Source organism: Nocardia sp. FDAARGOS_372, from assembly GCF_002554515.1.
In the GTDB taxonomy this organism is placed as follows: Bacteria; Actinomycetota; Actinomycetes; order Mycobacteriales; family Mycobacteriaceae; genus Nocardia; species Nocardia farcinica.
The window spans coordinates 1-55,586 of the sequence record NZ_PDDW01000002.1 but is presented as its reverse complement, the minus strand read 5'-3'; the positions used below and the strand labels follow the sequence as shown (position 1 = coordinate 55,586).

At 69.2% G+C, this 55,586-nt stretch carries 57 protein-coding genes (1 of these 57 running past the window's edge); 24 read left to right on the top strand and 33 right to left on the bottom strand.

Annotated features, from left to right (window positions below; all coding sequences use genetic code 11):
• Positions 1-19 carry the beginning of a hypothetical protein gene (locus CRM89_RS31245; RefSeq protein WP_011212401.1) on the bottom strand. 149 nt of this gene lie to the left of the window's left edge, so only the first 19 of its 168 coding nucleotides appear in the window; it begins with the start codon at positions 17-19; the stop codon falls past the left edge of the window.
• Positions 16-1,539 carry an MFS transporter gene (locus tag CRM89_RS29800; protein ID WP_228788098.1) on the bottom strand — a complete coding sequence of 508 codons (1,524 nt, stop codon included), beginning with the start codon at positions 1,537-1,539 and terminating at the stop codon, positions 16-18. Before CRM89_RS29800 ends, CRM89_RS31245 begins: the two co-directional genes overlap by 4 nt.
• 187 nt (positions 1,540-1,726) lie before the next feature.
• Here CRM89_RS29800 and CRM89_RS29795 point away from each other — a divergent pair, with 187 nt between their 5' ends.
• Positions 1,727-2,374 (top strand): TetR/AcrR family transcriptional regulator, encoded by a 648-nt coding sequence (locus CRM89_RS29795; protein WP_011212399.1) that lies wholly within the window; start codon positions 1,727-1,729, stop codon positions 2,372-2,374.
• A 19-nt stretch (positions 2,375-2,393) separates the two neighbouring features.
• On the opposite strand, the gene CRM89_RS29790 is transcribed toward CRM89_RS29795, so the two are convergent.
• On the bottom strand, positions 2,394-5,411 hold the full coding sequence (locus CRM89_RS29790; protein ID WP_011212398.1) for a Tn3 family transposase: 3,018 nt from the start codon (positions 5,409-5,411) through the stop codon (positions 2,394-2,396).
• Between the two features lie 132 nt (positions 5,412-5,543).
• On the opposite strand from CRM89_RS29790, the gene CRM89_RS29785 reads away from it, so the two are divergent.
• Positions 5,544-5,930, top strand: a complete 387-nt coding sequence (locus CRM89_RS29785; protein ID WP_228811414.1) for a site-specific integrase — start codon at positions 5,544-5,546, stop codon at positions 5,928-5,930.
• On the opposite strand, the gene CRM89_RS29780 is transcribed toward CRM89_RS29785, so the two are convergent.
• The 6 genes from CRM89_RS29780 to CRM89_RS29755 all read right to left on the bottom strand — a co-directional run bounded on the left by CRM89_RS29780 (position 5,904) and on the right by CRM89_RS29755 (position 9,425).
• Positions 5,904-6,338 carry a DUF6640 family protein gene (locus CRM89_RS29780; RefSeq protein ID WP_011212396.1) on the bottom strand — a complete coding sequence of 145 codons (435 nt, stop codon included), beginning with the start codon at positions 6,336-6,338 and terminating at the stop codon, positions 5,904-5,906. The genes CRM89_RS29785 and CRM89_RS29780 overlap by 27 nt on opposite strands.
• Before the next feature lie 90 nt (positions 6,339-6,428).
• The gene (locus CRM89_RS29775) at positions 6,429-6,839 is read right to left on the bottom strand and encodes an arsenate reductase ArsC (RefSeq protein WP_011212395.1); all 411 of its coding nucleotides are present in this window, start codon (positions 6,837-6,839) and stop codon (positions 6,429-6,431) included.
• Positions 6,840-6,854: 15 nt separating this feature from the next.
• Positions 6,855-7,514 carry an arsenate reductase ArsC gene (locus CRM89_RS29770; RefSeq protein WP_011212394.1) on the bottom strand — a complete coding sequence of 220 codons (660 nt, stop codon included), beginning with the start codon at positions 7,512-7,514 and terminating at the stop codon, positions 6,855-6,857.
• Complete coding sequence (locus CRM89_RS29765; RefSeq protein WP_011212393.1) at positions 7,511-7,945, bottom strand: low molecular weight phosphatase family protein; 435 nt, start codon at positions 7,943-7,945, stop codon at positions 7,511-7,513. The genes CRM89_RS29770 and CRM89_RS29765 overlap by 4 nt, the downstream gene beginning before the upstream one ends.
• Entirely contained in the window at positions 7,942-9,051 is a 1,110-nt protein-coding gene (gene arsB, locus CRM89_RS29760; RefSeq protein ID WP_011212392.1) for an ACR3 family arsenite efflux transporter, read from the bottom strand. The genes CRM89_RS29765 and arsB overlap by 4 nt, the downstream gene beginning before the upstream one ends.
• Positions 9,048-9,425, bottom strand: a complete 378-nt coding sequence (locus CRM89_RS29755) for a helix-turn-helix transcriptional regulator (protein WP_011212391.1) — start codon at positions 9,423-9,425, stop codon at positions 9,048-9,050. The genes arsB and CRM89_RS29755 overlap by 4 nt, the downstream gene beginning before the upstream one ends.
• 322 nt (positions 9,426-9,747) lie before the next feature.
• Here CRM89_RS29755 and CRM89_RS29750 point away from each other — a divergent pair, with 322 nt between their 5' ends.
• Positions 9,748-14,709 carry a DEAD/DEAH box helicase gene (locus CRM89_RS29750; protein WP_011212389.1) on the top strand — a complete coding sequence of 1,654 codons (4,962 nt, stop codon included), beginning with the start codon at positions 9,748-9,750 and terminating at the stop codon, positions 14,707-14,709.
• A 35-nt stretch (positions 14,710-14,744) separates the two neighbouring features.
• On the opposite strand, the gene CRM89_RS29745 is transcribed toward CRM89_RS29750, so the two are convergent.
• A complete protein-coding gene (locus CRM89_RS29745) occupies positions 14,745-15,680 on the bottom strand; it encodes a tyrosine-type recombinase/integrase (protein ID WP_011212388.1) in 936 nt (311 codons plus the stop codon).
• Positions 15,681-16,153: 473 nt separating this feature from the next.
• On the opposite strand from CRM89_RS29745, the gene CRM89_RS30205 reads away from it, so the two are divergent.
• Positions 16,154-16,348, top strand: coding sequence for a hypothetical protein (locus CRM89_RS30205; RefSeq protein WP_041561586.1), 195 nt, complete (start codon positions 16,154-16,156; stop codon positions 16,346-16,348).
• Between the two features lie 81 nt (positions 16,349-16,429).
• Here the strand turns inward: CRM89_RS30205 and CRM89_RS31460 are convergent, their stop codons facing one another.
• The gene (locus CRM89_RS31460; protein ID WP_070108936.1) at positions 16,430-17,164 is read right to left on the bottom strand and encodes a hypothetical protein; all 735 of its coding nucleotides are present in this window, start codon (positions 17,162-17,164) and stop codon (positions 16,430-16,432) included.
• A gap of 263 nt (positions 17,165-17,427) precedes the next feature.
• Between CRM89_RS31460 and CRM89_RS29730 the strand changes: the two genes are divergently transcribed.
• Positions 17,428-17,856: a hypothetical protein gene (locus CRM89_RS29730; protein ID WP_011212385.1), complete on the top strand. Its 429-nt coding sequence runs from the start codon at positions 17,428-17,430 to the stop codon at positions 17,854-17,856.
• Between the two features lie 20 nt (positions 17,857-17,876).
• Here CRM89_RS29730 and CRM89_RS29725 read toward each other — a convergent pair whose 3' ends face one another.
• From CRM89_RS29725 to CRM89_RS29675, 11 genes are all read right to left on the bottom strand, one after another.
• Positions 17,877-18,545 (bottom strand): hypothetical protein, encoded by a 669-nt coding sequence (locus tag CRM89_RS29725; RefSeq protein ID WP_205317778.1) that lies wholly within the window; start codon positions 18,543-18,545, stop codon positions 17,877-17,879.
• Between the two features lie 234 nt (positions 18,546-18,779).
• Entirely contained in the window at positions 18,780-19,088 is a 309-nt protein-coding gene (locus tag CRM89_RS29720; RefSeq protein ID WP_011212383.1) for a hypothetical protein, read from the bottom strand.
• Positions 19,085-21,265, bottom strand: coding sequence for an RRQRL motif-containing zinc-binding protein (locus tag CRM89_RS29715; protein ID WP_127516411.1), 2,181 nt, complete (start codon positions 21,263-21,265; stop codon positions 19,085-19,087). The genes CRM89_RS29720 and CRM89_RS29715 overlap by 4 nt, the downstream gene beginning before the upstream one ends.
• Before the next feature lie 13 nt (positions 21,266-21,278).
• A complete protein-coding gene (locus tag CRM89_RS31240) occupies positions 21,279-24,290 on the bottom strand; it encodes a toprim domain-containing protein (protein WP_011212381.1) in 3,012 nt (1,003 codons plus the stop codon).
• Positions 24,287-25,069 carry a DUF4913 domain-containing protein gene (locus CRM89_RS29705; protein ID WP_011212380.1) on the bottom strand — a complete coding sequence of 261 codons (783 nt, stop codon included), beginning with the start codon at positions 25,067-25,069 and terminating at the stop codon, positions 24,287-24,289. Before CRM89_RS29705 ends, CRM89_RS31240 begins: the two co-directional genes overlap by 4 nt.
• On the bottom strand, positions 25,066-26,964 hold the full coding sequence (locus tag CRM89_RS29700) for a type IV secretory system conjugative DNA transfer family protein (protein WP_011212379.1): 1,899 nt from the start codon (positions 26,962-26,964) through the stop codon (positions 25,066-25,068). Before CRM89_RS29700 ends, CRM89_RS29705 begins: the two co-directional genes overlap by 4 nt.
• On the bottom strand, positions 26,961-27,227 hold the full coding sequence (locus tag CRM89_RS29695) for a hypothetical protein (RefSeq protein WP_011212378.1): 267 nt from the start codon (positions 27,225-27,227) through the stop codon (positions 26,961-26,963). The genes CRM89_RS29700 and CRM89_RS29695 overlap by 4 nt, the downstream gene beginning before the upstream one ends.
• Positions 27,227-27,550, bottom strand: coding sequence for a WhiB family transcriptional regulator (locus CRM89_RS29690; protein WP_011212377.1), 324 nt, complete (start codon positions 27,548-27,550; stop codon positions 27,227-27,229). The genes CRM89_RS29695 and CRM89_RS29690 overlap by 1 nt, the downstream gene beginning before the upstream one ends.
• Entirely contained in the window at positions 27,550-27,813 is a 264-nt protein-coding gene (locus CRM89_RS29685) for a hypothetical protein (RefSeq protein WP_011212376.1), read from the bottom strand. The genes CRM89_RS29690 and CRM89_RS29685 overlap by 1 nt, the downstream gene beginning before the upstream one ends.
• Entirely contained in the window at positions 27,810-28,160 is a 351-nt protein-coding gene (locus CRM89_RS29680; protein WP_127516409.1) for a hypothetical protein, read from the bottom strand. The genes CRM89_RS29685 and CRM89_RS29680 overlap by 4 nt, the downstream gene beginning before the upstream one ends.
• Entirely contained in the window at positions 28,118-28,444 is a 327-nt protein-coding gene (locus tag CRM89_RS29675) for a hypothetical protein (RefSeq protein WP_041561584.1), read from the bottom strand. The genes CRM89_RS29680 and CRM89_RS29675 overlap by 43 nt, the downstream gene beginning before the upstream one ends.
• A 104-nt stretch (positions 28,445-28,548) precedes the next feature.
• On the opposite strand from CRM89_RS29675, the gene CRM89_RS29670 reads away from it, so the two are divergent.
• The 4 genes from CRM89_RS29670 (at position 28,549) to CRM89_RS29655 (ending at position 32,392) form a co-directional block, all read left to right on the top strand.
• Positions 28,549-29,337 (top strand): GntR family transcriptional regulator, encoded by a 789-nt coding sequence (locus tag CRM89_RS29670; protein WP_162145189.1) that lies wholly within the window; start codon positions 28,549-28,551, stop codon positions 29,335-29,337.
• Positions 29,331-30,110 (top strand): glycosyltransferase family 2 protein, encoded by a 780-nt coding sequence (locus tag CRM89_RS29665; RefSeq protein WP_050768382.1) that lies wholly within the window; start codon positions 29,331-29,333, stop codon positions 30,108-30,110. The genes CRM89_RS29670 and CRM89_RS29665 overlap by 7 nt, the downstream gene beginning before the upstream one ends.
• Positions 30,111-30,143: 33 nt before the next feature.
• Positions 30,144-30,332 carry a hypothetical protein gene (locus tag CRM89_RS29660; RefSeq protein ID WP_011212371.1) on the top strand — a complete coding sequence of 63 codons (189 nt, stop codon included), beginning with the start codon at positions 30,144-30,146 and terminating at the stop codon, positions 30,330-30,332.
• Between the two features lie 236 nt (positions 30,333-30,568).
• On the top strand, positions 30,569-32,392 hold the full coding sequence (locus CRM89_RS29655) for a hypothetical protein (protein WP_127516407.1): 1,824 nt from the start codon (positions 30,569-30,571) through the stop codon (positions 32,390-32,392).
• Positions 32,393-32,437: 45 nt separating this feature from the next.
• Here the strand turns inward: CRM89_RS29655 and CRM89_RS29650 are convergent, their stop codons facing one another.
• Together CRM89_RS29650 and CRM89_RS29645 are read right to left on the bottom strand one after the other, a co-directional pair.
• On the bottom strand, positions 32,438-33,358 hold the full coding sequence (locus CRM89_RS29650; protein WP_011212369.1) for a chromosome partitioning protein: 921 nt from the start codon (positions 33,356-33,358) through the stop codon (positions 32,438-32,440).
• Positions 33,358-34,062 (bottom strand): ParA family protein, encoded by a 705-nt coding sequence (locus tag CRM89_RS29645; protein ID WP_011212368.1) that lies wholly within the window; start codon positions 34,060-34,062, stop codon positions 33,358-33,360. Before CRM89_RS29645 ends, CRM89_RS29650 begins: the two co-directional genes overlap by 1 nt.
• Positions 34,063-34,476: 414 nt before the next feature.
• Between CRM89_RS29645 and CRM89_RS29640 the strand changes: the two genes are divergently transcribed.
• The 4 genes from CRM89_RS29640 to CRM89_RS29625 all read left to right on the top strand — a co-directional run bounded on the left by CRM89_RS29640 (position 34,477) and on the right by CRM89_RS29625 (position 40,116).
• A complete protein-coding gene (locus CRM89_RS29640; protein ID WP_127516405.1) occupies positions 34,477-35,595 on the top strand; it encodes a hypothetical protein in 1,119 nt (372 codons plus the stop codon).
• A gap of 272 nt (positions 35,596-35,867) precedes the next feature.
• A complete protein-coding gene (locus tag CRM89_RS29635) occupies positions 35,868-37,358 on the top strand; it encodes a hypothetical protein (RefSeq protein ID WP_371392078.1) in 1,491 nt (496 codons plus the stop codon).
• 441 nt (positions 37,359-37,799) lie between these two features.
• Positions 37,800-38,243: a hypothetical protein gene (locus tag CRM89_RS29630; RefSeq protein ID WP_127516402.1), complete on the top strand. Its 444-nt coding sequence runs from the start codon at positions 37,800-37,802 to the stop codon at positions 38,241-38,243.
• A gap of 7 nt (positions 38,244-38,250) precedes the next feature.
• Positions 38,251-40,116, top strand: coding sequence for a relaxase/mobilization nuclease domain-containing protein (locus tag CRM89_RS29625; protein WP_011212453.1), 1,866 nt, complete (start codon positions 38,251-38,253; stop codon positions 40,114-40,116).
• A 509-nt stretch (positions 40,117-40,625) separates the two neighbouring features.
• Here CRM89_RS29625 and CRM89_RS29620 read toward each other — a convergent pair.
• From CRM89_RS29620 to CRM89_RS29605, 4 genes are all read right to left on the bottom strand, one after another.
• Positions 40,626-41,777 (bottom strand): integrase, encoded by a 1,152-nt coding sequence (locus CRM89_RS29620; RefSeq protein WP_228788096.1) that lies wholly within the window; start codon positions 41,775-41,777, stop codon positions 40,626-40,628.
• Between the two features lie 272 nt (positions 41,778-42,049).
• Positions 42,050-42,370, bottom strand: a complete 321-nt coding sequence (locus CRM89_RS29615; protein ID WP_098087179.1) for a helix-turn-helix transcriptional regulator — start codon at positions 42,368-42,370, stop codon at positions 42,050-42,052.
• Complete coding sequence (locus CRM89_RS29610) at positions 42,367-43,443, bottom strand: tyrosine-type recombinase/integrase (protein ID WP_098087178.1); 1,077 nt, start codon at positions 43,441-43,443, stop codon at positions 42,367-42,369. Before CRM89_RS29610 ends, CRM89_RS29615 begins: the two co-directional genes overlap by 4 nt.
• Before the next feature lie 205 nt (positions 43,444-43,648).
• Entirely contained in the window at positions 43,649-44,218 is a 570-nt protein-coding gene (locus tag CRM89_RS29605) for a hypothetical protein (RefSeq protein ID WP_011212450.1), read from the bottom strand.
• A gap of 256 nt (positions 44,219-44,474) precedes the next feature.
• On the opposite strand from CRM89_RS29605, the gene CRM89_RS29600 reads away from it, so the two are divergent.
• From CRM89_RS29600 to CRM89_RS29580, 5 genes are all read left to right on the top strand, one after another.
• Positions 44,475-44,864, top strand: a complete 390-nt coding sequence (locus tag CRM89_RS29600) for an ANTAR domain-containing protein (RefSeq protein WP_011212449.1) — start codon at positions 44,475-44,477, stop codon at positions 44,862-44,864.
• Between the two features lie 98 nt (positions 44,865-44,962).
• Entirely contained in the window at positions 44,963-45,211 is a 249-nt protein-coding gene (locus CRM89_RS29595; protein WP_050768392.1) for a DUF6011 domain-containing protein, read from the top strand.
• A 243-nt stretch (positions 45,212-45,454) separates the two neighbouring features.
• Positions 45,455-45,715: a hypothetical protein gene (locus tag CRM89_RS30190; RefSeq protein WP_041561602.1), complete on the top strand. Its 261-nt coding sequence runs from the start codon at positions 45,455-45,457 to the stop codon at positions 45,713-45,715.
• A gap of 288 nt (positions 45,716-46,003) precedes the next feature.
• On the top strand, positions 46,004-46,816 hold the full coding sequence (locus CRM89_RS29585) for a hypothetical protein (RefSeq protein ID WP_011212446.1): 813 nt from the start codon (positions 46,004-46,006) through the stop codon (positions 46,814-46,816).
• A 173-nt stretch (positions 46,817-46,989) separates the two neighbouring features.
• Positions 46,990-47,640: a hypothetical protein gene (locus tag CRM89_RS29580; protein WP_011212445.1), complete on the top strand. Its 651-nt coding sequence runs from the start codon at positions 46,990-46,992 to the stop codon at positions 47,638-47,640.
• 111 nt (positions 47,641-47,751) lie between these two features.
• Here CRM89_RS29580 and CRM89_RS29575 read toward each other — a convergent pair whose 3' ends face one another.
• Complete coding sequence (locus CRM89_RS29575) at positions 47,752-47,955, bottom strand: hypothetical protein (RefSeq protein ID WP_127516400.1); 204 nt, start codon at positions 47,953-47,955, stop codon at positions 47,752-47,754.
• 107 nt (positions 47,956-48,062) lie between these two features.
• On the opposite strand from CRM89_RS29575, the gene CRM89_RS29570 reads away from it, so the two are divergent.
• The 5 genes from CRM89_RS29570 to CRM89_RS29550 all read left to right on the top strand — a co-directional run bounded on the left by CRM89_RS29570 (position 48,063) and on the right by CRM89_RS29550 (position 51,968).
• Positions 48,063-49,673, top strand: coding sequence for a DNA cytosine methyltransferase (locus CRM89_RS29570; protein ID WP_041561600.1), 1,611 nt, complete (start codon positions 48,063-48,065; stop codon positions 49,671-49,673).
• Complete coding sequence (locus CRM89_RS29565; protein ID WP_011212442.1) at positions 49,670-50,527, top strand: DUF5131 family protein; 858 nt, start codon at positions 49,670-49,672, stop codon at positions 50,525-50,527. Before CRM89_RS29570 ends, CRM89_RS29565 begins: the two co-directional genes overlap by 4 nt.
• On the top strand, positions 50,524-50,949 hold the full coding sequence (locus tag CRM89_RS29560; protein WP_011212441.1) for a DUF3307 domain-containing protein: 426 nt from the start codon (positions 50,524-50,526) through the stop codon (positions 50,947-50,949). The genes CRM89_RS29565 and CRM89_RS29560 overlap by 4 nt, the downstream gene beginning before the upstream one ends.
• A gap of 146 nt (positions 50,950-51,095) precedes the next feature.
• The gene (locus CRM89_RS29555) at positions 51,096-51,626 is read left to right on the top strand and encodes a hypothetical protein (protein WP_127516398.1); all 531 of its coding nucleotides are present in this window, start codon (positions 51,096-51,098) and stop codon (positions 51,624-51,626) included.
• A gap of 126 nt (positions 51,627-51,752) precedes the next feature.
• Positions 51,753-51,968, top strand: a complete 216-nt coding sequence (locus tag CRM89_RS29550; protein WP_060595324.1) for a hypothetical protein — start codon at positions 51,753-51,755, stop codon at positions 51,966-51,968.
• An 87-nt stretch (positions 51,969-52,055) separates the two neighbouring features.
• Here the strand turns inward: CRM89_RS29550 and CRM89_RS29545 are convergent, their stop codons facing one another.
• The gene (locus tag CRM89_RS29545) at positions 52,056-52,421 is read right to left on the bottom strand and encodes a hypothetical protein (RefSeq protein WP_011212438.1); all 366 of its coding nucleotides are present in this window, start codon (positions 52,419-52,421) and stop codon (positions 52,056-52,058) included.
• 760 nt (positions 52,422-53,181) lie between these two features.
• On the opposite strand from CRM89_RS29545, the gene CRM89_RS29540 reads away from it, so the two are divergent.
• Entirely contained in the window at positions 53,182-53,706 is a 525-nt protein-coding gene (locus tag CRM89_RS29540; RefSeq protein ID WP_041561620.1) for a hypothetical protein, read from the top strand.
• A gap of 304 nt (positions 53,707-54,010) precedes the next feature.
• Here CRM89_RS29540 and CRM89_RS31935 read toward each other — a convergent pair whose 3' ends face one another.
• The 3 genes from CRM89_RS31935 to CRM89_RS29525 form a co-directional block, all read right to left on the bottom strand.
• Complete coding sequence (locus CRM89_RS31935; RefSeq protein WP_229435208.1) at positions 54,011-54,190, bottom strand: DUF3099 domain-containing protein; 180 nt, start codon at positions 54,188-54,190, stop codon at positions 54,011-54,013.
• Positions 54,191-54,603: 413 nt separating this feature from the next.
• A complete protein-coding gene (locus CRM89_RS29530) occupies positions 54,604-55,224 on the bottom strand; it encodes a hypothetical protein (protein WP_011212434.1) in 621 nt (206 codons plus the stop codon).
• 98 nt (positions 55,225-55,322) lie between these two features.
• On the bottom strand, positions 55,323-55,586 hold a 264-nt coding region (locus tag CRM89_RS29525; RefSeq protein WP_253805179.1), incomplete at its 5' end, for a DUF2892 domain-containing protein.

The following is a 55,586-nucleotide window of genomic DNA, read 5'->3' as shown; positions in this document are numbered from 1 at the left end:
TCGTGCGGTAGCCCATCATGACGGGCGTCTTTCACCAGGAGGGGAGTGCGGTGCCGGTGAGGGCGTCCTGGTGTGCGGGCGCGGTGTGCGGCCGGGGGCCAGGACGGCCAGCACGATCGCTGTGGCGGTGGTGAGGGCGGCCAGTGCGAGCGCGGCCTGGCCGCTGCCGTGCACGAACGCGGCTTGGGCGAACTCGGCCAGCGGCGCGGCCACCGGTCCGGCCTGGTCGGCGACTTGCAGGGCGGCGGCCAGGGAATCGGCGACCGGGCCGCGGGCGGGCTCGGGTAGCCGGGCCAAGGCGGGCTGGATGCGGTGGGTGTAGCCGGCGGCGAGGACGCTGCCGGCCACGGCGATCCCGATCGCGGCGCCGATCTCGCGGGCGGCGTCGTTGACCGCGGCGGCGACCCCGTGTTTGGCCTCTGGGGTGTCGGCGACGATGGCATAGGTTGCCGGGGCGGTGCACAATCCCAGGCCCGCGCTCATGATCAGCAGCGGCCACAGCAGGTCGGGATAGTTTGCGGCGAGGGTCAACCGGCTCACCAGCACCAGCCCGGCGGCGATGGTGAGCAGGCCGGTCACGGTCATCACCCGTAATCCGACCAGGCTCGACAGCCACGGCGCGATCACCGAGATCGCGACCAGCGGCACCACCATCGGCGCCAGTGCCAGCGCCGAGGCCAGCGGCCCGTAACCGAAGATCAGCTGCAGGTACTGCACCAGCAGCAGGAACACTCCGAAGGTGACCAGGAACTGGATGGTCACCGACAGCGACCCGGCACCGAAACCGCGGCGGGTGAACAACCGCACGTCCAGCAGCGGCGCCGCGCTGCGCAGTTCGACGACCACGAACGCCACCGCCGCGGCCACACCGATCCCGGCCGCGGCGGCGACGAGCGGGTCGGCCCAGCCGCGTGCGGGGACCTCGATCGCGGCGAACACGATCGCGGCGACCGCGACCGCCACCGTGCCCGCGCCGACCCAGTCCACCGGCGGATGCTCACGGTGGCGGGATTCGGCGATGGTGCACGCCAGCACCGCCAGCACCGTCCCGGCCACGGTCAACCCGACGAACACCGAGGGCCACGACCATCGTTCGAGCAGCACCCCGGCACCGAGGATCCCCAGCACCGCCCCGGATCCGGCGACCCCGGCCCATATCCCGACCGCCCGGCCGCGATGAACAGGGGCGAACCCCGCGGTCAGGATCGACAGCGTCGAGGGCATCACCAGCGCCGCGCCCGCCCCGGCCAGCGCGCGCGTCGCGATCAGCCACACCGGCTCGTCCAGCAGCAGCGGCAGCGCCGAGGCGGCGGCGAACACCACCAACCCCGCCACCAGCACCACACGGCGCCCGTAACGGTCACCGACGGCGCCGGCGGGCAGCACCAGACACGCCAGCACCAGTGTGTAGCCGTCGACGATCCAGGTCAGCTGAGCTTGGGTGGCCCCGGTCGCGACCGCGATCTGCGGCAACGCCGAATACAACGCCGCCATCGCCGCGACCACCAGCGCCACCGCCAGGCACGACACCGTCAGCATCCACCACTCGGCCCGGGTCCACCGGGCGATCTCGACAGTGTCCGTCCCAGGCGTGTCCACCGGCACCTCCCGACTTTAGAGACCGATAGTCTCTGTGCGAGACCATTCGTATCATAGGGGTCGGGGTGTGGGATAGAGTCCACTCACACCCACAGCCGCACGGCACGAACCGGAGGAACACGCGTCCATGACCGACCCGCACCCCGCGGACGACGAGCAGGCCGATCCGCGGCTGGCACGCTCACGCAACCGGTTGCTCGACGCGGCCACCCATCTGCTGTCCACCGGCGGTGTCGAGGCGGTCACCGTCGAAGCGGTCACCCGCGTATCGAAAGTCGCGCGCGCCACCCTCTACCGGCACTTCGGCAGCACCACCCATCTGCTCGCGGCGACCTTCGAACGGCTGCTCCCCCACGTCGACGCCCCCACCGGCACCACCCCGGTACGCGAGCAGCTCCTCACGCTGCTCACCACCCAAGCCGACCTCATCGAACAGGCCCCGGTACAGATGACCACCCTGGCCTGGCTGGCCATGGGATCCATCGACGACAACCACACCGACCCGGCCGCGCTCACCTCACTACGCGCCCGCGTCATCGAGCAATACCGCCGACCGTTCGACCAGATCCTCACCAGCCCCGACGCCCGCGCCACACTCGGCGAACTCGACACCACCTTCGCCATCATCGAACTCCTCGGCCCGATCGTGTTCGCCCGCCTCACCGGACTACGCACCATCGACCACGACGACTGCGCCCGGCTCGTCGACAACTTCCTCACCGCTCACTCAACAGCCACCGCATCAACCAGCCCGACCGGCACCGGCAGACCGTAACCACAGATCGGCCGCGCAGTCAGAACAAGGTGTCACGCACCCGCAGCGGCCGGTACCCGGTCGGGCCCAGCTGGGCCAGCTCGGCGTCGATGTCGACCTCGATCGCGCCGAAGAAGTTGATGTTGGCACTGTGCGCTGGGGAAAGATGGGCCAGGACCTCGTCATCGATACGCTGCCCGGCGCGGCGCATCTGATCGACAGCGAGCCCGTAATACTCTGTGGTCCAGGCGATCACAGCGTTGGTCGCCAAGGTCAGGCACCAGGCTTGCTCGGTCTGGTCCTCGAGATGGCGCGCCCGAATCATCCCCTCGTGGGCATAGAGCAGGTCGCGGCGCAGCGCGTGCAGCGACTCGCCCTTGTTGAGCTGCCGCGAGATCTTGCGCCGATAGTCCGGATCGGAGAGGTACCTCGCGGCGTAGATGGTGCGCCGCAGCGCTCCGTACTCCTTGAGCGCCGCGGCCAGAGTGTTCTGCCGCCCCGACGCCGACAGCTTGCCGACCAGCAGCGACGCGGTGGCGTGCCCGAACTTCAGCGATCCGGCCAACCGCAGCAGATCGTCCCAGTGCTCGGCGATCAAACCCAGGTTGGCCTTGCGGGTCATCAGCGGGCCCGCGTGCGGGAACCGGGCCTCGGCCTGCGCGCGCGGGCCCGGCCGGTACAGGGTGATCCGGCCCAGATCCCGGATCCGTGGCGAGAGCTGCATCCCGAGCAGGTCGAACAACCCGAAGTTGACCAGGGTGACCCCGTGGGTGTCGGTGGCGTGCTCGGTGATCGGCAGATCCGCGGCGTTGCCCAGGATCTCATCGAGCACGTAATGGGCTTCGCGTTTGGTCGCCACGATCACCTTGGTGCCGTAGGTGGCATGCTGATCGGTGACATGGGTGTAGGTCGACAGGCCCTCGCTGGCGAAATACCGGCTCAACGGCCTGGCCGTGGTTGATTTCCCGCGCGTCGGGAACCGCTGCCCGTCGCTCGACGACAGCGTTCCGGCACCGAACACCGCGGTCAGCGGCAGCCGCTGATGGTAGTCGATCAGCGTGAGGTTGGCCGCGCGCAGGGTCTCCTCGCGCACATACCACTCATCGGTCCAGGCCAGGATGTCGTAGGTGATCCCGCACGCCTCGGCCATCCGGGTCAACCCCAGGTTCGTCGAGTGCGCCAGCAGTACCGCGATCAGATTGCGTTTGAGCTCTGGTGTGCGGGTGGCCTGGCCGCCGGCGTGGGTGAAGCAGTCCAGGTAGCCGGTGCGCTTGTCCAACTCGATCAACAAGGAAACGATCGGCGCGAACGGCAGCATCTCGGTCAGCTCGGCCTTGAGCGCGATCGCCTCGGCGGGAACATCTTCCGCGCTTAGCGGCGAGATCACCAGATCCCCGCCCTCGTCCACCCTGACCGGGCCGTCCCCGCCGGCCAGCACCGCCTCCAGCTCACCGACCGCATCGTGCAGTTCGGCGACCACGGCCGCCAGCGCGACGCCGGGATCGGCGGATCGCCCGACCAGGCGGCAGAACTCTCCGCGTTGCGGTTCCCACTGCCCAGTGGTGAGCAGGTAGGCGGCCGGGTCGGCGTAGCGGCGCGAGCCGGGCACGAACACATCCCCACTGCGCAGCCCGTCACGCAAACCCAGCAGCACGCACAACTCCCAGTAGTGCCGATACGCGGTGGCGCTGCCCGATTTTCGGGCGGCCTCGTCGAGGTAGCCGCGCCATTTCATCGGCACGAACCCGGTCGGGGCGTCGTCGAAGACCTTGCGCCGCCCGGTCGCGTTCAGCTCCCGCAGCATGTTCACCGCGATCAGCAGCTCGGTAGCGGCGGTGCCGCCGGCGAAGCGCACCGCCTCGAGCACTGCGGGGGTGAACTGGCGCAGATAGTTGTAGGAGGAATCCAGCGCTGCCAGATGCCCGTGATCACGCGGCAACCTGGGTTCGGCCTGGGCGATCGCCGCGCGCAGGCGCTCCCACCCGATCTTCTCGCCGCGGATCAGCGCGCCGATCTCCTCATCAGCCACCGTCGGGTCGGTGACGATTTCCAGGAGATCGTCCAGCAGCGCCTGGCGGTCCTCGCCGGTCTTGCCGCGCTCGGCCAGCTGCTGCTGCATCTTCCGTTCGGCGGCACCGAACTTCGCCGAGATCGCCTGATCGAACAACGCCACGACCTCATCGAGCACATCGGTGCCCGACTGGGCCAGCACCGTGAGCAGGATCGGATACCGGCGCTGCGGATCCCGACGCTCCAGGGCTTGCGGACTCAGACGCCGGCCCATCGTGGCCAAGAACCGGCGCCGCTCGGCGGGCAGCACCGACATATCCAGCCGATCAGCACCCAAACCCCGCAGAAACCCCAGCTTGTCGACCTCAGCGCGGACCGCAGCCGCCGACGCCTCCACCGGCCCCGTCGACAGCCACCGCAACCGCGAAATCCCCAGCGACGCGTCGGTCACCAGCAAGCCGTCCAACTCCGCACACCGCGCCGCAGTGAACTCGTGAGCGAGCCGATCATAGGTTTCGGTCTGGGCCTGGTGCCGGGCGTGGGCGACCCGCTCCACCACGGTGACAGGGCCCGGCCGGATCACCTTCGCCGAGATCAGATACTCACACCCCAGCCGGAACAACAGAGTCGGCGAATCGTGCTCCATCGCCCGCGCCAGCAGGAACTCATCGAGCTCCTTGAACTCCAGCGCACCGGCCGCACGCCATCCCAGGTACCGCGCGGCCAGGCGCACATGCTCGGTGCGGGTCTTGGCTCGCCTGCCATAGGCACCGATCACCACCGGATCCACCCGCAACTGCTCGGCGATACGAGCAACCGCCACCGGTGGGGCCGTGACCAGCCGATCCGGCACGAATCCCAGCCACGGCAGCGTACACAACGCGATCGCCAAGCCCAGCCGTTCGGCCGGTCCCCGGCCGCGGCCCGGATCCACGAACGCCAGATCCGCCGACGTGAGCGTGAAGTATCGAAACAGCTCCTCGCGGCTGATCTCCGGGAATCCCCGCAGACGTTCCAATTCCTCGTCCGCGAACATCCGCGTCGCCACGAACCCCAGCCTCCACCAGCGCCGACCAACACCATCACCGGCAGCCAAGCACCAACCAGCCGACAGCGCATGCCGAACCCGAAACCCGATGCCTACCAGGCGGCTACGCCATATCCGCCTGATTTTCGGCGGATGCTACGGCTACCCCTACTGCCCAGGATGCTGGCCGGGCGCAAGTCCGGGCCGGTGTTCCTGACCGACCGCAAGGCCCGGCCCTCGGTAGCGGTCAACGATGTCGACCCGAGTACGGGGCGGGCGCGGCTGTCGTATCGGCGGGCGGCCGAGCTGTTCGAGTCGCACACCCTCGCCTTCGACGACGGCCCCTACACGCTGCACCAGCTGCGCCATTCCCGGCTGACCCACGCCGCGGAGGACGGTGCCTCGACGCCGGTGCTGATGAAACTGTCCGGGCATACCTCGGTGCGCAGCCTGGTGAAGTACGCGCGGGTCTCCGACGAGGGGCTTCGCCGGTTCCAAGCCGACAGCGACCCGTCAGCGCGCCGCCGTTCCGGTCGTTGATGCTCGGGTGGTGAGCGCGACGGCGGCGAGCAGCAGCGCCAGCATGACAGTGGCCAGGAGTAGCTGCGGGTGTAGGCCGAGGAGCAGGGGGTTGTCCGGTCGGGGTTTGTGCAAGGAGGTGCCGGGAAACAGTGGTGCAGCCAGCAGGCCCAGCCATGGCGTGGCCAGGATCGAGCAGGCCGTGATCACGGGTGTTCGTGCCCCGCTTCCGCGCTGCCACAGCAGGACCATCGCGATCACACTGAGCCCGACCGTGACGAGGATGTATTGGGCGGCATGGAGTTTCGCGTGTGGGGGCCATGCGTCGTCGCGCAGCTCGGACAGTGCTGCGGTGAGCGCTGTGGCTACGGCGACGTAGGTGACGAGAATGCGTGCAGTGCTGTGGTGACGGTTGCGCTGAGTGGTCATCTCACGAGTTCCTACAGCCCTGTAGTGGATCGGACTCCCGCCCGGAGGCCGGCAGCCGTGTGTGGCCGCGGCCTCCGGGCGGGGCGGGCCTCAGGCGCGCGCGGGCAGGAGTTCGGCGACGAGGGCTTCCACGCGAGCCTTGATTTCGTCGCGGATCGGCCGGACGGATTCGACTCCCTTGCCTGCGGGGTCTTCGAGCACCCAGTCGCGGTAGCTGACGCCGGGGAAGGTCGGGCAGGTGTCCCCGCAGCCCATGGTGATCACGACGTCGGAGGTTTCCACGGCGTCGTAGGTGAGGATCTTCGGGGTCTGGTCGGAGATGTCGATGCCGAGTTCGGCCATTGCCGCGACCGCGGCCGGGTTGATCTGATCGGCGGGTGCGCTGCCGGCGGAGCGGACCTCGATGGCGTCGCCGGCGAGGTGGGACAGGAATCCGGCGGCCATCTGGGAGCGTCCGGCGTTGTGGACGCAGACGAACAACACGCTGGGCTTGGTGGTCATGTGCGGGTGGGCCTTTCAGTGGGCGGGGAGGTCGAGTTCGGCGAGCAGGAGACGGACGCGGGTTTCGATCTCGTCGCGAATGGGCCGGATGGCGGCGAGGTCGAGGTCGGCGGGGTCGTCGATGTCCCATTCCTCATACCGGCGCCCCGGGTAGAGCGGGCAGGCATCACCGCAGCCCATCGTGATGACGACGTCGGCGGCCTGGATGATCTCCTCGGTCCACGGTTTGGGGAACTCGCCGGTGATGTCGATGCCGACCTCGGCCATCGCGGCGATCACGGCGGGATTGATCTCGTCGCCGGGTTCGCTGCCGCCGGACCACGCCACCGCGCGGTCCCCGGCAAGGTGGGTGAAGAACCCGAGGGCCATCTGGGAGCGTCCGGCGTTGTGGGTGCACAGGAACAACACCGTGGGTGTGCCGGTGTGGGCTTTGCCCTCGACGCGGGCCAGGGCGTGCAGGCGTTGGCGGGCGAAGCGTTCGGCCAGCAGCGGCAGGTAGTTGACCACGGTCGCGCGTCCGGCGAACTGGTCGTAGGAGGAGTGCAGGAACCGCTCGATGGTCTCGACGCCGAAGGTTCCGTTGAACTCACGTTGCAAGTGGGTGGCCGCGGTTTTCAGCGCGAGTTGCTGGTCGATGGTCAGGTCGTGGCGGGTGTGGGAGGGGCTGTCGGTCATGGGTGTGTCCGTTGCTCGATGGGGGTGGTGAGTTCGGTGAGCAGGTTGTTGACGCGGGTGGTGATGTCGTCGCGGACCAGGCGCATGCGTTCGATGCCGTCGATGCCGCGTTCGGAGGGTTCGTCGGTGTCCCAGTTGAGGATCCGCACCCCGTCGACCGGGCCGATGTGGGCTTCGCGGCCGAGGGTGACGACCAGGTCGACCGAGGCCAGCAGGGCCGGGTCGATCGGTTTCGGGGTCTCGCCGCTGATGTCGATACCGACTTCGAGCAGCGATTCGGCCGACAGGGCGTTGATCGCGGTGCCGGGTTTCGTTCCGGCGGAATGGACCTGCACGAGGTCACCGGCGGCGGCGCGCATCAGCCCGGCCGCCATCTGGGATTTGCCGCCGTTCTTCACGCACACGAACAGCACCGACGGGGTCGTGCTCATCGCGGCGCCATCTCCCCGGTGCCCGACGACGCCGCCGGGGAGATGGTGGCGGGGAAGCGTTTGCGCAGCGCGAGCGAGACGTAGACCAGTCCGACCAGGACGGGGACCTCGATGAGCGGGCCGACGACCCCGGCGAGGGCCTGGCCGGAGGTGGCGCCGTAGGTGGCGATGGCGACGGCGATGGCGAGCTCGAAGTTGTTGCCCGCGGCGGTGAACGCCAGGGTGGTGGTGCGCTCGTAGCCCAGACCCAGGACCGCGCCGAGGGCGTAGCCGCCGCCCCACATGATGGCGAAGTAGGCCAACAGGGGGATCGCGATCCGCACGACATCGAGAGGATGGGAGGTGATCTGGTCGCCTTGCAGGGCGAACAGGATCACGATGGTGAACAGCAGCCCGTACAGGGCCCAGGGCCCGATCTTGGGCAGGAAGGCCGATTCGTACCAGGTACGGCCCTTGGCGCGTTCACCGAAGCGGCGGGTGAGGTACCCGGCCAGCAGCGGGATGCCGAGGAAGATCAGCACCGATTTCGCGATCTGCCACGGCGAGGTGTCGATCGTGGTTTGTTCCAGGCCGAGCCAGCCGGGCAGGACCGAGAGGTAGAACCAGCCGAGTCCGGCGAACATGATCACCTGGAAAACCGAGTTCAGCGCGACCAGCACGGCGGCGGCTTCGCGGTCGCCGCAGGCGAGGTCGTTCCAGATGATGACCATGGCGATGCAGCGGGCAAGGCCGACGATGATCAGCCCGGTGCGGTACTCGGGCAGGTCCGGCAGCAGCAGCCAGGCCAGGGCGAACATCAGAGCCGGGCCGAGGATCCAGTTCAGCAGCAGGGAGCTGAGCAGGAGTTTGCGGTCGCCGGTGACGGTGTCGAGGCGGTCGTAGCGGACCTTGGCCAGCACCGGGTACATCATGATCAGCAGCCCGATCGCGATCGGCAGGCTGATGCCGTCGATCTCCACCGCCGACAGCCCGTCGCCCAGGCCGGGGATCATGCGTCCGAGCAGCAGGCCGGCGGCCATGGCCACGCCGATCCAGACGGGCAGGAACCGGTCGAGGGTGGACAGTTTGGCGACCACGGCGGGTTGGTCGGTGGTGTTCACGCTCATGCGGGGGCTCCGATCGCGGTGCCGCTCTCCACGAGCAGGACTTCCGAGAGTCGTTGCAGCGCTTCGGGGACGACGCGGTAGTACACCCAAGAGGCGCGGCGTTCGCTGTCGAGCAGCCCGGCTTCGCGCAGCACCTTGAGGTGATGGGAGATGGTCGGCTGGGTCAACTCGATGCCCGCGGACAGGTCGCACACGCAGGCTTCCTGGCTCTCGCGCGAGGCGATGGCGCTGAGCAGTCGCAGCCGAACCGGGTCCGAGAGTGCTTTGAACACGCTGGCCAGCTCGACGGCGTGGGGTTCGGACAGCGGCTCGCGCACCAGGGGCGCGGCCGAGCACGCCTGCACAGGCGTCACCACCAACTTCGACTTCGACATACGCCAATATTGACCGATATCGATACCGGGAGGCAAACGAACAGCCGGTGAACACCGGCCCGTCCGCCAGGGCTGCGGTTACCGGACCGGGGAGCGGCGTTCGAGCAGGATGGTGTCGTGCCAGACGCCGTCGCGCTGGGCGGTGCCGTTGCTGGCGGAGGACCTGCTGACGTCGGCGACCCACCACTTGCGGCTTCGGACCCGAGGTTGCGCGGTACTGTGCCGTATACCGTCCTGACCGCCTATGCCGCTCTGGCTGTGGGCGCGGGCCTGGGCAAGATGACCGGGTCGGTTGTTGGCGTGGGGAAGGTGTGAGTGGGTTATGGGTTCTGTTCACGAGGTCATCGAGGCGTTCCGGCTGGCGCCGTCGAACTCGGAGCGGGGCACCAAGTTCGAGCAGTTGATGGTCCGCTACTTCGAGTTGGATCCGATGCTGGCCCAGCAGTACGACAAGGTGTGGCGGTGGACCGACTGGCCCGACCGGGCAGGTAAACCGGATACCGGGATCGATCTGGTCGCCCGGGAGCGTGATACCGGGGCGTTGACGGCGATCCAGTGCAAGTTTTACGAGCCCACTCATGTGCTGGCCAAGGGCGATATCGACTCGTTCTTCACCGCTTCGGGGAAGAAGCCGTTCACCAACCGGGTGATCATCTCCACCACCGACCGGTGGGGCCGCAACGCCGAGGACGCCCTGCAGGATCAGACGATCCCGGTGCAGCGGATCGGGCTGGCCGAGATCGCGGAGTCCCCGATCGACTGGGACATCGCCTGGCCGGCTGGTGAGCTGCAGGTCAGCCTGTCGGAGGCCAAGCGCCACGAGCCCCGACCGCATCAGGCCCAGGCCATCGACGCCGTCTTCAACGGTTTCGCCGCCGGCCACGACCGGGGCAAGCTGATCATGGCGTGCGGGACGGGCAAGACGTTCACGGCGTTGAAGATCGCCGAACGCACCGCCGTCGAGAACGGCGGCAACGCGCGGATTCTGTTCGCGGTGCCGTCGATCTCGCTGCTGTCGCAAACGTTGCGGGAGTGGACGGCCCAGACGCAGCTGGATCTGCGGGCGTTCGCGGTGTGCTCGGACAATAAGGTCTCCCGCTCGGCCGAGGACGTCTCGGTCCACGACGTCGCGATCCCGGTGACCACGAGCTCGGCGGTGCTGGCTGCGGAGATGGAGCGCCGCCGCCATGCGGCGGGGTTGACGGTGGTGTTCACCACCTACCAGTCCCTGCCCGCCGTGGCCGGCGCGCAGGCTGAGCATGGGGTGGAGCCGTTCGATCTGGTGATCTGCGATGAGGCGCACCGCACCACCGGTGTCACCCTGGTCGGCGATGACGAGTCGAACTTCGTGCGCGTGCACGACGGCGACTATCTGAAGGCGCAGCGGCGGCTGTATATGACGGCCACGCCGCGGATCTTCGACGAGACCGTCAAGGACAAGGCCGCCGAACACTCCGCCGAGCTGTCGTCGATGGACGACGAAACCCGCTACGGGCCCGAGTTCCACCGCCTGTCCTTCGGTGCCGCGGTCGAGCGGGGTTTGCTCACCGATTACAAGGTGATCGTGCTGACCGTCGACGAAGACCTCGTCGCCGCGCCCTTGCAGCAGCAGTTGGCCGGGCGGTTCAGCGAGCTGCGGCTGGATGATGCGTCGAAGATCGTGGGCTGCTGGAACGGGCTGGCCAAACGTGCCGGGAAAACCCCCGAGGGGGTGGGGTTCCCGCCGGGGCAGCCGCCGATGCGGCGGGCCGTGGTGTTCGCCAAGGACATCGCCGCCTCCAAACAGGTCGCCGAAGTGTTTCCCGCGGTGGTGGATGCCTACCGGGAGCTGCTCGCCGACCGCGAGGACGACGGCCACGAGATCACCGCGACGAACCTGGACCTGTCCTGCTCGGTCCACCACGTGGACGGCACGTTCAATGCGCTGCAGCGCAACGCCGAGCTGGCCTGGTTGAAGGCGCCGGTGCCGGAGGGTGAGTGCCGGATCCTCACCAATGCCCGTTGCCTGTCCGAGGGCGTGGATGTGCCGGCGCTGGATGCGGTGATGTTCCTCAACCCCCGCAACTCCGTCGTCGACGTCGTGCAGTCGGTCGGGCGGGTGATGCGTAAGGCCGACGGCAAGGACTACGGCTACATCATCCTGCCCGTCGCCGTGCCCGCCGGCGTCTCACCCGCGAAGGCCTTGTCGGACAACACCCGCTTCAAGGTGGTCTGGCAGGTCCTCAACGCCCTGCGCGCCCACGACGACCGGTTCAACGCGATGGTCAACTCCATCGCCCTCAACACCAGCAGCGACGTCCAGAAAACCGGCAAAGGCAGCGACATGCTGATGGGCGGGCACATCGGGCCCGTCACCGACGACCACGAAACCCTCTCCAACAGCACCACCAACCACGGCGACAACGCAGCGGAGGGGAGTCCGGCGCCGGATGAGGGTGCTCGGATGGCGCAGCAGATGGCGTTGTTCTCCCTGTCGGAATGGCAGGAAGCGATCGTGGCGCGCATCGTCGACAAGGTCGGCACCCGCGCCTACTGGGAAGACTGGGCCGCCGACGTCGCCGACATCGCCAACACCCTCATCACCCGCATCCGCGCCCTGCTCGCCGGCGCCTCCCCCGAGGTGACCGGCGAGTTCGAGAAGTTCGTCCAAGGCCTGCGCGACAACCTCAACGACTCCATCACCCGCGAGGACGCGATCAGCATGCTGGCCCAGCATCTGATCACCAAACCCGTCTTCGACGCGCTGTTCGCCGAGCACGACTTCGCCTCCCACAACCCGGTCTCCCGCGTCATGCAGGCCATGGTCGACACCCTCGACGGCTCCGGCCTGGAAGCCGAAACCATCAAGCTCGAAGGGTTCTACGCCTCGGTGCGGGTCCGCGCCGCCGAGGTCACCACCGCCGACGGCAAACAGAAGGTCATCGCCGAGCTCTACGAGAAGTTCTTCCGGCTGGGCTTCCGCAAACAATCCGAAGCCCTCGGCATCGTCTACACCCCCGTCGAAGTCGTCGACTTCATCCTCCACGCCGCCGACCAAGCCTCCCGCGACGCGTTCGGTCGCGGCCTGACCGATCAAGACGTCCACATCCTCGACCCCTTCACCGGCACCGGCACCTTCCTGACCCGGCTACTGCAATCCGGACTCATCACCCCGAAGGATCTGGCCCGCAAATACGCCGGTGAGCTGCACGCCAACGAGATCATGCTCCTCGCGTATTACATCGCCGCGGTGAACATCGAAACCACCTACCACGCGATCCTCGGCAAAGAAGCGGCCGCCGAGTACAGCCCGTTCGAGGGCATCGTGCTCGCCGACACCTTCCAGATCACCGAGAACGGCGACAGCCTCGACTCGATGATCTTCCCCCAGAACAACGAACGCATCACCCGCCAGAACGCCACCCCGATCAACGTCGTCATCGGCAACCCGCCCTACTCGGTCGGGCAAACCTCCGCCAACGACCTCAACGCCAACATCTCCTACCCCACCCTCGACGCCCGGATCGCCGACACCTACGCCGCACGCTCCACCGGAACGAACAAGAACAGCCTCTACGACTCCTACCTGCGGGCCTTCCGCTGGGCCACCGACCGCATCGGCAACAAAGGCATCGTCGCCTTCGTCTCCAACGGCGGCTGGATCGACGGCAACACCGCCGACGGCATCCGCCTGTCCCTCGCCGACGAATACTCCCGCATCTACGCCTACAACCTCCGCGGCAACCAACGCACCGCAGGCGAACTGTCCCGTAAAGAGGGCGGCAAGATCTTCGGCTCCGGCAGCCGCAACACCGTTGCCATCTTCATCGGCATCAAGAACCCCGCCCACACCGGCCCCTGCCAGATCTACTACCGCGACATCGGCGACTACCTCACCCGCGAAGACAAACTCCGCATCATCGCCGATAGCACCCTCACCAGCATCGACTGGCAGACCATCACCCCCAACACCCACGGCGACTGGGCCAACCAACGCAACGACGAATACCAGGCCTGGCCAGCCATCGGGGAGAAAAACGCCTCCCGGGAACAGGTCACCGTCTTCTCCAACTTCTCCCGCGGGCTTGAGACGACCAGGGATGCGTGGGTGTACAACTACTCGCGTACCAATCTGGCCGCGAACGTGCAGCGGCTCATCGGCAACTACAACGACCAGCACATCCCGTTCGCTGACTACTGCCGTACCGCAGGGGTCACCCGGCCGAACGAAGCCGCCGTCACGGACTACCTGACCGCCAACCCAACTGCAGCGCAGGCTGACTACATCAAGTGGTCGCGCAGTCTCCGCACCCACCTTGCCCGTCGCACGCAGGTCACATACCGGACCGAAGGCCATACCGTCAGCCTCTACCGGCCTTTCGCTAAACAGCACACCTACTTCGACAAGCACCTCAACCATGAGCGGTCGCAGCTCCCGTCGATGTTCCCGACCCCGCATCACAAAAATCTTGGCTTTTACCAGGTGGGGAATGGCTCCGCTGTGCCGTTCTCGGTGCTCATGCTCAACATGCTTCCTGATCTCCATGTCACAGGAGCGGGAAGCGGTGGTCAGTTCTTCCCCCGTTGGACCTACGAGAAGGTCGTCACCCCCGAGGGGGAGCTCGACTTCGGTGCCGCGACGAGCAGCGATATCGATGACTACGGCTTCCGCAGAATCGACAACATCACCGACGGGATCCTCAAGCTGTATCGCGATGTGCTCGGCGACGAGGTCAGCAAGGATGACATCTTCTACTACGTCTACGGCCAGCTCCACGATCCGACCTACCGGCAGACCTACGCCGCAGACCTGAAGAAGATGCTGCCGCACATCCCCACCCCGACCTCACGGGAGCGGTTCGAGCAACTCGCCGATGCCGGCCGCCAGCTGGCGGACCTGCACACCAGCTACGAGACCGTGGAGCCGTATCCACTGGATGTCCAGGTCAAAGCCGCCGACCCGGACGATCGGGAGACCTGGCGGGTGTCGAAGATGAAGTGGGGCAAGAAGAAGGACCCCGCGACCGGCAAGAACGTCGAGGACCGCACCACCATCGTCTACAACCCGAAGGTCACCATCACCGGGATCCCGGAGGACGCCGACCGCTACGTACTCGGATCCCGGTCGGCGTTGGCGTGGGTCATCGACCGTTACCAGGTCAAGACCGACCCAGCGTCGGGAATCGTGAACGACCCCAACGACTGGTGTGACGAACACGACACCCCCACTTACATCGTCGACCTGATCAAACGGGTGACCACGGTCGCCGTCGAGACGATGAGAATCGTGGACTCGCTTCGCTGAACGACGCCGGTACCTGCCCGTAAGGGGGTGTCAGCTCAGAGGCTGCGATCCCGCCGCCGCCGTGCTGCCCGGATTTCTGTGTCGGCGACTTGGTCGGCGAGCAGGGCGTAGATCTGGGTGGTTTCGGTGGAGGCGTGCCCGAGGCGTTTGCGGACGACTTCGATGGAGACGCCGGCGTTGATGAGTTCGGTGGCGTGGGAATGCCGGAGCTGGTGGATGTCGATGTCCACCCCGGCCGCGGCGCAGTAGCGGCTCCACCGGTGGTGGGCGGCGGAGTAGGAGAGCGGTCCGCCGCGGCCGTTGATGCTGGCGCGGAACATGGGTCCGGCGGTGTAGCCGGTGCGGTCGAGGTAGAGCCGCAGCATGGCAACGTAGCCGCGGTCGTCGAGCAGGACGGTGCGTACGGTGCCGCCCTTGCCGTGCAAGCGGACGTGTTCATCGTCCAGGCGCAGGTCGAAGTCCTCGACGTAGAGCTCGCAGACCTCACTGGCCCGGGCGCCGCAGACGTAGGCGGTCTCGAACAGCACCCGGTCCCGCAGCACGTCGAGGGCGACATCTTTGCGGGGCCGGCGAGCGCAGATCGCGGCGAACACCTTGGCGATGTCGGCCGCGGGCGCCGGGCGGGGCAGGGTCTTGGGGACGGTGATGGTGTCGACCTTGTCCATCGGATTCGCGGCCAGCAGGTCGTGGCGAACGGCCCACCGGCAGAACGCGGCGACCGCGGCCCGCTTGCGCTTGCGGGTGGCCGGCGCCAGATCCGCGATCCCCGACAGGAACCCGCGCACCGCCGCCACGGTCACCCCGTCGATCCCGCCGTCGACGTGTTCGGCGAAGCCGGTGAGGTCGCCGCGGTAGGCGCGCAGGGTGTTGGCGGGCCGGTTGGCGTTGGCGAGGTCGGTGAGGAACTGCTCGATGTGCACCGCCAAGGGCAGTGTCGTCTCGTCGTCGATGTCGGCCGTCGTCGCGCCCATCTCGCTCCCCTTCGCCGAGGTTGCCCGATAACCAGGAATCGAACGTCTCGCGCCGGGAGGTGTTGTGCCAGCTCGCCGGAGCCGTTCCGAGCCTATCTTGCCCGATAACGTCAGTTATCAGGCAAAGTCGGAGACACGGTTGCGTCGACGAGCTGCTAGCCTCCAGCTACCGCCAGCTCGGGCGCGGTTGCCGCCATCGTCGGGCAGCCTCACCGCCACGGCCACTCTGGGCCAGAGCGCAACCCACTAACCTGCCGATTAGCAGTTCCCTACGGGCGAGCTGAGGCGGCCGCCGCCCGGTGGCCTCGACCGCGGGCAGCTCGCACGCTGCGGCGACCGAGGCCAGCAGCCCGGTTGCGCCCCTGGTCTCTACCGTGCGCTCCGCGCGCCCGAGCAGGCTCTGATTCACGGTCCGGCAGATCCACCGTGCGTCGGGCGCGGCCCCAACCGCTGGACCGCACAAGGAGAACAACGTGTTCACATTCGACAAACTGGTGCTGGAATCGGTGAAGGAGTCGCTGCACAAGGTCCTCGCCGACAGCGGGATCCTCGAGGAGGTCGCCAGGGAGATCCAGCCGGAGATCGACCGGAGGACTGCCCAGTTCCGGAAGGGCATACAGTGCCGTGAGATCGAGCTGAGGTTCTTGCGGGGCCACCACGGCGAGTAGTGGGCTGTACAGGTGGTGCGTGTCTGCCTAACTCGGAGCATGCACCACCGGGTAGCTCGGTCCTCGAAGGCAGGCCCGGCGCTAGAGCAGGCCGATTCGCTCGGCGCCGAACGCGACGGCGAAGAGTATCGCGAGAGCGGCCCCCATCCAGAACAGCCCGTGGACGGCCAGGGCGAAGATAGCCGACACGATTACGGTGGTGAGGAACATCGCGATCCCACACCCCGCCGGAAGCCTCTCCGCTTCAGCCGCCCGACCCACCGGTTGAACCGGTGGCGGCTCGGCCGCACGCTCGGAGCCTTCGCCGTCTCGGCCGACATCGGTGGACCCAGTAGCAGTGGATGCTCCCGAGGCCGAAGGCTCAGGCACATCATGGAGTAGCTGCGTCGATACTGCTGGCTGCTGAGGAAGCGGCTGGGAGGTGAAGGCATTGTCTGGACCCCGGGGCAGTGGGCGGCGGATCACCATGTGCTTCACCTGCAAAGGACCCGACGCGACCAGGGTGGTGGCGCCAACGAGTTTCCAATCAGCACGCGGGTCACCAAATCCGCCGTGGTACTTGCCGAAACATGAGCAGACGCACTCGCTGACATCGGTCTCGGTGGCTTCTTGGCAGCGCCGGTCGCACTTCTCGGTCTCGGAGAACTCCATGAACAGGTCGACCTCACCGAACCGTTGAGCCATCGCCTCGGCGAGCACCCACAGGTGACGACGGGCGATTTCCCACCGCCGATCCTGCTTGTTCCACTCTGGCCGCACCCGCCGACCGAGTTCCCCCAGGATCCACTCCCGGTTCGAGCCGCCCTCGTACGGCATCCAAACCCACAACCTCGCTTGGCCGACTTTTCGCTTGATCCACGGCCTGCGCTGTGCCACTTCGCCCCCTACCCCTTTTGCGAACCGACCGACGGAACACCGAGTGTCGCAGTGGATACCGACAACCTGCCCGATTACGGCGGACGAGGAGCCGCAGCGGTCGAGTCGGAAATCGACGCCGGGGTGGCGGCATCTCGAACAGATTTTCGAGGTTTCGGCGTGGCGGTGCGTTCCCGCACACATGCAGGGCCGACAATCCTCGAATGGAGTGTTTCGTGAAGAACTGCCACAGCCCGGCGGCGGGAACCAAGGACCTCGATCCGCAAAGGATCGGTGGCTGGTCGAGCTACCCCTATGAAGTTGCCCTCTGCGAGCCTCACTCAGCCGCGATCGACGCAGGCGTCGACTGGGTCTGCCGTGACCAGGAGGACGGCAGCTCGGGGTGGCTCGTGTTGGTGGGCGACCAGATCAAGAGCCTGGAAAAGTACACGGTGAAGTCGGTGGGCGCCATCACCAGCGGTTCGGTGAACTGGCGCTCCAACGGAGTCCTGCCCTCGGGCATGCACATCCCTATCGAGGTGCAGCAGGTCGGAAACCGCGAGCCGTCCACGATCGGGCTCTACATCGATCCGGATCAAGCGAGGAGGCTCATTGACATCCTGAAGTTGCACATCAGGACTCAGGAGAGGTAGCGACGTCGTGTGATCGAGGTTCAGGGACGGCTGCCGAGCACTGCCGGGATCCGCGTGGTGTCTTCGACCCAGGCCGCAGCGGCTGGGTCGATCCAGGCGAGGACTTGCAGCAAGTCGTTGAGCCGTGCGGTGTGATCGACGCCGTGGATTGGTTCGTGGTGTGCGACTCTGTTGCGCAACTCGTGTAGCTCGACGATTGGATCGTAGACAGCGGTCCGGCTCCGCGGGCGCAGGTGTGGGAAGGCGTGCCGGTAGGCCTGGGCCCACAGAGTGCTCTGGTAGGTGCCGGCGAGGGTGTACCGCCAGAATCCGAAGTTGAGTTCTGCGATGACTTTTCCGTGGACCTCGGGGATGGTCTTGTTCAGGGTTGCACGGCTGCGTGCCTTGCGGATGGACTGTGCCAGCCTGGTGCCTGTGCCCCAAGGCATCTTCGGGTCGGCGTACCAATCACCGTTGCCCTTACGGATGCGCTGGTGGTAGCTGATCAGCTGGGCGTCGAGGGCGTTGCGCAGCACGATCTCGAACGAGCCGAGCGTTTCGTGCCAGGCTCCAGAGGCGAGTTGGTTCCACTCATATAGCTGCTCGCCCGCCGCATCCGAGCCGGCGACCTGCACGTAGCGGTCGAACCGGCCAGCAGACAAGAATCGCCGCAGATCCGCAGCTGACCATCGGGCGGGAATTGTCGTCACGGTCGCTGAGGTTATACTGGGCGCAGAAAACCCCGGAACGATCCCTACCGGCCGCCTCGGCGGTCAGGCACATCACCGGGGTTCCTTTCATTCCGGCACGTGTTGGGGGCACCCCAACGCTCCCTGCCCAGGAGAAACCCGTGCTGTTGCTCGGGCGGATAGTCGTCAGCCATCCGTTGACACCAGTCAGCCCCCCAGGTTCGCGCTCTGGGGGGCTGACTCGCGCCTGCGGGTTTAGGGCAGGTCGGGGATCGCGATGGTGGCGTGGGCGAAGTAGCGGGTGGCGCCGGCGGCGGTGACGCGTTTGCGCCAGGCGCTGGTGCGCCGGTAGCCGGAGGTGGTGAGTGCCTGGTCGAGCGAGTCCAGGCAGACCGGGGCGGCGGGGTCGACGGTCAGCGTCTCCCACATCGCCTCTACGGCGGGTCCGGTTTCGGTCCCGGTGTCGGCGTCGTAGTAGGTCTGGCAGCTGAACAGGTCAGCGACCGCGGTCGTGGTGTCGATGCGGGCGATGACCAGCAGCTCGACGAGGTCGGCGTCGGTCACCGCTCCACCTCGCGGCTGTGCTTCTGCTGAACCCCGACGGTGTAGGAGGGCAGGGCGGTGGCGGTGCTCTGCCCGGTGGCACGGTCGGGTCGGGTGGTGCAGATCCGGGCGCTGGGCGCGACGCTGGCGTTGGCGGCGCGGCGTTGGGCGATGGCGTCGTCGCGGCGGGCGAGGATCTCGGCGGTGCGGGTCTTCCACCGCTGCTCACGTTCGACGGCGCCGCGCCCGAGTTTCCCAGCCTGGCGAGCACGGGTATCGACCAGTTCGCGGATGTCGGCCTTGGTCTCGGCGTAGACCCCGGCGGCGGTCAGGGCCCGCCCGAGTGCGGTGCGGTCCTTGACGAATTGGGTTCGGTGGGCGTCGTCGACGCTGCCGGAGGCGACCGAGTAGAGGTTGTCGCCCACCGTGGACAGCACGCCCTCGAGGGTCTGGGTGTGGGCGTTGCTGGGCTGGGCTTTGCCGTCGGCGATGGCCTGCATCGCCTCGCGGCAGAACGTCTGGGCCAGCACGGCGCCCTGCCGGTGGCTGCGGTCGGTGTCGAGCTGGGCTTTGCTGCGCTCGTCGACCCACATCAGTTCGGGTAGTTCGTAGTCCTCGGCGACCCCGGCTTCGACATCGGCGAGGACTGCCCGGATCTGGTGCCGCTCGGCCGGGGCCAGGCCCTTGGCGGCCTCGGCGGCGGCCAGCAGCTGGTCGTGGCTCAGCGACATCCGCTCGATGCGGTCCTCGATGTCGTCGTTGATGCCGACCAGGGCGGCGTCGAAGGGGGCCAGGTCGGTCTCGGCGAGGTAGTCGGCCTCTCGACCGGCCTCGACGGCGTCGCGGGCGTAGGTTTCGAGCTGCTCGCGCAGCTGGTCCCGGTCGGCGTAGCCGGGCCACAGCCGCACATCGACCTCGTCTCCGGCGCGGATGGCGCGGCCGGCCTCGCGCACGGCCTGCTGATCCGCCACGGTCATCACCGAGATCTCGGCGCCGATCTCGGCCGGGGCGATCCGCTGCTCGGCGAAGGCTTGGAGCAGCTGCGGCACCCGCCCGCGCACTTCCTGGCCGGGGTCGACCATCACGGGGGTGTCGAGCAGGTCGACCTGGCCCACGTCACGCCACAGGTAGTCGACCGTGAACCTCACTTGGTCGCGTTCGGGCTGGGCGAGGTCGAGCGCGGACAGGTCGCCGTGCAGCTCCTCGAGGCGCGCGGCCAGGGCGTCGCTGTCGTGCGGGGTGGCCGTACCGGCGCCCTCGGCGTCGTACCAGGCGGTGACCGCGGCCACCACCCGGTCCTGGCTGGGCTCGGGCATCGGGATCTGCGACAGCGTCTCGGCGACGGCGCGCTCACGGGCCCGCACCACCGCACGGTCGACGGCGAGCTGAGCCGCGGCGGCATCGAAGGCGGGATCGATACCGACGGTGCAGGTCTCGGGATCGACCCCGTCCAGGACCACACCCCAACGGTGCGCGAGCTGCTCACCGATCTGCTGCACCCGCGCGGCGGCGAGGTCCGAACCCGGCGACCAGTACAGGGCCTCGGCGAGGGCGTGGGTGAGCGCGTGCGGGTTGCGCCACGGGTCCTCGGCGGCGAGCTGATCCTCGGCCTCGGCCAGCTGCTGCGCCAACCGGCGACCGAAATCCTCGCTCCGTCCAGCGTTTTCGGCCTCGACGACCAGCTGATCCAGCTGCTCGCGGTGGTATTTGGCCTGGTTGACCGCGGCGACGGTGCGCAGGAAGGCCAGCCGCTGCCCGCGCCCGCTCGGGGTGAGCCGCGTCGGCGCGCCGGGCCCGCCCTCGACGATGGGCACGGTGCCGGTGTTGGTGTCGGTGTTGGGCATGGTGGGTTCCTCCTGGTGGGTGGTGGTTTCGTCCCAGCCCGGGCCGGGATCGGTGAGGGTGGTCAGATCGGTGCGGGTGTAGCCGCGGCGGGCGGCGGCGCGGGCCTGGTGCTCGCGGGTCGCCTTCTCGATCGCGGCCAGCTGGGCGGGTGAGGGCGTCCGCTTCGGCCGCGCCCGCCCCACGTCGAACAGGTAGGCGATCAGGCGGCGGCCGCGGCGCTTGCCGACCATCACCGCGGCGACGTCCTGCCCGCCAGGCGAAAGGCCGGCCGCACGCAGCTGGCGACGGGTCTTCAAATGAGCTGGGGCAGCCCGCCACGGGAAGGTGTCGGGCTGCCGGTCGTGCACGGTCACGGCGAACAGACCCTCACCGGCCCAGGCCCTGCTCGGGCCCTCGGCCCTTGCCGCGGCGGTGGTGGATGCGCTGCATGCCGGTGCCGGGGCTGGTGCGGCGCTTGGCCATCCCGGCGGCGGGTGCGGCCGAGGGCGGCTTGGCGTGCCCGGTGTCGGCGGCCATGCGCTGGGCGATGCAGTCCTCGGACAGGCCCGAGGCCCGCAGCCTGGTTTCCAGGCCCTCTCGCCGCTGCGGGCTGTCGTAGTCGATTGCGCCGGCGGGCTGCGGGGATCGTGCGGTGGTGACGGCCTCGTGGCGGTCGAGCCAGCGGTCGCGGATCCGGTTGGCCTGCTTGCCCGCGATCGCGGCCTCACCGGCGGCGCGGTCGAGGTGGTTGCGGACCTGGTTGCGTACCGGTTCGGGGATACCGACGGCGGTCATGGCGGCTTGCAGCCGGTCCTCGACACCGGACTCGCCGTAGTCGTGCAGGTTCTGCCGCCCGGCCGCGAGCGCGGTCTGGGCGTCCATGACGCGGGTGATCTCGTCGCGGGTGGCCCGCGCCGAGACCGGGTCCACCCGCGCGGTGGACAGGATCTCATCGAGCTGGCGGCGGTGGATCCGCGAGGTTTCCGAGGCGATCTGCCCGGCGCGGTCGGCGTCGTGCTGAGCGGCGCTGCGGTCGTCGACGAACAGCATCGCTGGCGGGCGGGTGCGTCCGGCGTCGATGTCGCGCAGCACCGCGGCGAGCTGGTCGCGTTCCAGGTCGTGCAGGCCTTTGCCGGTTTTGATGGCCTTGACGATGGCGTTGCGGTGCTTGTCGGCCTGCTGACGCAGGCCCGCGGCCTGGGCGGTGTTGTAGTCGCCGGTGGCCACGACCGCGCGGTCGGCCTGCGGGCGCAGCGTGGCGTAGGTCGACACCGTCACCGCCAAGGCGTCGCGGTCGACGTGATCAGGCCACAGCGGCGCGAACTTCCCGGCGGGATTGTGGCGGATCTGCTTGCCTCGCTCGCGTGCGGCGGTGCGGTCCTCCTCGGTCAGCACCGCGACCTCACGGCCCAACTTCTCGATGACCCAGCTGGTGTCGGCGCCGGTGCGCAACCGGTCCTGGTAGGACACCAGCAGGGCGTCGATGCGCGGCTTGGCCTCCTCGCCGGGGTCGACCAGCGGAGCCTCGGTCTGGCGCAGGATGTGGGTGGCCAGGGTGGTCGGCGCCTGGCGGCCGCGTTCGGCGTGCTCGTCGGCGGTCAGCTGGGCGCCGGCGTCGTAGAGGTAGACCGCGGTGAACCGGATCTGGGTCCGGGTTCGTTCGGGCACTTTCGCTGCGGCCAGCTTCGTGGCCAGGACGTCGAGCTGCTGCGGGCTGGGGTTGGTCCGCCACGCCTCGATGTCGGCGTAGAGGGCCTGCTTGGTGGACTCGTCGATCCCGTCGAGCGCACCCACCGCCTCCACCATCCGGGCCTGGGCGGCGACCAGGCGGGCATCGATCGCGCGGCTGCGCTCGAAGTCGGCCAGGTGGGTCACCACCGCGGCGGCGTCGGGGTCGATGTCGACGGCGTCGGTGCGCGGGTCGATCCGCAGCCCGAACCGGTCCTGCAGGTGGTGACGCAGTTCGTCGAAGGTGGCGGCGGCCTGCTCGGAATCCGGCGCCCACGCTCGCGCCTGGGTCAGTGCGTCGGCGATCTCGTCCCGGCTGGCGGCGTCCCAGCCCTGTTTGCGCAGGGCCGCGAGCTTGGTCTCGACGCTCTTACGTTCCAGGGCCAACCGTTCCTCGGCTTCGGCCTTCTCCACGGCGGTGCGGCGCGCCAGTTCCTCGGCGTCACGGCGTCGCTGTTCGGCCACTTTCAACGCGTGCGACAGCAGTTGGTGCACCAGCGCCCGCCACAACGCGGCCATCTGCTGGCCGGCGTGGTCGACCTCGTCCGACTGCGGCGGAGGTGTGTCGGTCGAAGGGGCGAGCAAGTATTCGGCCATGTCGGAATGTCCTCCCGGAGTGGTGTTTTCAGCAGAATCCGAGACGTCGGTGGAGGTCTCGGTCGATGAAGCAGGCCGCCCCGGCGCGGTGGTCGGCGGCGGGGCGGAGACGAAAGGGTCCAGGTACGGGATCGGCTCGAGGTCGGCGATCTCGTGACCGCACTGCAGGTGGTCGTGCAGGTCCTTGCCGGTGGCGGCCTGCACCACCCGCACCCGCTCGACCAGCCCGGACAGGGTGGCCATCACGCGTTCAGCGCGCCGGTACCCGGCCGGGTCGCGGTCGGCGACGATCACCACCGTGCGGGCACCGCGCAACCACTCGGCGTGGCGCGGGGTCCACGACAGCGCGCCGCCGGCGTTGGTGGTGGCGGTCAGACCCGCGGATTCGGCGGCCGCGACGTCCTTTTCGCCCTCGACGATGTAGACGGTGCGGCCCTCGTCGATCGCCTCCAGCAGCTGCGGCAGCTGATACGGCAGCGGGTCGAACCCACCGGCCTCCATCCGGCCGTTCTCGGGGTTCCAGCGGCGCTGATGGAACTGCTTGTCACGACCGGTGTGCTCGAACCGCGCCTCTTTGCGGACGACCTCCCCGGCGACGGTGCCATCGGCGCGCAGGTACGGGTAGGTCGCCACCGTGCGCCACGGCGAAAGCTGACGGCCCGGGTCAGGTTTTTTCGGCTGGGTCAGCGGCAGGCCCGCGGCGTCGATCGCCCGGTCGGCACGCGAGAGCTGCCGGGAGCGGGGCCGGTTCGCGCGGCGGCCCCGCCCACTGCCCTCACGCTCGACACGCCGGTCGAACATGTCCCGAACCCGCAGCCCGAGCACGTCGAGGACCTGTTCGTTGTCGCATCCGGCGAAGCAACGCACCACCGTGCGCTGGCCCGCGTCGTCGTACTTCACGCCCAGCGAGGGCTTGTGCCCGCGGCCGTCGCCCTCGTGGACCGGGCAGCAGTACTTCGTCCACGCCCCCGACGGGCGGCCGGGCCCGACCGCGGTCTCGAGCGCACTGGTGATCGTCTCCCACGAGCCCTGCATGGGCGCGGCGGTGCGCTGCGGCCGGGCTGGGGCGCTCATTCGGGGAACTCCATGACCGTGCGTCGGCGCGGGTGCGTCGGCGCGGGGAGGGTCAACGACGATGCCACCAGCACCGCCGGTGCCGGGTCGTGGGCGTGCCCGTCCTCGAACATCCCCTCTGGTGCGGGCACCAGCGGTAGCCGGGCCAGCCGTTCGTGGTGTCCCTGCTGCACCGAGCAGTACTTGAACGGGCCGGTCGGGGACAGCAGCTCGGTCATCATGGGGTCGGCGTGCTGGAGCCACCAGGTGCTCATCTCCGAGCCCTCACCGTGGCGGGCTTCCTCGAACGCCCGCCACAGCGCCTCCAGGCGGCCGATCGCCTCGCCGTGCTCCCACCAGCGCGGGCACCAGCGGGCGTGCTTGGCCGAGCCGGGCTCGACGACCTCGCGCCGGTACATCATCGCCAGGTAGTCGCGGACAAAGGCATCCAGCGTGCGGTACTCCAGCGGCGGAGGCGCGTCTTCCTCCGCGTCGTCCTCTGCCGCGCCCGGATCCTGCTCGCCGGGAAGCGAAGCTTCGGGGCTGGGATCCAGGGCTCGCACGGCCTCCAGGACCGCGGTCTCGCGCATCCCGGCCACGACCTCCGGGGTCAGCAGCTCACCGACCACACCAGCGGCGATCTTCTTCGCCTCGGCCGCGAGCTGACCACTCACGGCCTTGCGGATCGCCTCGTCGAGCAGCTGGCCCAGGTCCATCTGCGGGATCACCAGCGCGGGCATCGCGGTCACGCCGTCGTCGCCTTCGGCAGTGTTGTCGAACTCGAACGTGGTGTCGCTCATGCGGATTTGCCTTCCAACTCGTCGGGGTAGGCGGGCACCGCCCGCAGGTGCGGGCGGACCTCGCTGGGCTGTGGGTGGGTGGCTCGGGCGGCCCGGTCGAGCGCGGCGCGGACCTGCGCGGCGTAGGGGCGCTGCATCCACGGCACCGCCTGGCCCAACGTCGGGCGATGCCCGGAGATGAAGATGACGACCCGGCCCTTGGGCAGCGCCGCCAGATCGCTGGCGTGCAGGGTGACTTCGCTGGTGCGCGAGGTCGAGGTGGACCGCGACCCGTTCTGGCCGTGGCTGCGGCTGGTGGAGGTGGTCAACTCGTAGTGCGGGCCGATCAGCTCCGAGCGGTCCCGCAGAAACGCCGCATCGTCCAGGCCCGCGCCGAGAACCTTGACGTTGGCGGCCGACCACAGCGCGGTCATGCCCTCATGCCCCCAGCAGCGCACCCCCTGGGCCCACGACTGCAGGATGGTCATCACGACCATCCCACGGGACCCGAAGTGGGAGTACTGCTTGGGCAGATCGGCCCAGCGCACGATGTTGGCGGCCTCGTCGAGCACGATCAGCAGCGGCACCGGCAACCGCCCGCCCAGGTGCCGGGTGCCCTCGGCCTCGCCAGCGGCGGCGATGGCCGCGCACAGGGCGGTCACCAGCGGGCCCGCGCTGCCCTTGCCCTCCTTGCTCAGCGGGTAGAGGGTGTCGCGGCTGCGCACGAACTGCGCGGCGTCGAACGCCTTGCGCGGGGCGTCCCCCTTGGCCGGCGGGCACACCCACGGCTGGATCCGCGCGTACTTCAGGCAGGCCGCCATCTTCTTCGCCGTCGAGAACACGCCACCGCGCTGCTTCTCCGGGGCCTGGTACTGGTCGGCCAGCGCTCCGGCGACCAACCCGAACCCGGCATCGCGCAGAATCCGGACCGGGGCGTCCTCATGAGCGGAGGTGACCCACTCGAACACCTGCGTGATCGGCTTCTTGTCCACCGCGGCAGCCAGGATCAGGCCCGCGAGCAGGTCTTCGCCCTCGGGGTCGAAGAACGCATCCCGCTTGTCGGCCTCACCGCCTGCGGCGAAATGCCCGGCCAGCTCGGCGGCACGCTCTTGGGCACCGGCGCCGCCGTCCTCCCCCAGCACCCACGCGATCGGATCCCAGTACCAGGTGCACGGCTCGCTCGCCACGCCCTGCGGGTCGAACACCCACACCTGGCCCTGCTCACCCCGAGCGCCGCGGGTGGCATCCACGACATCGCGCTTGTTCGACGTGGCGACCACCGCGCCGGGGGCCTCCATCACCGCCGGGATCACCCGCGAGGTGGACTTGCCCGAGCGTGGACCCCAGATGTCCAGGTGCAGATCCTCATACGAGGCATACAGCTCGCGGCCGTCGGCGACCGCACGCCCGATCAGCACACCCGGGGCGTCACCGGCGCGCAGCTGCACCTGCAGATCCCGGGCCTTGCCCAGGATCGCCTCCCGGCTCAGATCAGCCAGCTCCTTGCCCCGCGCCATGTAGCGGGCCTGAGAATCGATCGCCTCCTTGCGGATGCCGCTGCGCCCGAACGCCTTGCCCCGCGCCAGGCGCGAGACCTGGCCGCGCTTGTCGGCGAGCTTGCGGCACTGGCGGCAGGTCGCCCGCCACGCCCACATGCTCCCGGCCACCGTGACCGCGGTCCCGGCCGCGAGGGTGACCGCGCCGCCGGTGGCCGCGCCGGTCCACTCCAGCTGCCCGGTGGCCAGGTGGATCCCGAGCGCGAGCGGGTTCCACGGCACGTCCGTCTGCGGGGTGTCGGCGTAGAGGTAGTCCCCCACCCGCAACGACACCCCCGCCGCCTCGATCACGCCGCCGACCGCGCCAGGCACCAGCACCGGCGCCCACTCCGAAAATCCGTTCTGTCCTGGGGCTTTCACGCTGCGGTCCATGCCGCACCTCCCGTGATGACGGCCCCGAGCACGACGCGGGTGGCGCCGTCGTGGCCGTGGATGGTCTGAATGTCGGCCAGGCACGCGGCCTCGACCGTGGTGCGGACCGGGCCGCGCCAACGCATCGACACCGCCCCGTCGGGCCAGATCACGCCGTCCGCGACGACCCCCGTGCCCGAGTAGCCGGTCACATCCCGATCCCGGTGCAGCTGGAAAACCCGCACCACACCGGCGGTTTCGGAGGCGGCCATCAGGCGGCCCCCTCGACATCGAGACGGCCGGTAGCGGCGATGACGACCAGCTCGTCGGCGGCCGCGTCGCGCAGGCGCCGGGCGGTGTTGTGGTGGCTGGGCAGGTACACCCCGGCGACGACGCAGCCGGTCAACTCACCGGCACGGGCCAGCGGCTCTGCCCACCCGGCGCACTCGGCCAGCACCGGGCACGCCGCGCACAGCGCCCGCGCCGGCGCGATCCGCCGCGACTGCTGGCCCGACGGGGCCGGGAAGAACACGTCCTGATCCACGCCCGCGCAGGCGCGGTCGCGGCGGTAGGCGGGATCGGGGTAGCTGCGCATCACCGCTGCTCACCCCCCACCGGTGCCGGGGCGGTGGTGGTGCGCAGCGAGCAGAACGGCTCACACGGACCGAACTGCCTGGTGACCGGCACGGTCGAGTACTCCCGCGACGGGAACGACAGCAGCACGATGACCATCACGGCCAGACCGGCCAGCACCACACCAGCGACCAGCAGCGCCATCGCCGACACCACACCGAGCCCGCGCCCGCCGGTGTCGGGCACGATCGGCACGACCACATCCACCACACGCTCGCGGGTCATCGCGCCACCCCCACCGGCATGGCCACGAACGCGCGGGCCTCCGCCGCGGTCAGCCCGAGCTTGGCGGCCCACCGCTCGACTTCCAGCTGCTGTGGAGCGACCGCGATCCGCATCGCCGCCCGCGCCTGCTCCTCACTCAGCTGACGACCCGGCAGGAAATCGACCACCCACCAGCCCTGCCCCACGTAATCGGCGTGGTGCTCGGTCGCCTCCGACACCATGTGCCCCTCGACCACCCGCACCACCGGAATCGCCGGAGAAGCTGCGCGACGCCAAATCTCAAGCGTCCAGACCTCGGGGATCCTCATCGCAACCACGCCGCCCACTCGGTAGCCGAGGTCGGCCACTCGCTCTGCTCGATCCGGATCACCGCATCCAGCACGTCCAAGTCCAGGCCCTGCGCCTGACCAGCCATCAACCGCCACACCATCGCGGTGTTCGGCGTCTCCACCCACAGCAGCTGGTCCCACTGGGCCACGATCTCGGCCAGCTGCAGGCCGGCCACGGCCTGCGCGGCGCTGACCAGGCGTTCCGGAACGAAGCTGAGCCGGAACACCCCCTCGGACACCTCATAGGCGACGTGCGCCGACTGCGTCGTTGTCAGCCACTCACCATCTCGACGGATCGTCACTGCAACTCCCTCCAATGTTTGGCAGTAACAAAAACAATGGAGGTATTGTTACTGCCAAACCTGAGTCAGGTCAACGTTTGGCAGTAACAAACCAGGAGGTTTCCGTGTCTTCCGCGAACCCGGCGTGGGTCGACATCGCCGCAGGCCTGAGAAGTCGGGTAGCCGCTGGCGAATGGAGACCCGGTGAGCAACTCCCCTCGATGCGCCGCTTGGCAGACGAGTACGGCGTGGGCAGCCATGCGCCGGTGAATCGGGCGATCATGGTGCTTGTCAGCGAAGGCATTCTCACCACCGACCCTGCGGCGCCACGCCGGGGCGTCCGGGTGCGCTCGACGCAGGTGCTCACCCGCGATCTGTTCGGAAACTCAGTGCTGCCACTGACGTTCGAGGATGAAACGGGCGCTGATGGAGTCGAGGTCACTGTCACCTACGACTGGGTCGAAGCGACAGCCGATCTGGCTACCTCGCTGCAGGTCTCCGAAGGCACTGAGCTGCTCGCGAGGACGTTTCGCTACACCCTGGACGGCACGCCCCACCAGGTGGCGCGCGAGTACATGCGGGCGGACCTGGCTCGCGAGTGCGGTTTGACCGGACCTGACGCAGAAGTTCCAGGTCGTAACACGGCAATGTGGCTGGAGCGGGCAGGCATTCACCTACACCGAGAGCACCTGGTCCTACTCACCCGCAACCCCACAGCCGAGGAACGCGACGCCCTGGCCGTACCTATCGGCGTGCCGGTCTACGAGAAAACGCTCACGACGTACGACGAATCCGACTCGCCACTCGACACCCGGCGCATACTCGTCGTCGCCGACCGCATCATCTACACCGCAGATCGCGTGCACCCCCGCCGCACCGACAGCGCCGACCCCGCAGGAGCCGACCAGTGCTGATCTCCGTCGTCACCCCCGTGCACCACGGACGGCTCGACTACCTCACTGCCGCGTACGAGTCTTTGGCACACCAGGAGATGCCAACAGACTGGGAATGGGAATGGCTAGTCCAGCACGATGACCCGCAGCCGTTGGAGCTGCCCAAGGCAGCTCAGAACGACCCCCGAGTCCGCGCCGGCGCCGCCCGCCATGGAGGCCCTGGAGTCGCACGGACAGTAGCGCTCCAACGCGCACGCGGTGAATACGTCCGCAATCTCGACGCCGATGACGTACTCCCCTCCACCGCGCTCGCCGACGCGATCGAGATACTGACCCAGCATCCCGAGATCGGTTGGACCACATGCCGGGTCCTTGACCTGATGCCCGACGGCACCCTCAAGGAGTTTCCCGGTGACCCTGCCGATGGCCCGATTCCGATCGGGTCCGTCGCTGAGTACTGGCGCGCCCACGACTGGCGCCTCCACGTCCACCCGACCACGATCACCATCCGGCGCGACCTGCTGCTCGCGATCGGAGGATGGATGGCGCTGCCCATCTCCGAGGACACCGGAATGATGCTGACCGCCAACGCATTCGCTGCTGGCTGGTTCATCCACCGCGTCGGGCTCTACTACCGACAGCATCCGGACCAGATCACCAAGGCAGACCCCAATGCCAGCGACCGTGCCGAGCGGATGGCCATGATCGACCAACGGCTCCGAGCAATCGAAGCGCTACGCAGGAACACCGCAGGGACACAGATTGTGTGCTCACCGGCGCGGCGTGTCGGCTAGGTCGAGCCCGAAACTAGGCGTTATATAGCCCGCATGACAGCACGACGTGGAAAACCGCAACTGGTCGAGATCGACGCCGACCTGCTGGCGGCTGTCAAGGCTGAGGCGAAGCGGCGACAGATGACCTACCGGGCGTTCTTCGAGTCCGCCTTGAGCCGCGAGTTGGAGGTCTCCCGGAGGATCGAGGTCGTCGAAGCCGAGCAGCTCAAGATCGCTGGTTAGAAATGTCCATGTAAATGACGAAACGCCCCCGGCGGCAACCGGAGGCGCTTCAAGGCCCTTAAGGACCAACGCTTGTGCTAAGCGGGTCTAAGGGTAGCTCACGAGGTGGTCAGCACCAAAGACCCGGGCGCGATGTCGCTGGTCACGATTTGCTGACAGCGGCCGACGAGCTACCTCCCCCAGACAACTCCATGCCGCCAGCTCAGCCGGGTGATGGCCGTGAGCTGGTGTGGTCGGTGCTGGCTCCAGCGATCGCGGGGTATCCCGCGATCCGGGTGATCGACCCGGCCACCAACACCACGGTGCGGACGCGGTCCCGGATTCCGGCGCGGCCGCCGGCACAGCCTGCGGCGGTGCCCGTCTATGACCGGGCGGCGCGCACCGACAAGCTGGTGCTGGACCTGGACGCCAAGGCACATGGTCCGGTGGCGGTCGCCCGCGATGCCGCCCGGGCCCGTGCCTGGCTGGAAGCGTGCGGTGCCCGGGTGGTCTCCGACCGCAACCCCGGCAATGGCGGCCGCCACCTCCTCGCGTTCTTCGCTGCGGGTGAGACCTATAGCCGGGCCGACGTCGAGCCCGTGCTGCGGCGCCTGGCGGATCGGTTGCCGACGCTGGACCTGACGCCGATGCTCAACGCTCGCACGGGCTCGATCACCCCACCCGGGTCGGCGACCCGCGATGGGCATTTCCGGGTCCTGGACGGCTCGCTGGAGGACGCACTGGCCGCGGTGCGGCAGCGGTCCGAGCCCGGCCTGCTCGAACGCCTGCGGGCCTTCCTCGGCCCCGGCGCGCCGGAAGCGGTGCCGACCCCGGCGGCTCCCCTGCCCGCGACCGCCTCGGCGTCGGCGGATCTGTGGGAGGGCGCAGGGGCTGATGCCCGCCTGCGCGCGCCCTGGCAGTGCCGCACGCCGGTCCCGGCCGCGGTCCTCGCCTTCGCCGAGACCGGTGCCCTGCCCGCCGATGGCCGGTGGCCATCGCGGTCGGAAGCCCGTGCCGCCGTGCTGGCGGCCACCGCGCTGCGCGGCTGGTCGCTCACCGACGTCCGCGCCCACCTGACCGCGTGGCCGGGCATGGCCCAGGCGTATGCGCGCTACCGCGACCCCGAGCGGGCGCTGAGCCAGGACTGGGACCGCATCTGCACCCGGTGGGTCGCACCCCACGCCCACCTATTCCGGTCCTCCGAACACAGGGAACCAGGGCTCACACCCCCCAGGGTCTCCCAACGCTCGAATACCCCGATCTCTGCGACCTCGCACCGTGAATGGCTCGCTCGTGCCTACGCCTGGACGTTCGCGACCTGGCCCGGCCAGTCCTACCGGTGGACCGTGCTGGCAGTCCTCGACGCCCTGGCCTACGCCGCCGCCGTCACCCGCGAGCCCGCCGCCGGCGCCACCGCTCCCGTCGCCGCGGTGGGTGTTCGCAGCCTCGCGTCGTTCGCTGGGCTGCTCTCGGTCGGGACGGTGGCTGACGTACTCGCTGACCTGCGGGACCGGCCCGGTAGCCCGGTGTTGCGGGTGCGCCGCGCCGCGGGCACGCTGGCCGACGCCTACGCCCTGGTCACCCCCCGGCGGGGCGAGGATCTCGACCGCGAGGTCGACCCGGTCCCGCTCGAGCGCGTGCAGGTGCGGCAGGTACACGACGCCTGGCGCGTGCTGGGCCTGCACGCCCGCTACCTCTACGAACTCGTCGAATCCGGTCTGACCCGCACCCAGGACGTGATCGCCGCGGCCGGGCTCGCTCGCTCGACCGCCTACGACAGCCTCGCCGTCCTGGCCCAGGCCGGGCTCATCACCCGCGGCCGCGGCACCGTCACCCTCGGTCCGACCACGCTCGACGACATCGCCGCCCGCCACGGCCTGCACCACCTCCGCACCGAAACCCTTGCCCGCCACCGTGCCCAACGCGCTGCCTGGCATGCCTGGCTCGAAATGCGCTGGCACCTCACCGACGAACCACCCACCGACCCACCCTCGATCCCGCTCGCCCCCTGGGACACCGACGACGAACTACACGAAGCAATCTGGGCCACCCAGATGGCCACCGGACCGCCAGAACCGTAGTGGGCCCCTACTCAGCGGTCTCGCCTGCGGCGCGAGCTCCGAGTGTTACTTGGTGAGCAGGCGGACGACCTCGTCGAGCAGCTGCGGGTCGAGCTGCTTGCGCAGCTGCTCGACGACGTCGTCGGGGGTGCTGTGCGGCGGGATCCGGACGGGTTTGGTGGTGGAAAGAGTCTTTCCACTCTCTGGCTCCGGCGGTTGTGTCTGATCCGTAAGTCGGGCCGGATCGTAGGGCGGTCCCATCTCGAGCAGGGCGGCCTGGTCGAGATGGGGGAGTGCGGCCACCTTGAGGGCCTTGTGCACGGGCAGGGCGAGATCGGAGACGAGGCCCTGGAATTCGGGGATGAGGTCGAGCAGCTGCAGGCGCTGGTTGACCTGGCTGTGGGAGATGCCTATGCGGTCGGCGAAGGCGCGGCGGCTCTCGCCGGTGTGGGCGAGCACCGCGGCCATCTCGCCGGCCTCACGCACTGGGTCCAACGGCTTGCGGTGGTAGTTCTCGATGATCCCGCTCTCACGGGAAAGCCGCGGGTCGGCGAGGCGGTCGTTGCGGTGGAAGGGCAGCTGCCCGATCTTCTTGTAACGGGCGATGGCCAACCGGCGGTTGCCCATGAGCACGACGTAGCGGACCTCGGCGCCGAATGCGTCGTCGGGGTGGTGTTCCAGCCATGCCTCCGCGGAGCAGACGGTCACCGCCTGGAGGATCCCGTACTCCTCGACGGTCGCGGCGAACGCTTCGAGTTCAGGGTCTGCCTGCGGGTCGTACTCGCGCGCCCACCTCGGGTTGTCGGGCCGGTGCGCGAACGCCGACAGCGGCGCCGAGGTCTGCAGATCGGGTGCTGCGATGGTCGCGCTGGCGGTCTCCGCCAGAATCGCGGAGACCCGGGCGGCGGTGTCGCTGTGGGCGGTGGACGGCAGCCCGCTGGCGACCGAGCGGGACCGCGGACGCTTGGGACGTTCCGGGGCCGGCATCAGCTGGTCCTGCTGCGACGGTCGAGGATCTCGTTCGCCAGCGCGTCGTACTCCCCCACGTCCTCAGGCATCAGCCCGTAGAACTCGTCGTAGGCGACGCCGCGGGAGATCTCGGTGTTGAGCACGTCCAGCCCCAACGCGTAGGGGACCTCGGGGTCGAGCTGTCCGTCTTCGCCCACCAGGTTCGAGGTGAGCTGTTCACGCGCCTCCTTCGCCTTGCCCTTGTGTGCAGCCGGGCAGCGGGTGAGCAGCACGCTGATCTCCAGGGGTGACCCGCTCTCGTCGACTGCGGCGGCACTCTGATACGTCGGCACCAGGCGCCGAAGCTCGGCGCGGAACGGGCCCACCGGGGCGATCAGCCAGTCCGCGTACAGGCAGCCGTGCGTGAAGTTCTCCGGCTGCTCACCGCCGGTGTCGATGATCACCACATCCGCGCCGGTCGAACGCTCAACTCCGCGCGCGTATTGCGACAGCGGCCCGTCGCTCTCGTGCCAGATCGCCAACCGGAACGGGACCACATCACCGACCCGCTCGGCCTCCTGCACCCAGTCCGTGGCACCCCGAGTGCGGGTGTCGGCGCAGATGACCACCACGGTCAGGCCACGACGGCTGAGCGCGATCGCGGTCAGGATTGCGCTGGTCGTCTTCCCTGGCCCGCCCTTGAGCGTCGAGAACAACAGACGCAGAACACCATCAGTTGCCATCGCTGCAACTCCACTCGCTATCTCGCCGCGTGCGGTGGAAAGAGTCTTTCCACCGCACACCCTTCGGCGACTGAAACGGCCCCGGTCCGCCTTCACCCACTCGCCCAAAGCGAGGTAAGCGCCCGGATTTCAGCCAGACCCTACCGCCTGCCCGACGCCTCGCCAGCCCACGACCCGCGCCCCGCATGTCCACCATCCAAACGAAGTGGGGACATTCCGGACAAATGTTTTCGTTAAAACGATAGAACGTAATCGTAGAACGATAAACGAAAACGTTTATGGTAGGATTGGAGGGTGACGAATCCAGAGCAGGGCCCCGCTGTCGGGGCAGATGACGGAGCCGACCGGCGCGTATGCCAATTCCCCGTCGCCTACGACCCCGGCTCGGGGGAGTTCGCGGTGGCCGGTCACCCGTTGCCGCCCGCGCCGCCTGGACGGGGACGCAAGGCCGAGTACTGCGGGGAGTTCCACGTCGATCCGGACGGGGTGCGGCGTCGCCACGATCGCGCGGCTGCCTTCCAGCGCAAGCGGGAACTCCAGCTCGAAGCCGCTGGCGGTGCGACGGCACGGCCGGATCGTCCTGTGCCGCGACCGGTGACCTCGGCGCGGGCGTCGCTGGCCGAGCTGCTGGCGCAGTGGGAGATGGTGACCACTGCACACCGCGCGCAGCAGGCCGAGATCGTCGATAGGGTGGCCGAGATCGTGGCCACCGCCGGGGATCCGGACGCCGCTGTCGCCGAGGTCGCCCGCATCAGGGCCGAAGCACAAGCCGAGATCGACGCGGCCCGCGCCGCAGCGGCAGAAGCCGAGAACGAGGCGCTGTCCGCTCGCCGTGAGCTGGCGCGTGCGATCGAGGACAAGACCTTGGCCGAAGGCGCGGCCGAGGACGCGATCGCCGATCGCGACGCCCGCGCTGCCGAAGCTGCCGCCGAGGTGGACCAGGCACGTGCTGAGGCCGCGACCGTGATCGAGCAGGCACGCGCCGACGTCGCGGCCGCGCACGCTGAACTTGAGCACGCACTCACCGACGCTCGATCGCGGATCGCCGCCGCTGAGCAGGCCGCCGCCGAGCGGGTCCACGCCATCCGCACCGAGACCGCGACCGAGATCGAGCAGATCCAGGCAGCGGCCAACGAGCAGATCCGCGCCGCCGAAACCCGTGTTCGCGCGGCCAGCAAGGCTCAACGCGACGCCGAAGCCGAGCGGGCCGGAGCTGAGCAGGCCGCCGCCGACGCGCGCACCGAGGCCCAGCAGCTACGCCGCGACCTCGAGGTCGCCCGCGCAGAGCTGACCGAGCTGACTCAGGCAGCTCGCGCCGAGCGCGAGCAGCTGCGCAGCGAACTCGCCAGCGCGCGCGCCGAGGCGCGCGCCGACCGCGAGCAAATGCGCACCGACCACGCCGCCGAACTGGCCCGCACGCAGGAAGCGGCCAACGCCCAAGTCGCGGCGCTACGCCAAGCCCTCGACACCGCCCACTCGACCATCTCGCGCCTGGAAGACGAGATGGCACGCCGGAAAGGTGAGCAGAAATGACCCCCGACCACACGCCAGCCGAAGCGGTCGCACGGAAGGCCAAGGACCAGCGCAGCGCCAAGATCGAACGCAGCGTCACCCTGTTCACCGCGGGCATCGCCTCGGTCGTGGCCGCGCAGGGCATGTACGTGATGTTCTCCGAGTCGCTGCACATGCACCCGGCCCTGCAGGCGCTGTGCTTCGCGTTCATCGAGCTCATGGTCGTCGCCTCGGCGATGCGGGCGCGGCGTTCCCAGATCGACACCGGATCTGCCGGCGTCGACGGCATCGCGATGTGGGTGCTGACCATCCTGTCCGGCGTCCTGGCCGCCTCCCACGCCACCAACGACGTCGGGCTGCTCGTGCTGCGCCTGGCCGCCCCGCTGGTCGCGGCATGGGGCTGGGAGCGGTCGATGGCGCTGGAGCGTCGCCAGCTCACCGGCCGCGCCGGCGGCATGAACTGGCGGTGGACACCGCAGCGGCTGCTGGTGAAGTGGGGCATCGCCGATCCGACCGACCGCACCGTCGCCGAGGTGGCTGTGGAGCGGCGCCTGGCCGACCTGGCCCTCGCGGCCGACGCCGTCCGCATCGCCCGCATCAACGGCGGCGGCCGGGCTGAGCGCAAGGCCATGCAGCGTCTGCACCGCGCCATCGACAAGGCCACCGCCGACGGCATCGCTCTCGGCAAGGAATCAGTGCGCGCTCAGCTCGCCGAGCATTTGGAGGGCCGTTTCTCGGCGTACACGCTGCCGAACTACCGGCCGGTGACCGACTGGGCCGACCACACCGCCCGTGCGCCGCGGCCGACGCTCGACACGATCGAATCCGACCCCGCGGTGCGTGCGGAGATCGCCGCTCTCGAACGCGAGGTCGAGCGCGAACTGACCGCCCGCGCGACAGCCCCGCTCGCGCGCGGCGACGAGGATCACGCGCCTGTGCACGCGGCCGAGTCCGCGATCGATCGCGCGCGCGAGGCGGTGGCCGGCGGTCCGCGCGCGGACCGATCGCTCGCGCGCGGTGAGGACGAGTCGCGCGCGAGCGATCCGGTCGATCGCGCGTCGATCGCGCGCGAGCCGATCGCGCGTTCGCGCGCGGACATTGGTGACGGACGCGCGGGCGAGGACGCCGTGTCGATCGCAGGCGAGGTCTCGACCGCGCGCGCGGACGCCAGTGTCGAACGCGCGGAGTCCGGCAGCGAGGCGGAGTCGATCGCGCGCGAGGTCGAGGTGGTCGATCGCGCGCCGATCGCGCAAACCGGTCCTGAGCTGGACACCGATCGCGACTCGCGCGCCGATCACACACCCGAGGAGCAGCTGTCGAACGCGCGACCCGGCAGCGAGGAACGCGCGAGCGTCGCGCGCGCGACCGAGGGCGTCGATCGCGATCGGCGCGCGGTGGTGTCGATCGCGCGCGATCCGAAGCCGGTCTCGCCGATCGCGCGCGAGGACGCCGATCGCGCGCGCCCATCGCGCGCGGGCCGCGCGCGATCGACAGTGATCGAGGGGGCGCTCGCGCGCGCGACCGAACCCGCCCCGCGCGCGCGACTCGGTGGGCACGGCCCGTTCGATCGCGCGTTGTCGCGCGCGGAGGCGACGGTGATCGCGCGCGCGGTCGTCGATCGCAAGCTCTCGCGCAAGTCGGTCGAGGAGCTCACCGCGATCTACGAAGCGGCCTCGGCCGGGGCGACCCCGAACGCGATCGGCGCCACGATGGGCCTGCCGCACTCGACGGTCGGCCGCGCACTGGAAGCCGCTACGAAGGTCTCCGGACCCCGCCTGGTCTGAACCCCGGGCAGCACCGAACGCGAAGGACCCCGCCGGCGGGTACCCGGCGGGGTCCTTCTGTGTGCGGAGCCCCTGGCAGCGCGAACAAACCAGGGACCCCGCCGCGACAGTACCGGGGGCACCCACCACCCAACTCGGAAGCGTCACCCGGATCCGCGCCCCGATCCGTGCCGAGAGGCCGTCCGGCACCTGCGCTCCACTCTCCCGGTGTGGTCACCGTTCAGCGACACGGCCTCGTACGGTCCGGTCGGTAGTCTGGGACAAATTGAGTGGGAGCGAGCTAACGTTTAGGTGCACCAATGGTGCACCCCGCCCGGGTGTCGGGTGGTCGCTGCGCTGGCTGTTGGGAGGCTGCGGATGGCAGGGGAGTCGCGGAATCAGCGTGCCGGTGTGCGTCGGACGCGGCAGGCGAACGTGGCCGGCGGGCGGTCGCACCGGTGCGTGGTGAAGCTGTCGGATTCGGAGTACGCCGACCTCACCGTGCGGGCAGAGGCGGCTGGGATGACGGTGCCGCGGCTGCTGGTGGAGACGACGCTGGGCAAGGCGACCCCAGAGGTCGGGCGGGCAGCTGCGGCGCTGCGGGCGCTGGAGGAGGGGGAGCAGGATCGTCGGGCGCTGAACAACCTCAACCAGCTGGTGCGCTACAGCCACCAGAACCGGGAGCTGGCCGAGGGGTTGCCGTTGGCGGTGGCGGCGGTGGTGCGTGCGGCGCTGCAGATGGATGCGTTGGCGCGGTGGGTGATGGGAGAGACGCCGTCGGTGTCGCCGTCGGTGATCGGTGAGGATCAGCTGGCCGCGGCGCAGGAGTGGGTGGAGCGGGTGGACAACCTCGGGGTGCTCGGCATCGACGAAGACATCGACGACGTGGACGGCGGCGGGGTGTGAGGCCGCGATGATTCCGAACTCGACGAAGGGCTCGGACATCAAGCGGCTGTTGTGGTACCTGGCGGGTCCGGGCCGCTACAACGAACACGTCGGCCAGCGGGTGTTGGCGGGGGATGCGGTGACGATGGCGGTGTTCGCCGGCCGGATCAACCAGGCGCGGGCGTGGGAGCTGGGCAAGCTGCTCGACAGTCCGCGCCAGGTTCTGCTGCGCGGTGACCCGGTGTCGGTCACCAGCTATCAGAAGGCTCGCGCGTTGATGGCGGAGGGCATGAGCCGCAAGGCGGCGTTCGAGGCCGCCACCAGCGATGAGAACACCTGGCACTGTTCGCTGGCGCTGCACCCGGACGAGGGTGCGCTCTCGGATGAGAAGTGGCAGGCGATTGCGACCGACTTCATGCGCGAGATGGGGTTCGTCGACGCCGGGGACGCGGTGCCGGATGTGCGGTGGGCGGCGGTGCATCACGGGCCGAACCGCAACGGCTGCGACCACATCCACATCGCCATGTCGGTGGTGCGTGCGGACGGGTCGCTGGTGGACATGATGTATGACCGGCCGCGCTCGCAGCGGGCGGCGGGCCGGGTCGAACGCAAGCACGGGCTGCGGGTGTTGGCGTCGCGGGAGACAGGGGAGACCGAGGCGGCCACGACACCGGCCGAACGCGCGTACATGCAGCGCGTCGGCGCACACGAGACCGACCGGGAGGCGCTGCGCCGGCGAGTGCGGGCCGCGGCGGCGGCCACGGGCAGTGAGGCGGAGTGGCTGCGGGAGTTGCGCACCCAGCAGATCGTGGTGCGGCCGCGGTTCGCCAAGGACTCCACCGAGGAGGTCGTCGGCTACTCGGTGCGCATGCCCGCCCAGCGCAACGTCGAGACCGGCGTGTGGGAGACACCACGCGGGTACTCGGGGCTGCAACTGGGCAAGGATCTGACCCTGCCCGCGCTGCGCAGCTGGGCGGGGTGGGAGACCTCCGAGACCGCGCAGCAGGAGGCGGCAGCAGAGTGGCGGCGGCTGCTGGCGGCCAGCGACCGGCGCGGCGCCCGCGCCGGCGCGCACAGGCCGCTGGATCCGGCGGCCCAGACCGAGGCGCTCGCGGCCGTGTCCCGGTGGTGCCAGCGGATTCAGGCGATCCCGGCCGAGGACCACGCCGCGGTGCGCCGCGCCGCCTCGGCGACGGCAGGACTGTTCGCGGCCGCGAGCGTATCCACCGAGCCCGCGCCGGGCCCGATGGATCGGCTGTCGCGTCAGCTCGCCCGGATCGGTGACACCGACCCCGCTCGGCGGCTGCCGCGCCGAGAGCGTGCCGACACGGCCTCGGTGCGGGCGGCGGCGCGGCTGCTGTGGTCGACGACCTCGCGGCAGGCCTCTCAGATCGCGCTCATCGAGGCGATGATGGACTGCTTCCTGGCGGTAGCGGAGGCACGGCGCGCGGTCGGGCAGGCACAGGCGGCAGAGGCGATGTACTCCCAGGCCCGCCAAGCATTGACCGAGGTCCACATGCGCGCCGCCGGGATCAACCCGGACCGTCCATACGAGTCGACTCCAGGCTCGCCGGCCTGGGTCGCGGCCTACCGCGCCCATGCCCACGTCACCGGGGAAGACCCGGCAATCACCACCAACACGATCCTCAACCAGAAGGCGCTGCACGCCACCAACACCAACCGGCGAGTGCAGAAGCCGATGACCCCGTCACGGCCGCGCCCGTGGCTGCCGATCGAGGACGAACGCGCCGCACGAGATCGCCAAGCCGCTGAGGCGGCGACGCTGCAACGACTGGCCACGCCTCGTCGCACATCCACTCGCAGCACCAAGGCGCCGATAACGCCGCCCCGACCAGCGCGCGGCAACAACCGGGACACCGGATTCGAGCGCTGACCCTGCCCGGGGCCGATGGGCAAGGGGGTGGCGAACGGGCCAAGGACGCAGGGGCGCGGTGGCCCGTCCTCGGGCCCCCGAAAGCGGCGGAACCACCTCGGCTGCCGACTCGCGACGCCGAGCCTGCGGAACTTGCTCGCACCGGCGCTGCGGAACTCGCTGCCGACTCCCTGAATCAACAGGGCGGTCGGAACGGGGTCCCGGCGGTGGTGCTGCCGCACGAGCTTCGCTCGCTTGCCCTCGAGCCCAGCGCGGACGGGTAGTCACCGACCCCCTTCCGCCCGTCCCCGGGCTCACGCCAAAACCCCGGGGTTTTGGGATATCTTGCTCACTCGAACTGCCTGAGTTCACCGTGCGTGAAGCTGTGGACGGGGGAACCCAAGCGCTTTCGCGGGTTGAGTGCGAGAACCGCGGTGGGTTCCGTCCCGCCGCTTCGGAAACGGCGACGGCATCGCGTCCGGCTTCGCGCTGTGCGGCTCCCGGCCGGCGCGCGGCGGGCCGGGCGGGGGTCAGCTTCGGGAATCGCCGGTGTCTTCGGTGAGAGTGCGCGCGTTCATCGCGTAGGTGATGGCTGTGGAGTCGCTCAGTCCGAAGGTGAGGGCCAGGTGCAGGGGGTCGGCGTTGGTGGCGAGTGCTTCGTGCAGGATGCGGTCTGCGCGGATGTGTTCGAGGTCGACGCCGCGCAGGTTCAGGTGCCAGGTGAGGCTGTAGTCGCTGATCGGTGCTGTGCCGGAGGCGGTCTGCGGGTTGATGAGCAGGTGCGGGTTGGTGGTGTGTGGCCAGTGCTGGTGGCGGTGGCGGAGCCAGGTCACCACGGCGTCGTGGGTGAAGTCGGTGAGCTGATGGGTGTGGGCGCCGATGCGGATCCGGCGTCCGGACATGTCGATGTCGTCGAGCTGTATCTGCCGCAACGCGCCGGGCCGGGCGGCATATACCGCGACGAGAGCGACGGCGATCCGCTGCAACGGCGCGACGGCCGTCGCCGTCACCTCGGCGATCTCGGGATCGCTCATCGGCAGAACGACGCGTGCGGGTGCTGTGCCGCCGTGGATGCGGCTGGTCGGGTTCTGGAAGACCAGGCCGCGTCGTTTGGCGAACCGGAACAGCGATCGCAGCGCGACCAGCGTGCCGACGCGGGCGTGCCCGGTCAGCTGGTCCACTACGGCGAGCACGTCCTCGCGGGTCACCTCGCGCAGGTGCGTGCGGGTCGTCGACCACTGTTCCAGCGCTGGAACGGTCCGGCTGAGGTAGGCGTGCAGGGTCGCCTCGCTGCGCGGGCGGGCCCGGGGTTCCCCGTCGGCCAGCGCGGTCAGCCAAGCGCGGACGTCCTCGCCGAACGCCGGCGGCAGGCCGGTGCTGCGTCGTTCGATCCAGCGGTGCAGTCGCGATGTGGTGTCGTCGATGAGCAGCCCGTGTTCGGCCAGAACCTGCGCGGCGACGCGAGCGCGGACCGTGCCGAGCTCGGCGCGGATCCGACTCAGCCGGACCTGTTCTCCCTGTGGTGTGGTGGCCAGCAGCATCCGCAGATCGCTCGCGCGGCGGTGCAGCGTCGGCGCGGTCCAGGCGCCGGAGTGGGCGAGCATCGCCAGTTCGTCGAGCGCGGCCTTGACCCTCGGTGAGTCGTCGACGGTGGCGAGATCGTCGAGCCGCAGCGCGGCCATGGCCTGGGCGCGGGCCTTGGCGCGGGCTGTGTCGGGGCGGCAGGACCGGCAGAACAGGCGCGGGCGGCCGCGCCTTCGGTCGTCGCGTTCGACCTCACCGCCGCAGTTCCGGCAGGGATCATTCCAGCACCGTGGGCGCTGTCCGGCGCGGCGAGCGGCATTCGTCGAGGGACGGCAGCTCAGGCAGTACTGGCGCGGGCGGCCGCCGCGCGGTCCCGCCGCAGGCGGGATCGGGCCGCCGCATTCGCGGCAGCCCGTGGTCGAACCGGTGCTCATCTCGGTGGCAGGGACCGGCCTGTTCTCGGCTTCGGCGTCACGCGCCGGGGCGGGATCTGCTGTTCACCGACCGCGGTGCGATGCTCCGTGCCCGCCGTGGCGACGGGTTCGATGGTGATCAGCTCGCCGATCTCGCAGCCCAGCACCGTGCAGAAGATGTCGAGTTCCTCCGGCCGCAACACTGCCGGGGTGCCCGACCACAGCCCCGACATCTTCCCGACGCTGACTTCGAGTCCGTGTTCGGCGAGACGGCGGCGCAGCTCGCTGGCCTTCCAGATGCCACGGTTGGCCGCGACCAGTCGCAGGTTCCACTTCATCGGAGCAGTCCTTCCCAGCGATCACCGGCGCGCCGGTGCCCGGCAACCACCGCGTCCTCGACGCGGGTGCCGTGAATGTGGATGTAGCGCATCGTCGTCGCGACCCAGGAGTGGCCGAGGACTTCCTGGATCGCGAGAATGTCGACGCCGGTCCGATAGAGCTGGCTGGCGCAGTAGTGACGCAACACGTGCGGAGTGAGCCGCCCGGCCCAGCTCGGCAGGTGCCGTTCGACCGCGCGGCTCAGCGCCCACCGCGCCGCGCTGTTGCTGACCCGCAGGCCTGCGCCGCCGCCGGCGTGCCGCTCGGACGGGAACAGCGGTGCACCCGGCAGAGACTCGTCGGCGCCGAACTGCGACCACACATCCTCCACGTACCAGGTCAACGCGGCATCGGCTCCGTTGACCAACGGGACCAACCGCTGTCGCGGGCCGCTGCGATGCGCGCCCTTGCCGTGGCGGACGTTGAGCTTGCCGAACCGGCCCAGCTCCCAGCGGACATCGGCCAGATCGAGCCGACATGCCTCGTTGATCCGCAGGCCGACATCGGCCGACAGCCGCGCCAGCATGTAGTTGCGGGCGTTCGGCGCGAACTTGCGGCACGAGATCAGATCCTCACGCCACCCACCGAACAGCTGTTCCAACTCCTCCTCGGTCGGCGGCACCCGGATCATCGCCTCGGCCGACATCCGAGGCCGGTTCATCTCATCGATCGGGCACTCGACAACGCGGCCAGTCAGCTCATGCAACAGCACCTTGTAGCGCGCTTCCAGGAACGCGAAGTAGGTCACCACCGCGCGAGCTCGCGCCGCTCTCGTCGATGCCGAGACCTTGCGCAACACGTCACCGAAGTAGCGGTCGGCATCGCGCGGTTCCAGCTCCCACAACGGCCGGCCGAACCAGTTCCGCACCTGCTCCAACTGCCCGGTGTCACCGCGGATGGTCGCATCGTTCACCCCCGACGCCGCACGCGCCAACACGAACTCCGCAAGCAGGTCGACCTCGAAGTCGAACAGCTCCTCCTCGGTCGCCGGGCCTCTCGGCTCGCGCAGCGACCGGACCACCGCCAGCCTCAACCCAACCCCTCAATGTTCACCACCGATGAAACTTCTTCACCACAGGCGCGAATCCAACGCCTGCGGTGAAGAAAGTTCATTCTCCACCGCGAGCTCGCCGAACCAGAAACCGCGCACCTCAACGGCGCTACAGGGCGGTTCTCATCACGGCCGCCGACCACGAAACTCACTCGTTGTTGGACTGTTGCTGGACTGAATCCGGGCGTCAGCGGCGTGGGAAGCGCCGGCGCGTGGTCAGGTAGGCGATGGCGTTGAGGATCGCTTCATCGCGCCCGCTTCGTAGTTCTCCTGCGTCGAGCCGGTCGGTGACGCGGTTGATGACGCTGGCCGTCGAGCGAGGTGAGGACAGAACGCGTTCGACGGCCGCGCGCTGTTCAGCGGCGACGGTCGGGATCTTCGCCGGTGGGTGCTGGGCGGTGTGCGGGTCGATGCGGGCGTGAAATGCCTGCCACAACTCCAGCAGCGTCGGGGCGATCTGCTGCCGGGCGGCCGGGTCCGGGGCGGTGTGACGCCACCGGTAGGCCAGGGCGCGCAGCAGCTGCTCGGTGGCCTCTGGATCATCGAGCAGTCGCGCGATCTGCTGCTCGCGGGAGACCCGCTCCGGCCGGTACACCACCCGTTCGCGTTCGCGCACGACCTCATGGACCTTGAGGCCCTCTTCGTCGGCGCGGCGCCGGCAGTAGTCCGAGCACCACTTGCGGCGGCGACCCAACGGAAGCTGCACGATGGGCTCGCCGCAGCGCGGGCAGAGTTCGGGAGCCTCTGGACGGGTCATTCTCCCCACCGTACCGAGTTTCGGCGGACGAAATACGCGCCTGGAGGGGATGGAGATGCAGAAGGTGTGACGGGATTTGGGGCCTGTTGCGCCGGACGAATACCCCCGCCGCTCACGCGTGGTGGAAAAACGGTGGTCAGGCCCGTTATCGGGCCGTTGTCTTGGATGCAAGACCGTTACGAGATAAGTAGTAGTAGAGGTGTGCGAGCGAATTGAACCTGACGTTGGGGCGCGCTGAGGCGGGTACACGGCGTAGATGAGCGAGGATGTCGAGGGCAGCGATCGAGCGGACTGGCCGGGTTGGGCGGAGGTTCTGGAAGGGGTGCGTCGATCGCGCGGGCGCGTCGAGCAGGCCAAGGGGGCGCTGATGCTCGTCTACGGCCTCGACTCCACCGCGGCCGAGCAACTGCTGCGCCGCCACAGCCGTGACCGCGGTCTTCCGACTGCGGTGCTGGCCGACCAGTTCCTGCACACCGTCGCCGCGCTCGGGGGTGCCGCCGGCCCGGAGCACGCCCGCTTCGACCATCTGCTGCTCACCGCACATCAGCGCCTGCCCGCCGACACCGACTGTCCCGACGTCCTGGAGCAGGCCCTGGCGCCACACGCAGACTGGACGCCGCCTTCCTGCGACCGGCCCACCAGCTGAGCCATGACCCAGGGGTGCATCGACCTCGAAGTGCGCCCAGGGTGTCGGCCTGTCGTGTCACCCTGAGCGGCGAAGGCACACTCCGTGGAGAGGAACGCATGGCTGCCACCGAGGGACCCACGGTGCGCTTGGTCGCGCACTGCCGCCGCTGCCACGGCTGGCTGCTCTCGCCGGAGTCGGTCGCCCAGGGGATCGGGCCGACGTGCGCGATCCGTGAACGCGCCGAGCAGCGAGCAGCCGAAGCCGCGGCCGCCACATCGACGTTGACTCTGTTCGAGCTCCCCGCCGGCAACAGCGACGGCGATGGGCCCCACGATCTGCTCGAGCTGCTCGGCCTCGCCAGCTGAACCCCGCCCATGCCAGGCGGACACCCTCAGGGCATCCTCGTCGCCGGGGGAACCTCGCCGTGATCGTCTGCGTCGAACACGACATGACCGATGAACAGGTGCGGGCGCGGTGGGCGGCGGCACGGTTGCGGATCGTGCTGGCCGTGCACGGGCAGCTGTACCTGCGCCGCCGAGTCCGGCGCCTGTGCCCACGCGAAGCGCTACGCTCACACCCCGACCCCGGGGAGAGAGGGTGAGCACGCGATGACGTACTACCCGCCGCCGAGGTACCGGTGTCTGAACCTGCGCTGCCCGGAGACCTACCACCCGCTGCCGACCTGCCCGTACACGCCGCTGACCACCGTGGTACCGCCGCGAACACGGCCGCTGACCCCACGCGAACGCGACGCCGTCGACCACATCTACCGGCTCGGCCAGGCCGGCGAGCTACGCATCCTGCCCACGCACTGGAAGTGGTGGGTCACCGCGGCCGTGGCCTTCGTCCTGCTGCTCATCCTCTTCTGACCGCGTCCCCTGGCAGCAACTGCGCGCTGGCCGGCTGCTGCCACGGGCGCTAGCGCTGTCCGCACCACCAGGCGATGCCAGAACGACACCCCAGATGCAAAAGGTGTCACCGGTTGATGTGACCTGCATCACCGGTTCGCGGCTGGGAGTCTGTGTGGTTCGCGCGCTGATTCCCGCGCTGCGCGAGTGGATCTGATCGGGGTTGGTCTGTCGGTGGTCGGCGTCATCATGGGTGTGCGCCGGGAACAGGATGTGGCGCAGGGGATTCGGTCAGGGAGGGATCTGTCGATGCCGGAAACACCGAGACGACGCCGCCGCAGCGGTGAACTGTGGACCGACGAGTGCAATGCCGAGCTGGTGGAGTTGCTGCGTGCCGGGCTGCCGGTCGAGGCGATCGCTGAGCAGGCCGGTCGGAGCGTGAGCGCGCTCGCCACGCAGTGCCGCAAGATGCTCCCGCCGGACTTCGACACCAGACCCACCGCTGTCGAGGCCCTGCGCGGGGTGCTGGCCGACCCGGACTACGACTGGCGGTCGCCGCTGCGCGAGCTGGCTCGCCGTGCCCGCACCGTCTACTGGGACGCGGGAATGGTGGATCGACTGCGGCAGGGCTGGGAGCGGGCGACACCGCTGGATGATCTGTGCGAGGAGTTCGAGGCCTCCGAGATCGACGTCGCGCGCCAGCTGCTGCGGCTGGGAGCGGCCGAGAGCATGTTCGACGTCGCCGAGCGGCTCGGCTGCGACCCGCACGGCACCCTGGCCGGGCGGCTGCGGATCGCGGCGGACCGTTGCGCGGCCGCGGTGTGGATCCTGATCGTCGATGGCGCGCTCACCGGCGCCAAGACCCAGTTCGGTTCCGCCGGTCCGGGTCTGCGGCACGTCTCGGTCCACCACGACTACGACACCGCCGATCTGCGCCTGGCCGAAGTCCTGCTCGACCACGTCGTCGCCGGCGGCCGCATCCAGGACGTGACCACGACCATCGTCGAACGCACCATCGGCGACGGCGCCATCGGCTTCAACCGGTTCCTCACCGGCTCCGAAGCCCTCCCCACACCCGCGGTAGCGGTTGTCGACCTCGACGACTCCACCCCCACCATGTAATCCGCGAACGCGGTCCCGCTCGGACGCCCCTGCGTCGAGCCACGATGCAGGTGTGACGGCCCTTCGTGTGGCGCCTGGGCGGGTCCGGTGAAACACATCGGCCGCGGATGCGCTGCCTCTATCCTGGGCGGTGACGGCGGGCAGAGCTCGCCCTGATCTTCCCGGGGGACAGTATGGGAGCACCCGTTCCGCCGCCGAGCGCAGGCTCGCCGGGCCCGGCGAGCCTGCCGCCGGTCGACGCGGTCGAGGTGACCGCTTTGGCTGCGCTCTACCAGGCCGATCGGGCTGATCAGTCCCAGCACAACACCTCGGCGCTGACCCTCATCGCCGGTGCAGTCGCCTACCTGGGCTTGGTCGTGACCGCGTGGAAAGACGTCAAAGCCGCGGCGATGTGGCCGGTCCTGTTGCCGGTGCCGCTGTGGATGGTCGCTGCCTTCCACGTGCTGATCATGGGCGCGGTCCTGACCCGCAACCAGTCCATCCGCATCCTGGAAGTTCGCCTGCATTCGGCCACGAAACTCCCGATGCTCGGCGTCGCCTCCCACGAACTCGGCGGCGCCCGTGCCCGGCAGGTGATGGACCTCGACCGGCAACCGATCCTGCTCAAAGTGCAGACCCTGGTGACCTACATGGGCATCGGCTGCGTGCTGTTCGGCTTCACCGCCTACGCGGTCTGGAACACATGGCACCACCACGGCTGGGACGCGCAGGTCCGCATCGCCGCCGGCGCCTACAGCACCGCCTCAGCCCTGGTACTGGCCGCCTGGATCCGCATCCTGCTCTACCTGGAAGAACCCCTGCCCGCATGGGCGCAGCTGCCCTAACGGGCCGAAGGCCGTCCCGCCGAACCATTCGCCTCGTAAGCGAAAGATCGTTGGTTCGGCGACACCGGACTCACCTGCCAGGCCGAGTTCGGCGCCTGGCGTCACCGCGGGCTACCCCCGAATGTCTTTGGGCCCCTTGCCATCGCGGATGCGGGCGATGTACTCGCGGGTGAAGTCGCTGTATCGGGCGATCGCGGACGGGCCGACGCCATCGTCGAGGGCGGCGCGGATGGTGGCGAACAACTCCGAGCGGGCCTGGTCGTAGGCCGCTCGCGCGGCGCGGATCGCGGCCGCGTGGTCGGTCTCGTCGCTCATGCCCGCCATCATCGCATAACACTGTTCGCGAACATAGTTGACAAACACTCGGCCGAGCCTCAATGTGAACTGAGTACGCGAATTTTGTTCACATGATGGGGGTTCGGATGTCTCTGAGATCCACGGTCTACTTCGCCGGTTGGGGTGGCGATTCGCTGGGCTGGGAGGAGGTTCCCGGCATCGAGTTGCGGCTGGCGGCCAACCACAACCCGGTGTGTGTGGAGGTCCACACACTGAACTTCCCGGACGCCGAGCATCTTCCGCCCGGCGACGTCGAAGCCATCGACCTGGCGACCTTGCCCTATACCGAGTTGTTCTGGGCGTCGCCGGCGTGCCCGGCCTGGACCGACGCCAAGGGCCGCAAACGGTACTTCGACAAGTCGAATCAGTACACGCTGCTCAGCGACGACGAGCTGGGGACGGTGATCGAGGATCCGGCTGAGGCCCGCTCGCGCGGGCTGGTCGAGCAGATCCCGCGCTACCTGCGGGCGATGGCCGGGCGCGGCACCCCGGTGCTGGCCGGGGTGATGGAGAACGTCATCCAGTGCCGTCGCTGGGATCAGTGGGACCGCTGGCTGCGCGCGATCGAGTCGATCGGCCCCGGCTACGAGACCCGGGTGATCGCGCTCAACAGCATGCACGCGGTGCCGCGCCGGTGCCTGCCCGCACCGCAGAGCCGCGACCGGCTCTATGTCGCCTACTGGCTCAAATCCCTGGGGCGACGCCCGGACTGGGACAAATGGTTGCGCCCGAAAGCCTGGTGCCCGACTTGCGATCGGGTGGTGGACGCGGTGCAGTCCTGGAAGCAGCCCGGCATCGACATGGGCCGCTACGGCGCCCGCCACGGCCAGTACGTCTACCGCTGCCCGGCCAAGTCCTGCCGCTTCCAGATCGTGGAGCCGTTCACGGTCCCGGCCGCCGCCGCCATCGACTGGAGCCTGGATCCGGGAGAGAAGATCGGCGAGCGGGCCCGCCCGCTGGCCGCGGCCACGATGGAGCGGATCCGGATCGGGCTGGCGAAATTCGCTGGTGAGTCGTTCCTGACCCCGGCCGGGGGCACCTGGCGCGCCGACCCCACCGCGCTGTCGGCGCCGATGCCCGCCCGCACGACCCGCGAGAGCGACGGCCTGGTGGTGCCGCCGCTGATCGTGCAGACCAGCAAGCGCGCCGACCTCACCGCCCGCAGCACCGGCCAGCCGCTGCCGACACAGACCACCCGCCGCGAACTCGCCGTGGCCATCCCGCCGTTCATCACCAGCCTGCGCGGCGGCGGCAGCAGGAAGACCGCCCGCCACGTCGGAGAACCGCTGGGCACCTTCTCCGCCAGGGGCTTTCACCACGGCCTGGTGCAGCCGCCCGGATCGACCGCGGTCGTCGAGCAGCTGGCGGGCACGCGTGAGCAGCTGCTCGTGCCCTACTACCGCACCGGCCTCGCCCGCCCGCTCACCGAGCCGATGGGCACCCTGACCACCCGCGACCGGCACGGCCTGCTCGGCATCGACCCCGACAGAATCCTGGCCGAGTGCACGTTCCGGATGCTCGAACCCGACGAGATCCGGGCCGGGATGGCATTCCCGCCCACCTACATCCCCATCGGCGACAAGCGCACCCAGGCGGCCGGCTACGGCAACGCGGTCACCCCACCGGTGCCCGAGGTCATCGGCTGCGCCCTCGTCGAAGCCATCACCGGAGAACCGATCGAAAGGACCGCCGCATGAGCGCCACCGGTATCGAATGGACAGAAACCACCTGGAACCCGGTCACCGGCTGTGACCGGATCAGCGCGGGCTGCGACCACTGCTACGCCCTGGCGATGGCCAAACGGCTCAAGGCGATGGGCTCGGCGAAGTATCAGCGCGACGGCGACCCGCGCACCTCCGGGCCCGGGTTCGGCGTGAGCGTCCACCCCGACGCCCTCGACATCCCGCGGCGGTGGCGGGCACCGCGGATGGTGTTCGTCAACTCCATGTCCGACCTGTTCCACGCCCGTGTCCCCGACGCCTTCGTCCACGCCGTCGTCGAGGTCATGCGGCAGACGCCGCAGCACACCTACCAGGTGCTGACCAAGCGCCCGTCGCGGGCGCGGCGGCTGACCGAACGCGGCCTGGTGCTGCCCGACAACGTCTGGATCGGCACCTCGGTCGAGCACGGTGCGGTCACCCACCGCATCACCGACCTGCTCGCCATCGACGCCGCGGTGCGTTTTCTGTCGTGCGAGCCGCTGCTGGGCCCGATCGACCTCGACCCGTGGCTCTTCCCCGACCGGTGCCCGGACGGCTGCTCGTGCCGGTGGCCCGACGACGGCGACCACAACGAATGCGCCTGCGGTGGCGCCTGTGCGGACTGGGCGCCGCGCCCGGCGATCGACTGGGTGATCGTCGGCGGGGAATCCGGCCCGGCCGCGCGGCCGATCGACCCGGAATGGGTGCGCGACCTGCGCGACCAGTGCGTCACCGCGGGCACGGCGTTCTTCTTCAAGCAGTGGGGCGGACGCACCCCCAAGGCCGCCGGCCGCGAACTCGACGGCGTGATCTGGAGCCAGTTCCCCACCGCCGCCAGGAGGACCGCATGACCGGCGCGGCGGTGTTCGCGGCCGTTCTCGGCACCTACCTCGTCGCCCACCAGGTCGGCGACTACTGGGTGCAGACCGACCACCAGGCCCAGACCAAAGGCCGACCCGGCTGGAGCGGGCGCTGGGCCTGCACCAAGCACGTCGCCACCTACACCCTCACCCTCGCCCTGTGCCTGGCCACCGTCGATTGGTGGCTCGGCATGCCGGTCCAACCGGCGTGGGCTGCGGCTGGACTGACGGTCTCGGCGGTCACGCACTACTGGGCCGACCGCCGCGCCACCTTGGCCTGGCTCGCCGACCTTCTCGGCTCCGGCGGCTTCTACCGCGCCGGCACCGGACTCGCTACCGGCGCCGCCCACCTCGACCAGTCCTGGCACTGGCTCTGGCTCGGCATCGCCGCCCTCATCACCACCGGACCCTGACCACCACAACCCGCGAGGGCCGGGGCATCGGCTACATGCCCCGGCCCTCGCGCATACTCGCACACGACCAACCGGCACCCAGCACGGAAACCAGTTCTGCCGACCACCAATTCGCCGGAATGCCGCGCCACCTCGAGGAGCCCTGGATGAACCACAAGCACGGCGACGAGACCCTGGACAGGATCGTCCACCCCGTCGAGGTCACCGCCGCCAACGCGATGCGCGCCGAGGGACAGCTGATCGACGCCGTGCGGACCGCCCGCGCCCAGGGCGCCAGCTGGCAGGCCATCGCCGCCGCGGCCGGCGTCTCACCGCTGGAAGCCGAACGACGATGGGCCACCCGCACCCACACCCCGCTCGCCGAACTCGGCGCCGCGGTCATCGAGCCCTGGAAGACCCGCCTGGCCAACTACGACCACGCACAGGTCGAGCGACCCGAAAACCCCCGCGCTCTCGTCGCCGACCTGCTCCTGGCCACCACCCACGCCCGACAACTGCTCGACGAGATCACCGCAGTCACCGACCGGCTCGCCGACACCCAGGACACCGTCGTAGCCACCGCAGCCGACACGGCATCGACCGCACTCGCTGCAGGTGCCGACACCGCCGACCAGCAAGCCCGCCACCTGCGCACCGCGCTCACCCAGCTCGGCACCATCGACAAGCACGACCGGTAGCGTCCGAGGTGCCCGCGAACCCCACCGGAACCCTTTTCACTTCGGACACCCGGTCCTGCCGCCCTATGATCGCTCCAGCATGAGCCGGACTGGGCGGGCGTGCCATACAGCGACTGGGGGTGCGAGGTGGCTCGCAAGAAGCTGACCATCGAGTTCGACAAACCGCTCCCGTCGGAGCTGTACGCGAACATCATCTCGGCGACGTGGATGAACATGCGCGCGATCGCCGATGCCGCAAACTTCGAGTTCACCATCCACCACGATGGTGAGTCCTCATTGAGCGTGGAGTTGAACAACCACTGGGACCGGTTCGCCACGGAAGCCTGGTGGGACACGGAATAACCCGGCGCCACCAGCTCCATCGACGCGGGACCCCCAGAGCGCACGCCCTCTGGGGTCCCGGCCGGTTCGTACCCTGCCCGGCGCTGCTCAGAACGGAGGCTCGGCGATGCGTCGTCCGTCCCGTCCGGGCGACTGCTTCGTCGTCCAGATCCGTGCCTCCATGTCCGCGTTGTACTCCGAACACGAGTACCGGTGGAGGTGGAGACATTCCGCCGGCCAGCGATTGCTGTGGATGTCGTCCAGGTCGACGACCGATCCGTTGCGCTTGGCTGCGAACCGATTACCCCGAGCTGACTCGGAGGTCGGGTACATCTTCGCGTCGAACAGCTTGTTCCCGCCGTAGATAGTGGGCAGCCACACCACTTCCATCGAGCAGTACTGGCAGATGATCGTTTCAGGTTTCCAAGACCGCACAACATGATTGTGCTGCTGGGCACCGACGCCGAGCAGCACAAGGGCGCACTAGGGCATCGACTCCAGCACGTGGCCGACCCAATCCATGAACTGTCCGACCCAATCCATAACCGACCCGACATGGAGCACGAACTCCAGGACTCGACACAGCTGCCGCAGCAGCGGGACGACGGTGTCTTCGACAGGTTCCGGGCAAGGTGAAGCTGTCGGTTCGTCGTCTTCACATCGTGCGGGCGCACGACCCCTCTCGGTCGAGAGCGGGCACCGCGGACTGGGAACAGTTCCGGGGAGATCCGGCGAGAGGAAGTGGCAGTTCGCGCAGCGACCGAGCATCCCAGGCTCCTCATCACCTAGAGAAGAGTTGCCCGGCCCGAGGCCAGCAGCGTGCTGCCATCGACGATAGCGCGCGCGGCTCCACGCTGCACCACCGCCGCAGACCTGTCGGTCCCCTCCAGTAGAATCGAGGGCACTGCGAAGGTTGCGGGTTCGAATCCCGTCGGGTCCACCACGAGGGCCCGTAGCTCAATGGTTAGAGCAGCGCACCGTCCGTAAACAGGAGTCGAAAGGTCTCGCCCTCCGGGCGGGACCTTTCGACGTTCCAGATCACGGCACCTGCTGTCACACCGATCCTCGCCCGGAGATGGCGATGAGGCCCAGGCCAGGACAGCTGGGTACCGACCCACACCGACGTGACGTCGGCGCGCCCGTCTGAGTAGGGCGGAGTAGCTGTCGGGGTAGCTGTCGGGCGTGCATGAGATCGTGGGCCATCGAACTATTCGTGTCGAAGGAGGACCTGTCCATGAGCGGGTTCAAGATCAATCGCCGTGGCATCCAGCAGATGAGCCGCGAGATCCAGCGGGAGTTCGCCAAGAACCCGGTCCGCGTGCCGATCGAGATGGAGGCGGGCGGGGTCTACCCGCCCGCGGCGAACATCACCAACTACAACGGTCCGATCGTCACGGTCCACGGCTCGCACGCCCAGCTGGCCTGGAACAACGGAACCGTGCACCAGGGACAAGCCCACAGCGATCAGATCGCCCCCGGGTACGAAGAGCTCGCGGCCACTCTCGCCGAGCTGCTCGCCACACTGCCGCGGTTCCCCCTGGCCGACGACGAGACCACCGAGGTTCGCGAGCACACCGAGACGATCCTGGCCGAGGTCGTAAATGAGGAACCGGATCCGGGAATCGTCAAACGTGGCTTGACCATGATCAAGGGCCTGCTCTCCCCCATCGCGGCAGGGGTGACCGCGGCCGCCACCGACGAAAGCGCGCAGGCCGCCCGCGAAGTCATCCAGCGCCTGGGCGAGGCCGTCCCCTTCTGAACTCGCTCGGGCAACCGCACGCCCGAACATCTCTGGCGCGCACACTGCTGGCGCGGCAGGCGCCGGGTAGGCGAAGGGGATTGAGGAACATCCGCGCGGAATGTTCCGCTAGCGGTCCCCCATTGCTCTCCGTGAGTCGACAGGCGAGTCCTACCGCACATAGTTTCGCGAGTCGACCACTGGCTGCTCGGCCGCTTCTCCAGCTCGGCCGCCGCGATGCCGCACATAGTATGTCACTATGTGCGGTAACTCCTTAGCGTGACTTTTCTCGTGAATGTTCCCGGACCCCCGATCACTGCCGAGCTCAACGACGGCGCCGACGGCGCCGAAGCAGCGAGGGACGGCGTTTCTCGCGGGGTGGGCGGTCGTTGGCGATCAACACCGCCATCCACGACAACGGCAGTGTCACCCCCATGATCGCCGCGGCCACCCAGCCGGGACCACCAGCGGCGTACACGGCGGTGGCCAACAGCAACGACGGCACCCGACACGCCATAGGACCACGTACTTGCGGACCCTACGGCGATGCTGTTCGGGGTAGGACAAGCCCACGGCGGTGATCAACGCCGCCTGCCGCTCGTCCCCGCCGCCGGCAAAGCCCGGCGCAGAACGTTTCATGCGCAAGCCTTACCCTTCTGCGCCGCAGGCAATCGGCGTCGCGAGCTCGATACACACCGAGGTGCGGGACCGGGGTCACTGTCGAGCGTGTCCGCTCCGGCAGGGGTGAGGTGGTCGGTCAGTTCCTGCGCAGGCGCCACCAGGGTTGGCCTGCTTGCTGGGTCGGGTGGCCGGGGCACCAGTCGTCGGGGGCGACCCGGGCACGGACGGCCTCGATGTGGGCGCCGCAGCCGGACCAGGTGGTTTTGCCGCAGGTGCGGCATCGGGTCGGTGAGCACATCAGTGGGTCTCCTCGGTGGCGGCATCGATTTTCGGCGGGCCTTGATAGGGGCGCTGCAGGGCAGCGAATCCGGGGGTGGTCGCGGCGGTGACGAGCGCGTCGAGCAGATCTCGGCCGCGGTCCGGGCGGGGTTGTTCGGTCAGGACGGGACCGTTGAACCCGCGTCCGTCGACGACGACGATCGGACTGCCGCCGCGGCCGCCGAGCGCAGCTTGGCTGACCTCGTGGGTTCCGGTGATGTCGTCGTCGAGGCTGGTGCTGTCCAGGTGCTCGGCCAACCCCGGATCCAGGCCCGCCTCGGTCAACGACTTCGCCACCTCCTGCGGCCCGAGATCATCGCCCTGTATGTGCAGTCGGGTGCCGATGACGTCATAGAGGCGTGCGAACGCTTCGGCGCCGCCGGTGCGGGTAGCCGCGGCGAACACCCGCCCCAGGCGGCGCGAGCGATCGATCATCGGCTTGTGGTCGGCGGCCACGTCGTGGCCGTCGTTGAGCACGGCCAGGCTCATCTGGCGTAGCCGCACCGTGTGCGCACTGTCCTCGGCGGCGGTGAGCAGCCACTGCGAACTCACCCACGAGAACGGGCAGACGGGATCGACAAACAGCTCGATATCGGCCATCGACAAACTCCTGCGTGTTGTGGCGCATCGCTACAACGGTGCGGTGTCGGCGATGCGCGGGACGGATCGGACTCGGCGGTTGTGTGACCGGCCCGAGTTCAGTGACCGGCCTGGCGGCGTGGCTGACCATGCAGGTCCAGGCCGAGGACGGGGCCGAGCAGGCAGAAGTTGAACGCTCCTGCCGCGATCGGGATCACTCCGATGACGGCGACGAGGATGCCGACGGGTCCGCCGATAGCGGCGAGCCCGATCAGGATCAGCGCGATCCCGGCGATGATGCGGGCGGCCCGGCCCGCGGTGCCTCGCATGAATTCGACGATTCCCATGACGGTGAAACTCCTCTGCTCGGCGGACGGACTTGC

Bases quoted from the DNA above. Each gene is read 5' to 3' on its own strand.
- CRM89_RS29800 (WP_228788098.1), bottom strand. From the start codon at position 1,539: ATGCTGACGGTGTCGTGCCTGGCGGTGGCGCTGGTGGTCGCGGCGATG.
- CRM89_RS29795 (WP_011212399.1), top strand. From the start codon at position 1,727: ATGACCGACCCGCACCCCGCGGACGACGAGCAGGCCGATCCGCGGCTG.
- CRM89_RS29785 (WP_228811414.1), top strand. From the start codon at position 5,544: ATGCTACGGCTACCCCTACTGCCCAGGATGCTGGCCGGGCGCAAGTCC.
- CRM89_RS29780 (WP_011212396.1), bottom strand. From the start codon at position 6,338: ATGACCACTCAGCGCAACCGTCACCACAGCACTGCACGCATTCTCGTC.
- CRM89_RS29775 (WP_011212395.1), bottom strand. From the start codon at position 6,839: ATGACCACCAAGCCCAGCGTGTTGTTCGTCTGCGTCCACAACGCCGGA.
- CRM89_RS29770 (WP_011212394.1), bottom strand. From the start codon at position 7,514: ATGACCGACAGCCCCTCCCACACCCGCCACGACCTGACCATCGACCAG.
- CRM89_RS29765 (WP_011212393.1), bottom strand. From the start codon at position 7,945: ATGAGCACGACCCCGTCGGTGCTGTTCGTGTGCGTGAAGAACGGCGGC.
- arsB (WP_011212392.1), bottom strand. From the start codon at position 9,051: ATGAGCGTGAACACCACCGACCAACCCGCCGTGGTCGCCAAACTGTCC.
- CRM89_RS29755 (WP_011212391.1), bottom strand. From the start codon at position 9,425: ATGTCGAAGTCGAAGTTGGTGGTGACGCCTGTGCAGGCGTGCTCGGCC.
- CRM89_RS29750 (WP_011212389.1), top strand. From the start codon at position 9,748: ATGGGTTCTGTTCACGAGGTCATCGAGGCGTTCCGGCTGGCGCCGTCG.
- CRM89_RS29745 (WP_011212388.1), bottom strand. From the start codon at position 15,680: ATGGGCGCGACGACGGCCGACATCGACGACGAGACGACACTGCCCTTG.
- CRM89_RS31460 (WP_070108936.1), bottom strand. From the start codon at position 17,164: ATGCCGTACGAGGGCGGCTCGAACCGGGAGTGGATCCTGGGGGAACTC.
- CRM89_RS29730 (WP_011212385.1), top strand. From the start codon at position 17,428: ATGGAGTGTTTCGTGAAGAACTGCCACAGCCCGGCGGCGGGAACCAAG.
- CRM89_RS31240 (WP_011212381.1), bottom strand. From the start codon at position 24,290: ATGAGCGCCCCAGCCCGGCCGCAGCGCACCGCCGCGCCCATGCAGGGC.
- CRM89_RS29705 (WP_011212380.1), bottom strand. From the start codon at position 25,069: ATGAGCGACACCACGTTCGAGTTCGACAACACTGCCGAAGGCGACGAC.
- CRM89_RS29695 (WP_011212378.1), bottom strand. From the start codon at position 27,227: ATGGCCGCCTCCGAAACCGCCGGTGTGGTGCGGGTTTTCCAGCTGCAC.
- CRM89_RS29690 (WP_011212377.1), bottom strand. From the start codon at position 27,550: ATGCGCAGCTACCCCGATCCCGCCTACCGCCGCGACCGCGCCTGCGCG.
- CRM89_RS29685 (WP_011212376.1), bottom strand. From the start codon at position 27,813: ATGACCCGCGAGCGTGTGGTGGATGTGGTCGTGCCGATCGTGCCCGAC.
- CRM89_RS29660 (WP_011212371.1), top strand. From the start codon at position 30,144: ATGACAGCACGACGTGGAAAACCGCAACTGGTCGAGATCGACGCCGAC.
- CRM89_RS29650 (WP_011212369.1), bottom strand. From the start codon at position 33,358: ATGCCGGCCCCGGAACGTCCCAAGCGTCCGCGGTCCCGCTCGGTCGCC.
- CRM89_RS29645 (WP_011212368.1), bottom strand. From the start codon at position 34,062: ATGGCAACTGATGGTGTTCTGCGTCTGTTGTTCTCGACGCTCAAGGGC.
- CRM89_RS29635 (WP_371392078.1), top strand. From the start codon at position 35,868: ATGTGGGTGCTGACCATCCTGTCCGGCGTCCTGGCCGCCTCCCACGCC.
- CRM89_RS29625 (WP_011212453.1), top strand. From the start codon at position 38,251: ATGATTCCGAACTCGACGAAGGGCTCGGACATCAAGCGGCTGTTGTGG.
- CRM89_RS29620 (WP_228788096.1), bottom strand. From the start codon at position 41,777: ATGGCCGCGCTGCGGCTCGACGATCTCGCCACCGTCGACGACTCACCG.
- CRM89_RS29615 (WP_098087179.1), bottom strand. From the start codon at position 42,370: ATGAAGTGGAACCTGCGACTGGTCGCGGCCAACCGTGGCATCTGGAAG.
- CRM89_RS29605 (WP_011212450.1), bottom strand. From the start codon at position 44,218: ATGACCCGTCCAGAGGCTCCCGAACTCTGCCCGCGCTGCGGCGAGCCC.
- CRM89_RS29600 (WP_011212449.1), top strand. From the start codon at position 44,475: ATGAGCGAGGATGTCGAGGGCAGCGATCGAGCGGACTGGCCGGGTTGG.
- CRM89_RS29595 (WP_050768392.1), top strand. From the start codon at position 44,963: ATGGCTGCCACCGAGGGACCCACGGTGCGCTTGGTCGCGCACTGCCGC.
- CRM89_RS30190 (WP_041561602.1), top strand. From the start codon at position 45,455: ATGACGTACTACCCGCCGCCGAGGTACCGGTGTCTGAACCTGCGCTGC.
- CRM89_RS29585 (WP_011212446.1), top strand. From the start codon at position 46,004: ATGCCGGAAACACCGAGACGACGCCGCCGCAGCGGTGAACTGTGGACC.
- CRM89_RS29580 (WP_011212445.1), top strand. From the start codon at position 46,990: ATGGGAGCACCCGTTCCGCCGCCGAGCGCAGGCTCGCCGGGCCCGGCG.
- CRM89_RS29575 (WP_127516400.1), bottom strand. From the start codon at position 47,955: ATGAGCGACGAGACCGACCACGCGGCCGCGATCCGCGCCGCGCGAGCG.
- CRM89_RS29570 (WP_041561600.1), top strand. From the start codon at position 48,063: ATGTCTCTGAGATCCACGGTCTACTTCGCCGGTTGGGGTGGCGATTCG.
- CRM89_RS29565 (WP_011212442.1), top strand. From the start codon at position 49,670: ATGAGCGCCACCGGTATCGAATGGACAGAAACCACCTGGAACCCGGTC.
- CRM89_RS29560 (WP_011212441.1), top strand. From the start codon at position 50,524: ATGACCGGCGCGGCGGTGTTCGCGGCCGTTCTCGGCACCTACCTCGTC.
- CRM89_RS29555 (WP_127516398.1), top strand. From the start codon at position 51,096: ATGAACCACAAGCACGGCGACGAGACCCTGGACAGGATCGTCCACCCC.
- CRM89_RS29540 (WP_041561620.1), top strand. From the start codon at position 53,182: ATGAGCGGGTTCAAGATCAATCGCCGTGGCATCCAGCAGATGAGCCGC.
- CRM89_RS29530 (WP_011212434.1), bottom strand. From the start codon at position 55,224: ATGGCCGATATCGAGCTGTTTGTCGATCCCGTCTGCCCGTTCTCGTGG.